The organism is Pseudacidovorax sp. 1753 (assembly GCF_040544975.1).
Taxonomy (GTDB): domain Bacteria; phylum Pseudomonadota; class Gammaproteobacteria; order Burkholderiales; family Burkholderiaceae_C; genus Xenophilus.
This window is the reverse complement of the sequence record NZ_JBEPKY010000001.1, coordinates 445,155-495,223: the sequence shown is the minus strand read 5'-3', so window position 1 is coordinate 495,223 and position 50,069 is coordinate 445,155. Positions and strand designations below refer to the sequence as shown.

Here is a 50,069-nt window from a genome sequence, read left to right as displayed (position 1 = left end):
GAAGACGTGGAAGAGCTTCTACCAGGCGCAGCGCAGCAAAGGGCTGAGCACGACTGCGGCTCTGGTGGTGCTGGCCCGAAAGCTCATGCGCGTGGCCTTCTCGCTGTTCAAGCAACACGCGATGTTCGATGCCCGCCTGGCGGCCACTGTCGCTTGACGAGAACCATAGAACCTCAGCGCGAACGGCCAGGGTGCATCAGGCCTTGCGTCGAAGCCGGGCGCGAACGCCGTGCTGCCCCAGGCAGGCCGTCAGCTCGCATGGCTATGCTCGCCCACATCCACCTTCTGCTGCCTCTTCCTATGGCCCTGCACGTCTGGCTCGTCTACACCCTCGCGGCCCTCGGCCTGTCGCTTTCGCCCGGTCCCAACAGCCTGCTGGCGCTGACACACGGCGCGCTGCATGGCCGGCGCCGCACGCTCTACACGCTGTTCGGCGGCAGCCTGGGCTTCCTGCTGGTCATCGCGCTGTCGATGTTCGGCATCGGCGCGCTGCTGAAGGCCTCGCTGGTGTGGCTCACGGTGCTCAGGTGGGTGGGCGGTGCCTACCTGGTGTGGCTGGGCGTACAGGTGTGGCGCGCGCCGCCCATCCAGGTGGCGCGGCCGGCAGGCGCGTCGCAGGCGCGGGGTGCCACGCTGTTCCGCCAGGGCTTCCTGGCGGCGGCGACCAATCCCAAGGGGATTCTGTTCTTCGCCGCCTTCCTGCCGCAGTTCGTGGACCCGGCCCGCAACGTGGCCGTGCAGTTCGCGGTGATGGCGTGCACCTTCCTGCTGATCGAGTTCCTGACCGAACTGGTGCTGGCCAGCCTGGCCCAGCGCATCACCGCCTGGCTGGCGCGTGTGGGCCGCGGCTTCAACCGGGCCTGCGGCGCGCTGTTTGCGGCCATCGGCATCCTGTTGCCGCTGCGCGGCTGATCGCGTTGTGCCGCGCCAGGGGCGGCGCTTCGACCCTTCGACGGGCTCAGGACGGGCCAGGCTCAGCGCGAACGGTCAGTGGCCCCGCCCGCCGATCCATCCCAACCGTTCGGGCTGAGCCTGTCGAAGCCCAGCCCCCAACCCGTGTCAGGCCAGCAGGTCGGCCAGCGTGCGCGCGATCACCTTGGTGGCGCGGCGCAGGTCTTCCAGCTCCAGGCGCTCGTCGGCGCGCTTGGCGTGCGACTCCAGCACCGTGCGCGGGCCGGCGCCGTAGATCACGCCGGGAATGCCCGCCTCGCCGTACAGCCGCACGTCGGTGTAGAGCGGCGTGCCCATGGCCGGAATCGGCTGGCCGAAGAGCTGCTGGCCATGCTTCTGGATGGCCTCGACCAGCGGCTGGTTGCCCGCCAGCGGCTTCATCGAATTGGCCAGCAGCAGGCGCTTGACTTCGACCTCGATGCCGCCGGCCGCCGTCTTGAACTCGGCCGCCGCCTTGGCGATCACGTCGCGGATGGCGGCCTCCACCTCGGCCGGGTTCTCCTCCGGAATCATCCGGCGGTCCAGCTTGAACACCACCTTGCCGGGCACGACGTTGGTGTTGGTGCCGCCTTCGATGCGGCCCACGTTGAGGTACGGATGGCTGATGCCTTCCACCTTCGACGTGACCTGCTGGTAGAGGGTGTTCTGCGCATACAGCGCATTGAGGATGTGCACCGCGCCCTGCAGCGCATCCACGCCGGTGGTGGGAATGGCGGCATGGGCCATCTTGCCGTGCACCGTCACTTCCATCTGCAGGCAGCCGTTGTGGGCCGTAACCACCTCGTAGCTGAAGCCGGCGGCGATCATCAGGTCGGGCTTCGTGAGGCCGTTCTTGAGCAGCCAGCCGGGGCCCAGGATGCCGCCGAACTCCTCGTCGTAGGTGAAGTGCAGCTCGACCCCGCCCTTCGCCGGCTTCGCGACCGCCTCCAGCGCACGCACGGCGAAGGTAAAGCTGGCGAAGTCGCTCTTGCTCACGGCCGCAGCGCGGGCGTAGAGCTTGCCGTCCACGATCTCGCCGCCGTACGGGTCGTGCGTCCAGCCTTCGCCGGGTGGCACCACATCGCCGTGCGCATTGAGCGCCACGGTGCGGCCGCCGTCGCCATAGCGGCGGCGCACGATCAGGTTGGTGATCGACTCCAGGCCGTAGTCCTTGACCTCCTGCGCGGGCACGGCGTGCTTCTCGGCGTCGAAGCCGAAGCCGGCGATCAGCTCGGCGGTGCGCTCGGCATGCGGTGCGTTGTTGCCCGGCGGGGTGTCGGTGGGCACGCGCACCATTTCTTGAAGGAACTTGACCTCCTCGTCGAAATGGGCGTCGATCCAGGCGTCGAGCTGGGCGTAGTCGGTCATCGTTGTTCTTTCGCGAGGTTGTCCAGCAGCTTCTGCGTGGCGAGCACGGCCAGTTGCATGTCGTCGCTGGTGGTGGATTCGAGCGGGTTGTGGCTGATGCCGCCGTTGAGGCCCCGCACGAAAAGCATGGCCTGCGGCATGACCTCGTGCAGCTTCATGGCGTCATGGCCGGCGCCGCTGGGCATGCGGAAGAGCGGCACGCCGAGCGATTCGACGGCGGTCTCCCAGCGGGCCTGCCAGTCCGGATGGCTGGGCGCGGCGGCGGCGCGCATGGCCTCTTCGAGCGTGTAGCGCAGGCCGCGGCGGGTGCAGATCTCCTCCAGCGCGGCCAGCACGTCGGCGATGACGGCATTGCGCTGGTCGTCGCGTGGCGCGCGGATGTCCAGGCTGAACTTGGCCAGGCCCGGCACCACGTTGATCGAGCCGCCAGGCACGTTCAGCATGCCCACGGTGGCGACCGAGTCGGCGTCCTGGCGGGCGCGCTTCTCGGCCGCGAGGATCAGCTCGGCCACGGCACAGGCCGCATCGCGGCGGCGGTCCATCGGCGTGGTGCCAGCATGGCTGGCCATGCCGTGGATCTCGCCCACGTAGCGCACGCCACCGTTGATGGAGGTGACGATGCCCAGCGGCAGGTTCAGCTCGTTGAGCACCGGGCCCTGCTCGATGTGCACCTCGATGAAGCCCAGGTACTTGGCCGGGTCGCGCTGGATCTTCGGGATGTCCTCGATCTTCAGGCCGGCCTGCTGCATGGCCTCGCGCATGGTGATGCCGTCGGCATCGGCCTGGTCCAGCCAGGCCGGGTTGAAGTGGCCGGTGAGCGCACCCGAGCCGATGAAGGTGGCCTTGTAGCGCTGGCCTTCCTCTTCGGCGAAGCCCACCACCTCGAAGGCGAAGGGCAGCCGGCGCCCCTGGCGGGCCAGTTCCTTGACGCAGGCCATGGGCACGAAGATGCCCAGCCGGCCGTCGTACTTGCCGCCGTTGCGCACCGTGTCGTAGTGCGAGCCGGTCAGCAGCGTGGGTGCACCAGGCACGGCACCGCCGCTGGTGACGAAGCCCTCGGCCTCGTAGCGGCCGATGACGTTGCCCACCGCATCGATCTCGACCGAGTCGAAGCCCACCTCGTGCATCCAGGTGCTGATCTGCAGCGCGCAGGCGCGGTGCGCCTGGGTGAGATAAGTGACGGTGAGCTGGCCCTGTTCGGCAAAGCCGGGGTCGCTGTGCACGGCCAGTTGTTCCTGCCAGTCCCAGACCTGGTTGCCCAGCTCGGGCGAGACGCCGAACTTGTCGTTGAGCCGGATCTCGGCGATGCGGTGGATGTTGCGCAGCGCCTCGGCCCGCTCGTAGTCCGGATGGTTGTTCAGCCGCCGCGCGAAGGTGGCCAGGATCTCGGCCTTGGGCAGGCCGGTGCCGCGCGGGCCGCGCACGGCCAGGATGAAGGGGAAGCCGAACTTCTGGCCGTAGGCCGCATTGAGCTCGCGGATGCGCGCCAGCTCCTCGGGCGTGCAGGCCGTCAGGCCCGCCTTGCTCTGCTCGTTGGTCGATTCGGCGGTGAGGGCGTTGCTCTCCATCGCCTTGCCGGCCAGCTCCGGGTGCATGCGGATGAGGGCGAGCTGCTGCTCGGCCGGCGCGCGCGTCACGACCTGGGCCATGGCGGCCTTGAGGTGCTGCAGCGAGCGGAAGGGCCGCTCGGCCAGCGCGCCTTCGGCCACCCAGGGCGAATGCTCGTAGGTGCCTTCCAGCAGTGCGACGGCGTCGGTGGCGGAGGCGGCGTTGAGTTGCTCGATGGTCAGGGCCATGGTCGTGTCTCCTCAGGTCGCGTCGGTGAAGGGATGCGTCTGGCGCCAGTGGCGCGCGATGTCCACGCGGCGGCATACCCACACCTTGTCGTGGCGGCCGATGTGGTCCAGGAAGCGCTGCAGCGCCGTGATGCGGCCCGGGCGGCCCAGCAGGCGGCAGTGCATGCCGATGCTCAGCATCTTGGGCCGGTCCAGGCCGGCCGGGTCGCCTTCGGCATAGAGCGCGTCGAAGCTGTCCTTCATGTACTGGAAGAAGGGGTCGGCATGCGAATAGCCCTGCGGCAGCGCGAAGCGCATGTCGTTGCAGTCCAGCGTGTAGGGCACGATGAGCTGCGGCACCACGCTGCCGTCGGTCTTCTGCACCTTCATCCAGAAGGGCAGGTCGTCGCCGTAGTAGTCGCTGTCGTACTCGAAGCCGCCGTCGTCGGCCACCAGGCGGTGGGTGCGCGGGCTGTCGCGGCCGGTGTACCAGCCGACCGGGCGCTCGCCGGTGAGCTTCTCGATCGCTTCCAGCCCCAAGCGCATGTGCTCGCGCTCCAGCGACTCGTCGGCGCTCTGGTAGTGGATCCAGCGCCAGCCGTGGCAGGCGATCTCGTGGCCCAGCTCCTTGAAGGCAACGGCCAGCTCGGGGTAGCGCTGCAGTGCCATGCCCACACCGAAGACGGTGAGCGGCAGGCCGCGCTGCTCGAACTCGCGCAGGATGCGCCATACGCCGGCACGCGAGCCGTATTCGTAGATGCCGTCCATGCTCATGTGCCGGTCGGGATAGCTCGCCGGGTTGAACATCTCGGACAGGAACTGCTCCGAGCCCGGGTCGCCGTGCAGCACGTTGTTCTCGCCGCCCTCCTCGTAGTTGAGGACGAACTGCACCGCGATGCGGGCACCGCCCGGCCAGCGGGCATGCGGCACGTCGCGGCCGTAGCCGACGAGGTCGCGCGGATAGGGAAGGGTGGCGTCGTAGACGGTGGGCATGGGGGTCTCAGGAAAGCGCCAGCGTGATGTCGCTGGTGGGAACCTTGCGGTCCAGGGTGAGGTTGTCCTCGACGTGCTGCAGGTGCTCGGTCATCAGCCGCGCAGCCTTGTCGCCATCGCGCGCCGCCAGGGCGCGGACGATGTCGGCATGCTCGTCGTTGGAATGCGCGGCCTCGGCGGCGCTCTGGTACATGAGCGTGATCAGGGCGCAGCGCGAGATCAGATCGCTCAGGATCTGCGCCAACACCTGATTGCCCATCAGCTCCGCCATGCGCACATGGAAGTCGCCGAGCAGCTCGGTTCGACCTTCCACGTCCTCCCCGGCCACGGCGGCCTTTTCTTGTGCAACGTGTTCCTTCAGGGCCTTGATCTGCGCCGTCGTGGCCTGGCGGGCGAACTCGCGCGCCATCTCGGCCTCCAGCATGCGGCGCACGCCGAACACCTGGCGGGCCTCGTCCGCCGAGGGCGCGGCCACGAAGGCACCGCGTGCCGGCTCCAGGCGGATCAGCCCGTTCTGCGAGAGCTGGAACAAAGCTTGCCTCACCAGCGTGCGCGAGACGCCGAAGTGGTCGGCCAGCTTCTGTTCGGCCAGCTTGCTGCCCGGCTGCAGCCGGTGTTCGACGATGGCCCGGGTCAGGGCATCGACGATCGCGCGTGTCGTGGTCGGCTCCATGATGGCGGGCATGATAGCTTCACGACACAAATGTGTATACACTTTTGTGGACGGATCGCCCGGTCCTGCCCCGGTCCCACCCCGGTGCGTTTTGCCGTCCATTTCAACGACTCGCAAGGAGATGCCCCATGGGCCTGAGCACCCACGTACTGGACACGATGCACGGCTGCCCCGCCGCCGGCATGGAAGTGGCGCTCTACACGACGGACGGTGAGGCGGCCACGCTGGTGCGGCGCTTCGCCCTCAACCACGACGGCCGCAGCGATGGGCCGCTGTATGACAACAGCAGCCTCAAGGCCGGCACCTATCGCCTGGTGTTCGATGTGGCGGGGTATTTCAAGGCGCGCGGTGTCGAGCTGCCGCAGCCCAACTTCCTCAACCGTGTGGCGCTGGATTTCGGCGTGGCCCACACCGACCAGCACTACCACGTGCCGCTGCTGGTGAGCCCGTGGAGCTACTCCACGTACCGGGGGTCCTGAATGCGTCGCCCGCCTCTGCATCGGTTCGGCAGCGGCGGGCCTGCCTTACTGCTGCAGTTGGCCTTCGCTCAGCGTGTCCAGCTGGAAGCGGCCGCTCCGGTCCCAGAGCCAGGTGTCGGTCCACACGACGGACCCGAGCCGCGTGGCGACCGGGTAGGGCGCCGCGGCCAGGACGGTGCGCTCGATGCCGGCGATGGCGTCGGGCGCGTGCTTCGGCGCCCGCAGCCAGTGCATGCCGGTCACCTGGCCGCGCGCGTCGAGCTTCACTTCCAGCACGCCGACGGCGTAGAGCATGGGCGGCAGCTTGCCGGCGTAGATGCGATCCGCGTTGCGCGCATAGACATGACGGGCGGCATCCTGCCGGTACTCGCGCGGTGTGCGGGCGCGGGAGCTGCCCGCGGGCTCGGCGGCGGCCACCGCTTCGCGCGGCGCCGTGGCGTCGGAGATCTGGCCCGGCACCGTGGAGCCGGTGCTGCCGCAGCCGGCCAGCCATGCAGCGGCCACGGTGCAGGCGGCCAGCAGGCCCAGGCGCGAGAAGGTGTTCTTGATCATGGCGCGGCTTTATACCTGCGCGGCGGCGCGGCCGTGTTTCCATTGATGACGGCGCCTGCGGGCCCCGCCCGGGGTGCTGCGCGGCACCGGTCCGCGCAGCTGCCTGGGGACGCGCGATGAGCACCGGCGCCCTCGACGACGGCCTTGCCCGTCTGGCCGCCGAAGACGGCGTGCTGGTGCGCGTCGAGGCCACCGAAGGCTCGGCCCCGCGCGAGGCCGGCACCTGGATGCTGGTCTGGGCGCAGGGCCTCACGGCGACCATCGGCGGCGGCCAGCTCGAATTCCAGGCCATCGACGAGGCCCGCGCCCTGCTCCAGTCGCCGGCCGCCGGGCCCCTGCGCACGCGCTACCCGCTCGGCCCCAGCCTGGGGCAGTGCTGCGGCGGCGTGGTGCACCTGTCGATGCGCCGCGTGGGGGCGGCCGATGCGGCCGAACTGCGCCGGCAGCTCACCGAGCACCTCGCGCCCGTCGCCATCTTCGGCGGCGGCCATGTAGGCCTGGCGCTGGCGCGGCTGCTGGCCACGCTGCCTTATTCGGTGCGCTGGATCGACAGCCGCGATGGCGTCTTCCCCGATGCATTGCCGGCTCAGGTGCACACCGAGCACAGCGAGCCGGTCCAGGACGCCGTGGCCACGCTGCCGCCGGGCACGCATGTGCTCATCATGAGCTTCAGCCATGCGGAAGACCTGGACATCGTCATTGCCTGCCTCAGGCGCCTGCGCGAGCGGGGCGACCTGCCCTACGTGGGCCTGATCGGCAGCAAGACCAAGTGGGCCACCTTCCGGCATCGGCTGGAAGCGCGCGGCTTCGGCGAGGCCGAGATGGCGCGCATCACCTGCCCCATCGGCGTGCCGGGTGTGACGGGCAAGGAGCCCGAGGTCATCGCCGTCGCGGTGGCGGCGCAACTGCTGCAGCGGCGCACGGCGGCCGGCTGAACGCGGCCGGGAGTCGCGCGCTGGGCACATCGCCCAACGCGAGCGCCATGAGCCATTCCTCTCAGGCCGCCCGCTCCGCGCTCTCCCGCGCCACTGCATAGCGCGCCAGCGTCTGCTGCCGCGCCTCGCCATGGTCCACCACCGGCGCCGGATAGTCCTGCCCGATGCGCAGCCCGGCGGCTTCGAGTTCGACCGGCTTGGCGAGCCACGGCGCATGGATCATCTTGTTGGACAGCCTGGCGAGCTCGGGCACGTAGCGGCGGATGAACTTGCCCTCCGGGTCGAAGCGCTCGCTCTGCGTCACCGGGTTGAAGATGCGGAAGTAGGGCTGCGCATCGCAGCCGCTCGAACTGGCCCACTGCCAGCCGCCGTTGTTGGAGGCGAACTCGAAGTCGTTCAGGTGTTCGGCGAAGAACGCCTCGCCCCGGCGCCAGTCCAGCCCCAGGTCCTTGCACAGGAAGCTTGCGGTCACCATGCGCAGCCGGTTGTGCATGTAGCCCGACTGCACCAGCTGCCGCATGCCGGCGTCCACCAGCGGATAGCCGGTGCGGCCCTCGCACCAGGCGGCGAAGAGCTGGTCGGCATGCTTGCCGTGGTGCCAGCGGATGCGGTCGTACTCGGGCTTGTAGCTCTTGCCCTCGGCCAGGTCGGGCCGGTGCGCCATCACCTGGGCATAGAAGTCGCGCCAGATCAGCTCGCCCAGCCAGGTGGCGGCGCCGCGGCTGCCGTTGCCGGCCAGGGCATGGGCGGTGGCCGCCGCCTCGCGGATGGAGAGCGTGCCGAAGCGCAGGTGCACGCCCAGGTAGCTGGGACCGCGCACGGCGGGAAAGTCGCGGGTGCTGTCGTAGCGGTCGATGCGTCCGACGAATTCGTCGAAGAGCTGCCGCGCGCCGGCCATGCCGCCGCCCAGGCCCAGCTCGTGCAGGTTGGTGGGCTCGAAGCCCAGGTCGGCCAAGGCCGGCACCTCGGTGCGGTGCTCGGCCGGCGTGGGGATGAGGGCGTCGGCGTAGCGCTCCACCGGGTAGGGGCTCAGGTAGAAGGCGTCTTCCGCCTTGGCCATCCACGCGCGCTTGTAGGGCGTGAACACCGAATAGACGCCGCCGGCCTGGGTCAGCACCTCGTCCCGCTCGAAGACCACATGGTCCTTGAAGGTCTGGAAGCTCACGCCCGCGTTGGCCAGGGCGCCGAGCACCTGGGCGTCGCGGTCCAGCGCGGCGGGCTCGTCGTCACGGTTGGCGAAGACGGCCTGCACCTCCAGCTGGCGGGCGAGGGGGGCGATCTCTTCCTCGGCCACGGCGTGGCGCACCACCAGGTCACCGCCCATGCTGCGCAGGGCGGCCTGCAACTGCAGCACCGACTCCTGGATGAACTCGACCCGCCGGTCGCGCCGGGGCAGAGCGTCGAGGATGGCCCGGTCGAACACGAAGGCGCAGACCACCTCACGGCAGCTGCGCAGTGCGTGGTAGAGCGCCGCGTTGTCCTGCACCCGCAGGTCACGCCGGAACCACATGAGCCCCCGGGCGAAGGGCTTGTCGACGGCCACTAAAATTGGAGGCATATGTCCGTCGATTCTGCCCTGACCAATCTCACGCATCACTTCCTCATCGCGATGCCGGGCATGCAGGACCAGGCCTTCAGCCGCAGCGTCGTCTACCTGTGCGAGCACGGCGAACGCGGCGCGCTGGGGCTGATCATCAACAAGCCGAGCGACATCGACCTCAAGGGCCTGTTCCAGAAGATCGAGCTGCGCCTGGCCCGCCCCGACCTCGACGATGCCCCCGTCTTCCAGGGGGGACCGGTGCAGACCGAACGCGGCTTCGTGCTGCATGAACCCGTCGTGGGCGAGGACACCACCGGCGCCCCGCCGGCCGACGACGGCAAGCCGCACTCGGTCTACGCCTCCACCATGACCATCCCGGGCGGCCTGGAGATGACCACCTCCAAGGACGTGCTGGAGGCCATGGCCACCGGCGCCGGCCCACGCAAGGTGCTGGTCACCCTGGGCTATTCGTCGTGGGAGCAGGGCCAGCTCGAATCCGAGATCGCCGAGAACGCCTGGCTCACCGTGGGCGCCGACCCGGCCGTCATCTTCGACACGCCGGTGGAGCAGCGCTATGACAAGGCGCTGTCGCTGCTCGGCCTGGCCGCCTGGACCCTGTCGCCGGAAGCCGGCCATGCCTGAGAACGCCGACGTCCCCGCGCACTTCCAGACCTTCCTCGCCTTCGATTTCGGCCTCAAGCGCACCGGCGTGGCCAGCGGCAACCGCCTGCTGCGCAACGCCACGCCGCAGGCCACGATCAAGGCCGAGGGCGACGCCCGCTTCGCCCAGATCCAGGCCCGCATCCGCGAATGGCAGCCCGATGCGCTGGTGGTGGGCGTGCCCTATCACCCCGACGGCGCCGCGCACGACAACACCCGCGCCGCCCTGCGCTTCGCCCGCCAGCTGCACGGCCGATTCGGCCTCACGGTCTACCAGGTGGACGAGCGCTACAGCACCACCGAAGCCATCGCCTCCGGCGCGCGCGACGCCGACGCCGCCAGCGCCTGCATCATCCTTGAACAATTCCTGAGGAACCTTCCGTGAACGCATTGCCCGATGCCGAGGGGCTCTACCAGACGCTGCTGGCCGGCGTGAAGCCGCTGATGCGCGACCACACCCGCCTGGTGGGCGTGACCTCCGGCGGCGCCTGGCTGGTCGAGCGGCTGCAGAAAGACCTGGGCCTGGCCGGCGCGCCCGGCGTCATCTCCTCGGCCATGCACCGCGACGACTTCGCGCGCCGCGGCATGGCCGCCAGTGCGCAGACGCAGCTGCCCTTCGACGTCGACGGCAGCGACGTGCTGCTGCTGGACGACGTGCTCTACACCGGCCGCACCATCCGTGCGGTGCTCAACGAGCTGTTCGATTTCGGCCGGCCCGCCTGCGTGCGCCTGGCAGTGATGGTGGACCGCGGGGGTCGCGAGCTGCCGGTGGCGGCGGACTTCGCGGCGGCGCATCTGACGCTGCCCGATACGCAGCTTCTGGCGCTCGCACGCGGCGACGACGGCAGCCTCCGCTTTCATGTCGAGGAAGTGCGTTGACCCCCCACGCTCATCACTTCGTGTATTCGCTGCCCCCCGAGGGGGCGCAGGCCTCCCTTGGGGCGGCCCGGCGGGAGGCCTGATCGGATGCTCTACAAACGCAACCCCCAGCTCAACAAGAACGGCGAGCTGATCCACCTGCTGTCCATCGAGGGCCTGCCCAAGGCCATCGTCACGCAGATCCTGGACACCGCCGCCAACTTCGTCAGCGTGAGCGACCGTGAGGTCAAGAAGGTGCCGCTCTTGCGCGGCAAGAGCGTGTTCAACCTCTTCTTCGAGAACAGCACGCGCACCCGCACCACCTTCGAGATCGCGGCCAAGCGGCTGTCGGCCGACGTCATCAACCTCGACATCGCCCGCAGCTCCACGGCCAAGGGCGAGACGCTGCTGGACACCATCGCCAACCTGAGCGCAATGGCGGCCGACCTGTTCGTGGTGCGGCACAGCGAGTCGGGCGCGCCGTATCTGATCGCGCAGCATGTGGCGCCGCATGTGCACGTCATCAATGCCGGCGATGGCCGGCATGCGCACCCCACGCAGGGGCTGCTCGACATGTACACCATCCGCCACTACAAGAAGGACTTCTCCAACCTCACGGTGGCCATCGTGGGCGACGTGCTGCATTCGCGCGTGGCCCGCTCCGACATCCATGCGCTGACCACGCTGGGCGCCGCCGAGGTGCGCGTGGTGGGCCCGCGCACGCTGGTGCCGGGCGACCTGGCGCCCATGGGCGTCAAGGTCTTCCACAAGCTCGAAGAGGGCATCAAGGACTGCGACGTGGTCATCATGCTGCGCCTGCAGAACGAGCGCATGAGCGGCGCGCTGCTGCCGTCGAGCCAGGAGTACTTCAAGACCTACGGCCTCACGCCCGAGAAGCTGCAGCTGGCCAAGCCCGACGCCATCGTGATGCATCCGGGGCCCATCAACCGCGGCGTGGAGATCGCCTCCGAGGTGGTGGACGGCAAGCAGAGCGTGATCCTGCCGCAGGTGACCTTCGGCATCGCGGTCCGCATGGCGGTCATGAGCATCGTGGCAGGTAACGAAGCATGAAATGGCGCCCGCTCGGCTACTGCGCGCGCCGATCTTGCGCCTGCGCTGCTCGCCGTACGTGAGTACGGCTGCGCTGCTCGGCACAACCTCGACGCGCTCGCTACGCCGCTCGGACGCCATTTGCTGATGGGAAGAATGATGAATACGTTGATCCAACACGGCCGGGTGATCGATCCGGCCTCGGGCCTTGATGGCGTGGCTGACGTGGCCATCGCCGATGGCCGCATCGCCGGCATCGGCGAGGTGCCTGCTGGCTTCAACGCCGAGCGCACCATCGATGCCAGCGGCTGCCTGGTGCTGCCCGGCCTGGTCGACCTGGCCGCGCGTCTGCGTGAGCCCGGCTACGAGCACGAAGGCATGCTCGAAAGCGAAATGGCCGCGGCCGTGGCCGGCGGCGTGACCAGCCTGGTCTGCCCGCCCGACACCGACCCGGTGCTCGACGAGCCCGGCCTGGTCGAGATGCTCAAGTTCCGCGCTGAGAAGCTGCAGAAGGCCCGCCTCTTTCCGCAGGGCGCGCTCACGCGCGGCCTCAAGAGCGAGGTGCTGACCGAGATGGCCGAGCTGACCGAGGCCGGGTGCATCGGCTTCGGCCAGGCCGAGGTGCCGCTGTCCGGCAACGTGGTGCTGCAGCGCTCGCTGCAGTACGCCAGCACCTTTGGCTACACCGTGTGGCTGCGTCCGCAGGACCGCGACCTGGGCAAGGGCGTGGCCGCCAGCGGGGCGCTGGCCACGCGCATGGGCCTGTCGGGTGTGCCCGTGGCCGCCGAGACCATCGCCCTGTTCACCATCTTCGAGATGATGAAGACCACCGGCGCCCGCGTGCACCTGTGTCGCCTGTCGAGCGCGGCCGGCGTGCAGCTGGTGCGCGAGGCCAAGGCGGCCGGCCTGCCGGTGAGCTGCGACGTCAGCATCAACTCGCTGCATCTGGCCGACACCGACATCGGCTTCTTCGACAGCCGCGCGCGCCTGACGCCGCCGCTGCGTCAGCAGCGCGACCGCGATGCGCTCTCGGCCGCGCTGGCCGACGGCACCATCGACGCGCTGGTCTCCGACCACACCCCGGTGGAGGCCGACGCCAAGACCCTGCCCTTCGCCGAGAGCGAGCCCGGTGCCACCGGCCTGGAGCTGCTGCTGCCCCTGGCCCTGCTGTGGGCGGAGCGCAGCGGTGCCGGACTGTCGCGCGCCGTGCAGGCCATCACCCAGGCGCCGGCGCGCCTGCTGGGCGAGACCGGCGCGCAACTCGGCCGCCTGGCCGTGGGCGGCCCTGCTGACGTGGTGGTGGCCGACCCGCGCCGCGAATGGCAGGTGCTGCCAGAGGCGCTGCGCAGCCAGGGCAAGCACACGCCCTTTGCCGGCCATGCGCTGGTGGGCGCCGTGCGCGCGACCTTCGTGGGCGGACAGCTGGTGCACGAAGCCGCCTGAGCGGCGCGGCTGCGCCCTGTCTCCCGCGTTGCCTCCTCCGACCCTCATGCTCCGATCCCTTGTCGCCCTGGTCCGGTTGATCCGGCTGCTGGGCCATTCCGCACTCGGCTGGTGGACCATCCGCCGCCGCTTCGCCGCTCTGGATGCGCCGACGCGCGCCATGCTGGTCGAGCGCTGGGCCCAGCGCGCACTGCAGTTGCTGGGCATCCGCCTGGTGGTGCGCGGGCCGGTGCCCGAGGTCGGCCCCGTGCTCGTGGTGGCCAACCATGTCTCGTGGCTGGACATCATGACGCTGCATGCCGCCCGCCATGTGCGCTTCGTCTCCAAGTCGGCTGTGCGGCACTGGCCGCTGATCGGCACGCTGGCCACCGGTGCCGGCACGCTCTACATCGAGCGCGAAAAGCGCCGCGATGCGCTGCGCGTGGCACACCACATGGCCGAGGCCCTGCGCGCGGGCGACCGCATCGCCGTCTTCCCCGAAGGCACCACCAGCGACGGCCGCGGCCTGCTGCCCTTCCATGCCAACCTGCTGCAGTCGGCCATCTCGGCCGATGCGCCGGTGCAGCCGGTGGCGCTGCGCTTCCTCGATGCCGCCACGGGCGACGTGAGCTTTGCGCCCGTCTACGTCGACGACGACACCCTCATCAGCTCGCTGTGGCGCACCCTGCGCGCGCCGCCGCTGGTGGCCGTCGTGCAGTTCGGCGAGCCCCAGCCGGCCGAGGGCCGCGACCGCCGTGGCTGGGCGCAGAGCCTGCATGCGGACGTGCTGGCCCTGCGCGGCGAGGCCGGCCGCTTGGGTTAAAGTCGCGGGCCTGCCGCCGGCCTCCCACGGCCCGCGGCCAGTGCCCCGGTCCCTATAGTTCAATGGATAGAACGGCCCCCTCCTAAGGGGCAGATGCAGGTTCGATTCCTGCTGGGGGCACCAGCTTCAAGCCCGCACATGCCCACGCCTGTGCGGGCTTTCTCTTTGGGGGGGCATTGCGCGATGCACCTTGTAAAGCCGTTGACATACACCCCCCAGCCGCGTTCCTAGACTGGCTGCGCCGCCCCCGGGCGTCTACAGCTTCGGCGCCAGTCGCCGCAACCCCTGCATGTCGCGGATCACGCAATGGGACTTCGCCATCTCGATCAGCCCCTGGCCTTGCAGCTGGCTCATCACGTTCGAGGTCATCACGCGGCTCAGGCCGGTGATGTTGGCCATCTCCTGGTGCGTGAAGGAGACGCCGATCGCCACGCCCGTTGCCTGCGTCTCGCCGTAGGTGTCGGCCAGCTGCAGCAGGTGGTGCACGACACGCTCGGCCGCGCTGGTCTGGCTCAGCAGCAGGTTCTGCTGCGCCAGCACGCGCAGCTTGGTGCCCATGAGCCACAGCACCTGCCGCAGACAGGTGGCGTCGGCCTGCATGCAGCGCAGCAGATGGGTGCGCTCGATCTGGCGCGCCATCCCGTCGCACGAGGCCACGGCCGTCATCGACTGCCGGCCATCCAGAAAGGCGCTGCACTCGCCCACCAGGCCATGGCGGCCGACGATGGCCAGGTGCTTCTCGTGACCGGATTCGGACCACAGCATCAGCCGGACCCGCCCCTGTTCGATGAGCTGCACATGCGTTGCGGCATCCCCCTGCGAGAACAGCGTCTGGCCCTTGCGGAAAGCCACCGCAGGCAGGGCGCCGGCTGCCGTCAGTGCCTGCCAGTCGAACTGCGGCACCTCGATCCAGGCCGAGGGCGAAGCCGCCGCGCCGGCGTGCGGATTCATCGCTTCAAGCACCCCAAGGCCTCCACAACAACAGCGTCATGACCCATCCATTTTCTTCATACCGAAAGCTTTTCCCCATCCTGGAGAACACCGTCCAGTTGTCGAGCTGCTCGCAGAGCGCGATGAGCCTGCCGGTCAAGCGGGCCATCGACGACTACCTGGCGGTGTGGACCACACGTGGCGCCGACTGGGGCTACTGGATGGAGCAGGTGGCGCTGGCGCGTGCCGAGTTCGCTCGCATGATCCATGCCGATGCCGACGATGTGGCGGTGCTCGGCAGCGTGTCCGATGCCGCGTCCAGCATCGCCTCGGCACTGCGCTTCGAGGACGGGCGCGACGGCATCGTCACCGGCAGCCTCGACTTTCCTTCGGTCTGCCACGTGTGGCTGGCGCAGCAGTCGCGGCGCGGCGCCCGGGTGCATTTCGTGCAGGCCCGACCCGGCGCGAGCGACACCACGGCCCGGCTCGTGCAGGCCATCGACGCGTCCACCGCGCTGGTCTCCGTGTCGCAGGCCTGCTTCTATGACGGGCAGCTCGTGGACATCGCCGCCACGGGTGCCGCCGCGCGCGCGCAGGGCGCGCTGCAGTTCGTCGATGCCTACCAGTCGGCCGGTTCGCTGGCCATCGACGTGCGCGCCCAGGGCGTCGACATGCTCGCCGCCGGCGCCCAGAAGTACCTGCTGGGCATTCCGGGCATCGCCTTCCTCTACGTGCGACCCGAGCTGGCTCGCCAGCTGGAGCCGGCCGTCACCGGCTGGTTCGGCCGGGTCAATCCCTTCGCCTTCGATCCTGCCCGGCTGGACTTTGCCGCGAGTGCGCAACGCTTCAACACGGGCACGCCCCCCATGATGTGCGCGAGCGTGGCGCGCGCCAGCATCGGCCTGCTCAACGAGGTCGGCGTGCCGGCCATCGAGGAGTGGCTGGGCCTGCTCTCGGCCGTGGCGCTGGAAGAGGCGCCACGTCTCGGACTCGAGGTGGTGAGCCCGACGGCCCCCGGCGCCAAGGGGGCCAACACCGCGATCCGCGTGCGCAACGCCGCCGACGTGGAGGCGCGGATGCTGGCTGCCGGCTTCGTGGTGTCGGCCCGCAACGACGTGATCCGCATCGCGCCGCACTTCTACAACACGGCGGAAGACGTGGTCGGCGCGCTGCGTGAGCTGGCGCGACTGACGCGCTGAACGGCACCGTCATGGATGCCATTCCCGCTTCCATCCATTGCGCGTCGGTGCTGTGCGCCGTGCCCGCCGACCGGGCGTTGGCCTTCCTGGTCGACGGCCTGGAACTCGGCCGCTGGGCGCTGGGCTGCTGGCAGACCCGTGACGTGGGTGATGGCGTGGTGCAGGGCCATTCGCTGTTCGACGGCTCCGAGGGCTTTGTGCGGCCGGTGCTCGATGCGGCGCGCGGCAGGGTCACCTATCACGTCGGCGGCGCGCCCGATGCGCTGGCGCCCCGCATCCACGCCACGGTCGAGGCCGCGTCCCTGCCCGGTGCAGCGACGCCCGGCTGCCGCATCAGCCTCCATGCCGCGCGCACGCCCGACATGGACGACGCACGCTGGCTGCGCCTGGTGCGCTGCCACGAGGTGGAAGTGCTGCTGATCCAGTCACTGCTCGCCCGATGAGCTTCTTATCCACGACGCCATGAACCGAGGACCCCTGCCATGAACCGACGCCAGTTCAGCCGCCTCTTTCCCGCCGCCTGCGCCCTGCCCGCGCTTTCGTCGCTGCCGCTTGCCGCGGGCGCCAAGCCCTACAGCGGCCCGGTGCGCGTGCTGGTGGGCTTTCCGCCAGGAGGCGCCACCGACGTGGTGGCCCGCGCCATCGTCGACCGCCTGGGCAAGGCCATGAACGGCCAGGTCTTCGTCATCGACAACAAGCCCGGCGCCGGTGGCCAGATCGCGGCGCAGGCGCTGAAGGCCGCCGCGCCCGACGGCTCGACCATCATGCTGTCCATCGATCACACGCAGGTCATCGTGCCGCTCACGATTGCGGCGGCAGGCTATGACGCGGTGCGCGACTTCACGCCGCTGGCCGGCGTGGCCAGCTACTACAACGTGCTGGCGGTGAGTGCGGCCACGGGGGTCACCTCGATGGCCGAACTCGGCAGCTGGGTCAAGGCCCGGCCCACCGAGGCCAACTACGGCATCCCGGCCGCAGGCAGCGTGCCGCAGTTCATCGGCCATGTGATCGGCCAGTCCTTCGGCGTGCCGCTGAACTCCGTGCCCTACAAGGGCGGCGCGCCGATGGTGCAGGACCTGCTCGCCGGCCAGATACCGATCGGCATCGCCTCGATGACCGAGCTGATCGAGCACCACCGGGCCGGCAAGGTGCGCATCCTCGCCAGCTCGGGCGAGACGCGCAGCCGCACCGCGCCGGACATTCCCACCTTCCGCGAGCTGGGCTTTGCGGGCATCGACAAGAACCCCTGGCTCGCCTTCTTCGGCCCCAGGGGCGTGCCGCCCGAGGTGGTCGAGCCCTTCGAGCGTGCCGTGCGCACCGTGCTGGCGCAACCGGACCTGCAGGAGCGGCTGGCCAAGATGGGGAACGAGGTCACGCCCGCGTCCTCCGCCGAGGTGGGGCGCTGGGTGGTCGACGCCAACGCCACCTGGGGCAAGGTGATCCGCGATTCCGGCTTCAAGGCGACATGAACGGCCGCCGCTTCATCCTGAGCGGCTCGCGCTGGGAAGAGCTGGCCGGCTATGCACGGGCGGTGGTCGATGGCCGCTGGGTCTTCGTCTCCGGCACCGTGGGACAGGACTTCCGCACTGGCCGCCTTCCCGAGGGCGCCGCAGCCCAGGCCGAACTGGCGCTCGACACCATCGGCGATGCGCTCGCCGAGGCGGGCGCCGGCTTCGACGACGTGGTGCGCGTGCGCGTCTACGTGCCCGACCGCGGCGATGTGGTGGCCGTCAGCCATGCGTTGCGACGGCGACTGGGCGACAACCGCCCGGCCAACACCACCGTGTGCAGCCCGCTCGCCGTGGAGGGCGCACGGGTCGAGATCGAAGTGACCGCCCGGCGCAACGCCTGACCTTCTCCCTCCCAACCAGGACCACCGATGACCCTACTGACCCAGCTTGCCGCGGCGATGCGCGCGCAGACCATCCGCACCATCGACCTCACCCACACGCTGAGCGAAGACTTTCCGCCGCTGCAGCTGCCGCCCCAGTTCGGCCAGGTGGCGGCCTTCAAGAAGGAACGCATCTCGCGCTACGACGAAGCCGGCCCGGGCTGGTACTGGAACAACTTCTCCTGCGGCGAACACACGGGCACGCATTTCGACGCGCCCGCCCACTGGGTGAGCGGCCGCGACCATGCGGGCAACACCGTCGACACCATCGCACCCGAGCAGTTCATCGCGCCGGCCGTGGTGGTCGACGCCAGTGCGCAGGTGGTCGAGGACGACGACTGGCTGCTGACGGTGGAGTTCCTGCAGGCATGGGAGTCGGCGCACGGCTGCATCCCGAAAGGTGCCTGGGTGCTGCTGCGCACCGACTGGTCGAAGCGCCTGGCGGACCCGGCCGCCTTCGTCAACATGCGTGAGGATGGCGCGCACACCCCCGGCCCCACGCAGGCGGCGGTCGAATGGCTGATCCGCGAGCGCGAGGTGCATGGCTTCGGCGTGGAGACCATCAACACCGATGCCGGCCAGTCCTACGCCTGGCCGCTGGCCTACCCGTGCCACACGCTGATGCACGGTGCCAACCGCTACGGCCTGCAGTGCCTGCGCAACCTCGATCAGCTGCCGCCCACCGGCGCGCTGATCATCTCGGCACCACTCAAGATCGAGGAAGGCTCGGGCAGTCCGCTGCGGGTGCTGGCGCTGGTCGAGGCGCCCGACGCAGCGGCTGCGTAGCGCCGCCCAGCGCCCGCGCCCGCAACTGCCCACAGCCGCCATCTACATCCTGCCCCGCTGAGTGCCGCAGCTTGGTGAGGATGCCGCGCTCGTGCAGCGTGCGCGCCATGCGCTCGCAATGGTCCAGCGCAGGGCGGGCGAAGCCGCTGCCTTCCACACTGTTGAAGGGGATGAGGTTGAGTACGCCCCATCGGCCGCGCAGCAGGCGCACCAGGCCCTCGATGTCCTCGGGCCGGTCGTTGATGCCTTCCAGCAGCGTCCACTGGTACTGCACGGGGTAGCCGCTGGCGCGGGCATACGCATCGGCCGCCTCCACCAGTTGCTCGGGCGTGAGGTCGGGCGCGCGCGGCAGCAGGCGGCGGCGCAGCGCGGCATCGGTGGTGTGCAGCGACAGGGCCAGCGCGGGCCGCACCGTCTGCCGGTGCAGCCGCTCGAAGGCACGCGGGTCGCCCACGGTCGAGAAGACCAGGTTCTTGTGGCCGACGTTGCCCACGGTGCCCAGGAAGTCGATGGCCTCCAGCACGCCGTCGAGGTTGTGCGAGGGCTCGCCCATGCCCATGAACACCACGCGGCTCACCGGTCGCCGGGCCCGTGCCAGGGCCACCTGGGCCACGATCTCGGCGCTGCGCACCTGGCGCAGCAGGCCGGCCTGGCCCGTCATGCAGAACTGGCAGCCCACCGCGCAGCCGACCTGCGACGAGACGCACACGCCGCCGCGCGGCAGCAGCACGCTTTCCACCGTCTGGCCATCGGCCAGGCCCACCAGCAGGCGCTCGGCGCCGTCCTCACCGGGGTGCACCGCCTGCACGCGCGCCAGCGCCGCCAGCTCGGCATCGATGGCGGGCAGTTCGGCCAGCAGGCCGGCGGGAAAGTAGTTGGCGGTCGGTCGCTTGCCGCCATCGCGCGGCAGCGCCTGCGACCAAGTGCGCAGGATGCGGTGCTCGTGGCTGGGGCCCGCGCCAGCGGCGCGCAGGCGAAGGCGCAGGTCGTGGAGATGCATGGGGGCGAGGAGTAAGGCGGCGATGCTAGCGCGCCCGTCTTCGACCCTGCCCCACGCGGCCTATCCGCCGGTCACCGACATGTGCCGCACCAGCCGCACGGGCTGTTCGCGCCCGGTGATGCGGAAGTCGTGGCCCTGCGGCTTGCGGGCGATGGCGCCGTCGATGGCGGCATGCAGCGCATCGTCATTGGCCGAGGCGCGCAGCGCGCGTCGCAGGTCGGTGCCGTCCTCGTGGCCCAGGCAGGTGTGGAGCATGCCCATGGCCGTGACGCGCACACGGTTGCAGTCGCCGCAGAAATGCTGCGTGAGCGGCGTGATGAAGCCGAGCAGGCCGCCGGTCTGCGCCACGCGCGCATAGCGGGCCGGACCGCCGCTGCCTTCGGCCACATCGGCAAGCGTCCAGCGCTGCGCGATCTGCCGGCGCAGCGCTGCCAGGCTCAGGAAGCCGTCTGCCCGGTCCATGCCGGTGTCGCCGAGCGGCATGGTCTCGATCAGCGTCAACGCCATGCCGCGGCCATGCGCGAAAGCGATCAGGTCGTGGATCTCGTGCTCGGTGCTGCCGCGCAGCGCGACGGCGTTGAGCTTGACGGCCAGGCCCGCGTCCAGCGCGGCGTCGATGCCGTCCAGCACCGCCTGCAGCGAGCCGCCGCGCGTGAGCTGCGCAAAGCGATCGGCGTCGAGCGTGTCGAGCGAGATGTTGATGCGCCGCACGCCGGCCGCGGCCAGCCCTTCGGCCAGCTGCGGCAGGCGGGTGCCGTTGGTGGTGAGCGTCAGCTCGTCCAGCGAGCCGTCCCGCAGGCCATCGGACAGGCCCTCGAACAGCGAGAGGATGCCGCGGCGCACCAGCGGCTCGCCGCCGGTGATGCGCAGCTTGCGCACGCCCTGACGCATGAAGGCACGCGCCACGCGCTCCAGCTCCTCCAGCGACAGCAGCTCCGGGCTGGGCGCGAAGCGCATGTCCTGCGGCATGCAGTAGGCGCAGCGCAGGTTGCAGCGGTCGGTGACCGACAGGCGCAGGTAGCGCACCGCGCGGCCGAAGGGGTCGACCAGCGGGGGAAGTGCGCCCCGGCTGCGGGTGTCCATCAGCATGCGGTGGCCTCCAGGCGGGCAGCGGCCCGCATCGCGTCCACGTCGACGAATTTCTCGCGCGGCTTGCCCAGGGCGGTGCCGCGGGCGAGTTCGGCGCGGTCGATGCGCTGCCAGGCGCTATGGTCCACGGCGCGTTCGCAGGCGGCCTGCATTGCGAGGGTCGGCGACACGTGCCGCTCGCGCAGCAAGGGCAGGTCGGCCAGCACGGCTTCGGCCGTCTGCACGCCGCAGGCGCGGTTGCTGCCGATGGTGCCTTGCGGCCCGCGCTTGGCCCAGCCGCAGACATACAGCCCGGCCACGGGCCGGCCGGCTTCGGTGATGCGCCCGTGCGCGTTGGCATGCACGCCTCGCCCGGCGTCGTAGGGCACGCCGGGCAGCGGCAGCGCGCGACGGCCCACGCTGGCGAAGACCAGGCCGCAGTCCAGCGTCAGCTCGCCGCCGGCCGGGGCCTCCGGCGGGCGGACGAAGTGCATGGCCTGCACCCGCCCGTGGCCGCTGATGGCGGCCGGCGCCAGGTGGAAGCGAAACACGCAGCGCCGCGGCTGCGCGGGCGCATGCGTCGAAAATCCTTGCAGCAGTTGGATCGCCGCGCGGGCTTCGGCGTCCGCCTCGGGCAGTGGCTCGAAGCTGCGTGCCGTCCAGTCGCTGCCGTCCAGCAGCGCATCGCAGCCGGCCAGGGTGCCGAACTCGTGCAGCTCCTTGGGCGAGAAGCGCGTCTGCGCCGGCCCGCGGCGGCCCACCACGACCACCTCGCGCACGCGGCTGTCGGCCAGCGCATCGAGGGCATGGGCGGCGATGTCGGTGCGGCGCAGTTCGTCCACCGGCCGCAGCAGGATGCGCGCGACGTCCAGCGCCACGTTGCCGTGGCCCACCACCACGGCCCGTTCGGCCGAGAGGTCGAAGTGGCAGTCGCGCTGGTCGGGGTGGCCGTTGTACCAGCCGACGAAGTCGCCGGCCGCATGGCAGCCGGGCAGGTCCTCGCCGGGTATGCCGAGGCGCCGGCTCTGCGCGGCGCCGGTGGCCAGCACCACCGCGTGGTAGCTGCGGCGCAGATCGTCCAGCGTCACGTCCTGGCCCAGCGCCACGCCGCCCACGAAGCGCATGCCCGGCATGGCGGCAATGCGCTCGAACACGGCGCTCACCTGCTTGAGCTTGGGATGGTCCGGCGCCACGCCGTAGCGCACCAGGCCATGCGGCACCGGCAGGCGCTCGATCAGGTCCACCTGCAGGCCGGGAATGCCGGCGCGCAGCAGCGCCTCGGCGGTGTAGAAGCCGCTGGGGCCGGCGCCGACGACGGCGATGCGGGGGCCGACGGGTGGGGCACTCATGCGCCTGCGCCCTGCGGCAGCGCCGGCGCGCCCGGCAGCGGCGGCAGGCGCTGCGTGAGCACCGGCGTCAGCGCGGCGCGCTCGCGGTTGATGCCGATCCATTCCTTCTTGTCCGCCGCCAGCAGGAAGTCCGCCTGGATGGCGCCGACCGGGCAGATGGGCGCGCAGCCGCCGCAGTCAATGCAGTTGTCTGGGTCGATGTAGGTCATGCGTTCGTCGACGTGGAAGCACTCCACGGGACAGACGGTGACGCATTCGGTGTAGCGGCAGCCGCTGCACAGGTCGGTGACGACGTAGGCCATGGGGTGTCCGTCTTCCGCTCAGAGGGCTGCGACCTGCACCAGCGTGTCCGAGAAGGTCGGCGCGCGCCCCAGGTCCGCGAACACGGTCGGCGTGATCGCATGCACGTTGCCGGTGCCACGGCTGCTGCGGTGCCAGTAGCCCGAGGGCGCCACCACCAGGCCGGGCATCACGTCGGCCGACAGCGTGGCCTTGGCCTCGAAGGCACCGCGGTCGTTGAACACGCGGATGGGCGTGCCGGCCTCGATGCCGCGCCGGCCGGCGTCTTCCGGATGCAGCAGCACCAGCTGTTCCTCGCCGGCCTGCATCTGCTGCGCCGGCAGGTTGCCGAAGTTGGAGTTGAGGAAGGCATGGCTCTTGGGCGAGATCAGGCTCAGCGGATAGCGCTCGGCCAGCGCCGGCGCGGTGGCTGGCGTCTCGTTGGGACGGATGTAGTGCGGCAGCGGGTCCACCGGCTCGCCGGACTGGTCCGCGCCATAGCCCTGGCGGAACAGTGGCGCGACGAAGTTGCCGCCAGCGGCCAATGAGGACTTGAATTCGCACTTGCCCGAGGGCGTCGGAAAGTTGCCCTCGCGGTGCGGCGCCCACTCGGCCGCGGCGGGCATGGCCAGGCGCATGTAGCCGCGCGCCTTGAGCTCATCCAGCGTGATGCCCTGCATCACTGGGCTGCTCCAGTCCATCGACTCCGCGATCATCTGCGCGTCGCTGCGCTGGAAGAAGGGGTCGTCCATGCCCAGCGCCTTCGCCAGCCGGCGGAAGAGTTCGGTGTTGGGAATGGCCTCGCCCAGCGGCGCGATGGCGGCGTTGTTATAGGTCAGGTAGAGATGGCCCCAGGAGAACATGATGTCCTCCTGCTCCAGCTGCGTCGTGGCAGGCAGCACGATGTCGGCATAGCGCGCCGTGTCGGTCATGAAGTGCTCGCTGACCACGGTGAACAGGTCCTCGCGCGCCAGGCCCTGGGCGATCCTGTCCTGCTCGCACACCATGGCCATGGGGTTGGCGTTGTAGACGAAGAGGGCGCGGATGGGCGGCCCCGAAGGCAGCTCACCATTGAGCGCCGGGCCCAGTCGCCAGCTGTTGATCACGCGCATCGAGGCCGGCTGCAGGTCCGGCCGCATCAGGCCCGGCCAGTTGACCGGGAAGGCCCAGATGGGCAACTGCAGCAGGCCGCCGCCCACATGCTTCCAGGCGCCGATCAGCGCCGGCAGGCAGGAGATGGCGCGCACCGTTTGCCCGCCGCCCGCATGGCGCTCCACCGCCACGCCGATGCGGATCACGGCCGGCGGCGTGCTGGCGTACTCGCGCGTGAGCTTGAGGATGTCCTCGACCGGAATGCCCGTCTCCCCGGCCGCGAACTCGGGCGTGTACTGCGCCACGCGCTCGGCCAGCTCGTCGAAGCCGACGGTGTGCTGCGCGATGTAGTCGCGGTCCAGCTGGCCTTCCCTGATCAGGATGTGCGCCATGGCCAGCGCCAGTGCGCCGTCGGTGCCGGGGCGGATGGGGATGTGCCAGTCGGCCAGCCGCGCGGTGCGCGTGCGCACCGGGTCGATCACCACCAGCTTGGCGCCGTTCTTCTTGGCCTGTTCGATGAAGGGCCAGTGGTGCGAGTTGGTGCTGAGCGTGTTGCAGGCCCACAGGATGATGTAGCGCGCATGCACGAAGCTCTCGGGGTCCACGCCCGGCGTGTGGCCGATGGTCATCATGTAGGCGGTGCACGAGCCCGAGTCGCAGAAGGTGCGTTCGCACACGGTGGCGCCCAGCTTGTTGAACAGCGGATCGCCCACGTTCAGGCCGTTGAGGATGCCCTGCGTGCCCAGGTAGCTGTAGGGCAGGATGGCCTGCGGCCCGTCCTGCGCGATCACGTCCTGGAAGCGCGCGGCGATCTCGGCAATGGCCTCGTCCCAGCCGATGCGCTCGAACTGGCCGCTGCCCTTGGGACCGGTGCGCCGCATGGGGTAGAGCAGGCGCTGGTCGCTGTAGACGCGGTCCTGGTAGTTGTTGACCTTGACGCACAGGCGCCCGCGGGTGAAGGGATGGTCGGGATTGCCGCGCACGGCGATGGCCTTGCCATCTTCGACCGTGGTGATGAGGGAGCAGGTGTCGGGGCAGTCATGCGGGCAGGCGCCCATCACGGTGGTGCGGGTCATGGCGTTCTTTCCTTTCGCTCGTCGGCGCATCGGTGGGATGCATCGAGTCTGGCGAGGCAAGGCCCCGAAGCCCTTGTCCGGGTTTGCTCTGTTCTTGTCCCGCTCGGCCATGTCGACCATTGGCACGGAAACTGCGTGCAGCGCCCCACACCCACCGCCGCGGCGCATCGACAACCCCGCCAGCACCATGTTGGGACATTCGGTCGACAAGTACGTCAACAGCACGATGCACCAGACCTCCAATGCGCAGGGCTGGCGTCATGTCCTGGCCGAGCGCTGGAGCCATGCGGCGGGCGAGCTGCCGCGGCTGGTGCCGCGCGACACCGAGGTCGCCATCCAGCTCGGCGGCCACACCCGCGTGGACCGCCGGGGCGGCGGCCGGCGCGAGAACACCGTGGGGCGGCCGGGCACCATCTGGCTGTGCCCCGCCGGCATCGAAGAGGAATACATCAACGTCGTCCAGCCCATGGCCGACTGCCTGCACCTGTTCCTGCCGGCCCGGCCGTTTGCCGACACGGTGCAGCGCGAGTTCGACATCGATCCTGCGCGCGCCGTGCTGCGCTACCAGACCATCGAGCACGATCCCTTCGTGGCGGCCGTCGCACAGCAGATCGTGGCCGAGCTGAACCAGGAGTCGGGCGCCGGCCGGCTGCTGGTGGAAAGCCTGTCGGTGGCGCTCAGCGCCCACCTGCTGCGTCACTATGCCGAAGAAGGGCCCGCACGGCCGCTGGTCGAGAAGGCGGCGCGCCCCATGGACAGCCGACGTCTGGCCCGGGTGCTCGACGCCATCGATGCGAGGCTAGACCTGGAGCTGAGCGTGGCCGAACTGGCCGAGGTCGCCTGCATGAGCGTGGGCCACTTCACCCGCAGCTTCCGCGCTGCGACCGGCCAGCCGCCGCATGCCTTCGTCGCCGAGCGGCGCATCGCGCGGGCCAAGGCCTGGCTGCGCGAACGTGAATGCCCCATCGAGGAGATCGCCTATGCAGCGGGCTTCTCCACGGCCGCGAGCTTCTCCAAGGCCTTCCGCCGCGCCACGGGCTGCACGCCGCGGGAGTACCGGCTGCTCGGCCGGCGCTGAGCCTCGCCGGTCTTCCGGACCGCCCTGCTGCAGGGCCTCGTCACCCGTCTTCGACCTGCTTCGGCAGGGCCTGCCTGCGCCCGCTTCTCCCTTCGCCATGCTGCACCGCAATTCAGGGTAAGTCCGTGAACGCGGACTGGTCCAGCGCTCCCAATAATCGCCGCCAGTCAAGAAGGCTACTCCAGAGTACCCTTTTCGGCCATTGAGGCGCTGGCCCCGCACTGCGGCGGTCAGCCCGAATTCAGGCTTCAGGAGTCGCATGCCTACTGAGTCCCTCGTCTCGCCCTGGCCCGGTGCCAGCGAACGCCAGCAACGCCACGGCGCCAAGCGCGACGCGGTGCTGCAGGCGGCGGCGGCGCTGTTCACCAGCCGCGGCGTGCAGGGGACTTCCATCGACGACATCGCCCGCCGGCTGGGCGTGACCAAGCCCACGGTCTACCACTACGTCCAGGCCAAGGAGCAGATCCTCTTCGAATGCATGCAGCGCGGCCTGGCCGCCCTGCGCGACGCGGTACCTGCGCCGCTGGGCGCCGTGCCGCCCACCCAGGCCCGCAGCCATCTGCGCGAGGCGCTGCAGGCCTATGCCGCGGCGGTGACCAGTCCCTTCGGCCTGTGCGTGGTGCGCCTGGGCGAGGAACTGCTGGCCGCGCCGCGGCGCGAGGAACTGGCCGCGCTGCGCGCCGAGATCGATGCCCGCTTCCATGCGCTCATCGACCCCGGCATGCAGGCCGGCTGGATCGTGCGCAGCGATGCGGCCATGGCGGTCTACACCGTGGTCGGCGCGCTGGGCGGCATCGGCCGCTGGTACCGCCCTGACGAGCATGCCGACCAGAGCCTGCAGGACGCCGTGCGCCACGGCATCGAGATGCTGATGCGCGGCGTACTGGCCGAGCCCGCCCCGGCGCCGGCCCCGCAGGCCGCACCCTCCAACCTGCCCTGGGGAGCCCCGATGCCCGAGATCCGACGTGAAGTGCATTTCGACGGCCGCATGGTCCGCTGCTTCGTGCAGCGGCCCGGCAGCATCGCGCAGATGCTGGTGGACGCCGTGGCGGGCGATGCCGAGGCGGACGCGCTGGTTTGCGGCGCGCTGCGGCTGAGCTGGCGCGAGCTGCAGCACGCCGTCGCCCGCTGTGCCGGCGGCCTGGCCGCGCGCGGCGTGACGGCGGGCGAGCGCGTCGCCCTGTACCTGGGCAACGGGCCCGAGTTCGTGATCGCCACGCTGGCCTGCGCCTGGCTCGGTGCGGTGGCCATGCCCATCAGCATGCGGGCACGCACCGCCGAGCTGGCCTACAACCTGGCCGATGCCGAGGCCGCCGTGCTGATCTGCGCCGAGGAGTTGCAGGCCCTGGTGCCCGATGCCCAGAGCCTGCCGGCCCTGCGGCTGCGCGTGGCCACCGGCCAGGTGGCGCCCGGCTTCGAGGCCTTCGACGCACTGATGCAGTCGGCCCCGCGCCTGCAGCCGCAGCCGGTGCAGGAGGAAGACCTGGCCGTGCTGCTCTACACCTCGGGCACCACCGGCCGGCCCAAGGGCGCCATGATCAGCCACTTCAACGTGGCCCATTCGGTGCAGCACTTCGCCCATGCCATGCAGCTGGGCCCGCGAGACCGCAGCCTGGTGGCCGTGCCGCTCAGTCACGTCACGGGCCTTGTCGCGCAGCTCTACACCCTGGTGCACTGCCGAGGCTGCATGGTGCTGATGCCGCAGTTCAAGGCCGCCGACTGCGTGCGGCTGATCGAGCAGGAGCGCATCACGCACAGCATCATGGTGCCGGCCATGTACAACCTGTGCCTGCTGTTGCCCGAGATGGCCGAACACGACCTGGGCAGCTGGCGCATCGGCGCCTATGGCGGCGCCTCCATGCCCACCGCCACCATCGAGGCGCTGGCCGAGCGCCTGCCCGGCCTGACGCTGATGAACGCCTACGGCGCCACCGAGACCTGCTCGCCCGCCACCATCATGCCGGCCGGCATGACGGCCACGCACCGCGACAGCGTGGGCCTGCCCGTGGCCTGCGGCGACATCTGCGTGGTGGACGAGGCCGGCAACGAACTGCCGCGCGGCGAGGCCGGCGAGATCTGGATCGCCGGGCCCATGGTCGTGCGGGGCTACTGGCGCAACGAGGCCGCCACGGCCAGCGAGTTCCGCGGCGGCTTCTGGCGCTCGGGCGACATCGGCAGCATGGATGCCGACGGCTTCCTGCGCATCCTCGACCGCAAGAAGGACGTCATCAACCGCGGCGGCTACAAGATCTTCTGCGCCCAGGTCGAGAACGTGCTGGCCGAACACCCACGCGTGGTCGAGGCCGCCCTCGTCGGCGTGCCCTGCGCCGTGCTGGGCGAGCGGGTGCATGCCTTCGCCTGCGTGGACCGCATGGACGAAGACCTGCAGGCCGCGCTGGCCGCCTTCTGCGCCGAGCGCCTGTCCGACTACGCCGTGCCCGAGACCTGGACGCTGGGCACCGAGCCGCTGCCGCGCAACCTCAACGGCAAGATCCTCAAGCGCGAGCTGCGCCAGACGCTGCGCGCCGCCCTGGGCTGAACAAGAACGACGCAGGAGACCCGAGCATGAAGCGCATGCGCATTTCCCAGCAGACCATCGTCTTCGCCCTGTTCCTGCTGCTGTTCGGTGGCTTCGCGCTGCTGCTGCCCGGCTTCGCCCAGGTCGACAACCTGCTGACGCTGGTGCAGAACGTGGCCATCCTCGGCATCCTGGGCCTGGGCATGGCCACGGTGGTCATCGGGCGGGGCATCGACATCTCGATGATCGCGGCGCTGGCGGTGCCGTCGGGGCTGCTGCTGCAGCTGGTGCAGAACGGCCACAGCCTGCCGTCGGCGTGCCTGATCGCGCTGGCGCTCTCGCTGGTCTTCGGCGCGGTCAATGGCTGGCTGATCGCCTATGCCGAGGTGCCCTCGCTCTTCACGACGCTGGCTTCGGGGCTCTTCCTGGCCGGGCTGGGGCAGGCCTTCTTCTTCCAGCTCGAAGTGGTGCAGTGGCCCGCGGCCCTCGACAGCCTGGCCTGGCTCGGCCGCGGCACGCTCGCGGGCGTGCCGATGCCGGTGGTCATGTTCGGGCTGTCTGCCGCGGCCATGGCCTTCTTCCTGCGGCGCATGCGGGCCGGCGCCTTCATCTATGCGCTGGGCGACAACCCCAACGCCGCGCGGGCCACCGGCCTGCCCACCCGACCCATGGTCGTGCTGGAGTACGTGCTGGCCGCACTCATCGGCGTGTTCGCCGGCATGGTCATGGCGGCCTCGGTCAGCAGCATGCCCACGCGCATCTTCAACTCGACCATGATCTACGACGTGGTGCTCGTGGTGGTGCTGGGCGGTATCGGCCTGGCCGGCGGGCGCGGCGGCGTGCTCAACGTGGTCATCGGCACGCTGCTCATCGGGACGCTGCTCAACGGCATGACGATCCTGGACCTGTCCTATTCGCTGCAGAACATCATCAAGGGCGTGGTGCTGCTGGCCGCCATCCTGATCGACTCCTTCCTCAATCCGCGCAACGAGGAGACCGCCCAGCAGGGCGACATCTGATCCACCGGTTCCCGGCCCCGGCGCCAGGCGAATTTGGCGCCCTGTGACGACAACGAGGAGACAGAAGACATGAAGACCGCATCCGACATGCTGCGCCGCCTGGCGCTGGCCACCACGCTGGTGCTCGGCGCGGCCGGCGCCACCCAGGCGCTGGCGCAGGGCAAGGGGCTGGACGAGCCCTTCCGCGACGGCTACCGCAAGGCCCTGGCGGGCAAGACCGTGGGCTACATCCCCGTGGCCATGGGCTTCGACCTGGCCCAGGGCTGGTACCAGGGCCTCAAGAAGGACCTCGAACCCTGGGGCATGAAGGTGGTGGTCCGCGACCCCAACTGGAACACCAATGCCGGCGCCCAGGCCCTGACGGCGCTGATCGCCGAGAAGCCGGCCGTCATCGTGGTGCACAACCCCGACATCCAGACCTATGCCAAGCTCATCCGCAAGGCCGAGGAGGAGGGCATCTACATCGTGCAGATCAACATGCGCTCGACGCAGCCCTCGACCGCCTACGTGGGCGCGGACTGGGTGGACATCGGTGAGCGCGAGGCCAATGCGGTGGTCGAGGCCTGCAAGGGCAAGTCCAACAAGATCGCCATCATGCAGGGCGCGCCCACGGCCGCCACCAGCGCCTACACGCTCAAGGGCGTGGAGAACGTGCTGGCCAAGAACCCGCAGATCAAGGTGGTCTCCAATCAGGCAGCCGACTGGGACGCGGCCAAGGCCAAGGCGCTGACGCAGACGGTGCTCAAGCAGAACCCCGACCTGTGCGGGATCATCGGCTTCTGGGACGGCATGGACATCGGCACCGCCGCCGCCATCAAGGAGGCGGGCCTGACGGGCAAGGTCTTCCTCGCCACCTCGGGCGGCGGCGAGCAGAAGGGCGCCTGCGACCAGGTCAAGTCCGGCGCCTTCGACTACGACGTCAGCTACGACGTGCCCACCCAGGCCAGCAACATGGCGGCCATGATCAAGTGGCTGGTGCAGGGCGGCGTCAAGCCGGGTGCGGCCAAGCAGAACATCTACACCACGCTGATCCCCATCACCAAGGCCAATGCGGGCGCCGACGGCACCTGCTGGAAGCTCTCGGCCAACTGACGCGCAGCGGCCATGGCGCATCTCGCAGCTGACGCCGGCCTGCCGGCCGGGGCTTCCCTGTCCGCCCCCGCGGCGGCACGGCCCCGGCCGGCCGCCGCTCCCCCCGACTGGCGCGAGCGCCTGGCGCGCCTGCGCTATCGCTGGTGGCCCGACCACTGGATCGGCGAGATCCTGTCCAAGCGCTGGACGGAGACGGCCGTCCCCGTGCTGCTGCTGGTGCTGGTGGTGCTGGCCTCGGGCGCGCTGGTGCCCAACTTCTACTCGGCCACCATGATGGCCGACTCCCTGCGCCAGGCGGGCGAGGTCGGCTTCGTGGTGCTGGGCCTGGCGCTGGTGATGATCGTCGGCGGCATCGACCTGTCGGTGGGCTCGATGTTCGCGCTGGCCAACTTCTGCGCCCTGCTGTGCATGCATGTGCTCAAGTGGCCGGTGGGCGTGTCGGTGCTGGTCACGCTGGTGGCGGGGGCCGCCATGGGCGCGGTCAACGGCCTGCTGATCGGCTACCTGCGGCTGCGGGCTTTCCTGACCACGCTGATCACGCTGATCATCTTCCGCTCGCTCTACGAGATCCTGAGCCTGGAGTACTCCACCGCCATCGCCGGCGGCCTGCCCGACTCGGCGGTGTGGGACTTCCTGGGCAGCGGCACCTTCCTGGGCCTGCCCACGGTGGCCTGGTTCTATGCCGTGGTGGCGCTGGGCGGCCACATCCTGCTCACGCGGCTGCGGGCCGGCTGGCACATCCTGGCCATCGGCGGCTCGCGCCGCTCGGCCTACAACAGCGGCATCCCGGTGCGGCGCACGGTGGCGCTGTGCTATGTGGCCAGCGGCGTGCTCACGGCCGCGGGCAGCTGCTTCTTCGCCTCGCGCCTGGCCACGGCCGGGGCCGACATCGGCGTGGGCCTGGAGGTGTTGGTGCTCACCGCCGCGGTGCTGGGCGGCATCAGCCTGGGCGGCGGGCGCGGCTCGGTCACCAAGGCACTGGTGGGCACGCTCATCGTGCTGCTGGTCACCAATGGCCTGACCTCCATGTCGGCACCCGGCGGCGTGATCCGCATGGTGCTGGCCGCCGTGCTGGTGACGGCGGCGGTGGTGGACGTGCGCTGGCTCAAGAACCGCCAGCGCATCGTGAGCAAGGTCTACGTGAGCCCCACCTACCTGTCGCTGCCGCCTGCGCCGGACTGCGGCACCGATGCGCGCAGCCCCTACGCGCTCAACAACAAGCTGCGCGACGTGACGCTGATCGGCACCGGCCGCATCGAGGCGCCCGAGGACGTGATCCTCGACCGCGACGACAACCTCTATGCCGGCTCGCGCCATGGCGACGTGATCCGTTTCTTCGCACCGGACTACCAGCGCATGGAGGTCTATGCCCACATCGGTGGCCAGCCGCTGGGCATGGCCTTCGACCGCGAGGACAACCTGCATGTCTGCGTCGGCGGCATGGGCCTGTACCGCATCACGCCGCAGCGCGAGGTGCAGCGGGTCAGCGACGAGACCAACCGCAGCTGGAGCTCCATCAACGACGACAGCCGCCTGCGCCTGGCCGACGACCTGGACATCGCCGACGACGGCCGCATCTTCTTCAGCGAGGCCACCGTGCGCTACGAGATGCACGAATGGCCGGTGGACGGGCTGGAGGCGCGGGGCAACGGCCGCATCATCTGCCACGACCCGCGCGACGGCACCACGCGCACGGTGCTGCGCGGGCTGCGCTTTCCCAACGGCATCGCCATCGCGAGCGATGGGCAATCCATCCTCTTCGCCGAGACCTGGGGCTGCTGCGTGCAGCGCTACTGGTTCGACGGGCCGCGCAAGGGCCAGGTGCAGATGGTCATCGACAACCTGCCCGGCTACCCGGACAACATCAACCTGGCCTCGGACGGCCACTACTGGCTGGCCCTGGTGGGCATGCGCAGCCCGGCCTACGACCTGGCGCTGCGCATGCCGGGCTTCCGCCGCCGCATGGCCACGCGCGTGCCGGTGGACGAATGGCTGTTCCCCAACATCAACACGGGCTGCGTGCTCAAGTTCAGCGAATCGGGCGAGATCCTGGAGACGCTGTGGGACCTGGGCGGCGTCAACCATCCCATGATCACCTCCATGCGCGAGCACCGGGGCCACCTGTACCTGGGCGGCATCTCCAACAACCGCATCGGCCGCTACAGGCTCGAAGGGGCCGATCCCGACTTCGTGCAGTACGACCGCCGCTGGGGCAGGGGGAGCCGCTGATGCTGCAGACATTGCGCCATGCCGCCGACCGGCTGCTGGGCCGGGGCAGCGCCTCCATCGCCGTGCCGGTGATGGACGGCGCGCTGCGGCCCAACCGGCAGCTCGACGAGGCCGAGGTGGTGGCCGAGCTGCCTGGCCTGGACGACCTGGCCGTGAGCCAGGGCCGGCTGCTCGCCACTGCGGGCGACACGCTGCATGCCTGGCAGGACGGGCGGCTGCAGCCGCAGCAGCGCTTCGGCGTGCCCATCACGGCGCTGGCCGCCGCGGTGGACGGCCGCGTGGCCGTGGCGCTGGACGGTGCCGAGGTGCGCCTGCTGGGCGGCGCCGAAGGGGCCGTGCTCCGGCAGCTGGGGCAGCAGCCGCTGCGCAGCGTCGTGGCCCTGGCCTTCACGGCCGATGGCAGCCTGCTGGTGGGCGACGGCTCCACCGTGCATGGCCCGGCGGACTGGTGCCGCGACCTGATGAGCCACGGCGCCACCGGCCGCGTGGGTCTGTGGCAGCCCGCCAGCGGGCAGGTCACGCTGCTGGCGGAGCGCCAGCACTACGTGGCCGGCGTGGCCAGCGACGGTGCCGGCGGCCAGCTCTGGAGCGAAAGCTGGCGCCACCGCGTGCAACGCCGGGCCGGCAATGGCAGCGCGGCCCCTTCGCCGATGCTGGCCGAGCTGCCCGGCTATCCCTCGCGGCTGGTGCCGGCAGCGCAGGGTGGCTTCTGGGTCTGCTGCTTCGTCTGCCGCACCCAGCTGGTCGAATTCGTGCTGCGCGAGGACGCCTACCGCCGCCGCATGCTGGCCGACATCGACCCGCGCTACTGGATCGCGCCGGCGCTTTCGTCGGGCCAGAGCTTCCTGGAGCCGCTGCAGGGCGCGGGCGTCAAGCAGATGGGCGTGCTCAAGCCCTGGGCGCCGCCGCGCTCCTACGGCCTGGTGCTGCACATGGATGCGCAGGGCCGCGTCACCCGCTCGCTGCACAGCCAGGTGGATGGCCGGCACCATGGCATCACCGCCGTGGCCGAGCACGACGGCGCGCTGTACATCGCCTCGCGCGGCAGCGGCCGGCTGCTGCGTCTTCCGCTGGACCGAGGAGCCTGCGCATGACGACGACCGCCCCCGTGCTCGAACTGCGCCAGGCCACCAAGACCTATGGCGGCGTGCCGGCCATCGACGGCGTGGACTTCGCGCTGCAGGCCGGCGAGATCCATGCCCTGCTGGGCGAGAACGGCGCCGGCAAGTCCACCCTCACCAAGGTGATGGCCGGCGTGGTGGCGCTCAGCAGCGGCGAGCTGCATGTGGAAGGCCGGCCGGTGCAGCTGCGCACCCCGCTGGAGGCGCGCCAGCGCGGCATCGCCATGGTGTTCCAGGAGACCAGCCTCGTGCCCAGCATGACGGTGGCGCAGAACCTGTTCCTGGGGCAGGAGGCCTTCTTCAACCGGCTGCGCGGCATCTACATCGCCGCCCAGCAGTTCCTGCAGTCGCTCAACTTCGACGTCGATCCCACGGCCACCGTGGCCTCGCTGGGGGCGGCCAAGAAGCAGATGGTGGAGATTGCCCGCGCCGTGCTGCACAAGGCCCGCATCATCATCTTCGACGAGCCCACGGCCAGCCTCACGCCCGAGGAGAAGAAGTACTTCTTCGACCTGGTGTTCGACCTCAAGGCGCGGGGCGTGTCCATCGTCTTCATCTCGCATGCGCTGGAAGAGGCGCTGCTGCTGGCCGACCGCATCACCGTGCTGCGCGACGGCCGCCATGTGGTGACCGACCTGCGCCAGAACTTCGACACCGCCCGCATCGTGCAGGCCATGGTGGGCCGCGACCTGTCGCAGACCCTCTACGGCCAGAAGAAGGCGAGCGTGCGCCCGCCCGGCGAATGCGTGCTGTCGGTGCGCAACCTGCGCATGGCCGCCATGGTCAAGAACAACTCGCTGTCGGTCTTCCGCGGGCAGGTGACGGGCGTGTTCGGCCTGGTGGGGGCGGGCCGCACCGAGACCTTCAAGGTGGTGGCCGGGCTGATCAAGCGCGACTTCTTCCATGGCGGCGAGGTGCTGCTGCACGGCCGTCCGGTGCGCTACCGCGTGGGCCGGCAGGCGGTGCGCGACGGCATCGCCTACATCACCGAAGACCGCAAGGTGGAGGGCTTCTTCGAGACCATGTCCATCGCCCACAACATCTACATGGGCCTGCTGGGCAAGCTGCGCGGCATCGGCGGCCTGGTGTCGGGCGAGCGGGCCCGCCAGGTGGGCGAGCACTGGACGCGGCTGCTCAACGTGCGGGCCATCGGCAAGGAGGTCAAGGTGATCGAGCTGTCGGGCGGCAACCAGCAGAAGGTGGTGATCGCCAAGTCGCTGGTGCAGGAGCCCGAGCTGATCGTCTTCGACGAGCCGACCCGCGGCGTGGACGTGGGCGCCATCGCCGAGATCCATGCCGAGATCAACCGCCTGGCCGATGCGGGCAAGGCGGTGGTGGTCATCTCCTCGTACCTGCCGGAGGTGATGGCGCTGTCGGACCGCATCCTGGTGGCCAAGCAGGGCAAGGTTGTGACCGAGTTCGCGGGCGACCGGGTGACGCAGGAAGACATCATGTACGCGGCGATCCACTGAGCGTCTGTGGCGGAGTAGCTCGCCCGGTCGGTGCTCAGGCGGGGGCGAGCTGGACCGAGGCCGCCGCCGGTACCCGGGCCGGGTCTTCGCCCCATCCCTTCCACCCCCGCAGCCACTGCACGAAGCGCGGCAACCCTTCCGCCAGCGGCGTCGCTGCCCAGGGGCCGATGGCCGCCTCCAGCCGCGACGGGTCGGCGCAGGTGAGCGGCACGTCGCCCACCGGCCTGGGTGCGAAGGCCACCACGGCCCGGCGGCCCAGCGCTGCTTCGAGCTGCGCCACGAAGTCGACCACCCGCACCGGCTGCCGGTGGCCGAGGTTGAGCACCTCGCACGGCACGCCTTCCGCATCGGGCGCGGGCGGTCCGCGCCGCACCAGGCGCAGCAGCGCATCCACCACGTCGTCGATGCAGGTGAAGTCGCGCTGCAGCAGGCCGTGGCCATAGAGCGTGATCGGCCGGCCGGCCTGGATGGCCTCGGCGAAGCCCCAGTAGGCCATGTCGGGCCGGCCCCAGGGCCCGTACACGGTGAAGAAGCGCAGGCTGGTGGCCGGCAGGCCGTGCACGGCCGCCGTGGCATGCGCCATCAGCTCGTTGGCCTTCTTGGTGGCGGCATAGAAGGAGGCCGGCGCATCGGTGCTGTCCTGCTCGCGGAAGGGCGCGTCGGCCCGCTGGCCATACACGCTCGATGAGCTGGCGTGGAGCAGGTGGCGGACGCCGTTCAACCGGCAGGCCTCCAGCACCGAGGCGAAGCCCACCAGGTTGGCCGTGGCGTACTCCAGCGGCCGCTGCACCGAATGGCGCACGCCGGCCTGCGCGGCCAGGTGCAGCACCACCTCGCAGCGGTGGCGGGCCCAGAAGGCCTGGGTGGCGGCCACGTCCGACAGGTCGAGCGCGGCCACCTCCACGCCCAGCGGCGTCAGCAGGGCCTGCACGCGGGCGTGTTTGAGCCGCGGGTCGTAATAGCTGTTGAAGCTGTCGCAGCCCACCACGCGGTGGCCGGCCGACGCCAGGGCCGCCGCGGCATGGGCGCCGATGAAGCCGGCAGCGCCGGTGACGAGCACGGAGGTCATGCGCCGCAATGTGACGCCGCCACAAGTCAGCCATGTGGCATTCAGCTTTCGGTCGCACCGCTGACATGGAGCCTGCCTACCGTCAGGCGGTCCGCGTTGTCCATTGCCCCGCTGCGCCATGTCCTCGACCCCGACCTCTTCTTCCATCGCGTCCCCGGCGCTGCCGATGCGCCGGCTGCCCCTGGCCGTGGCGGCCCTGCTGCTCGGCGCGCTGCTGCTGCGCCTGACCGAGGCCGACCTGCCGCTCTTCCGCAGCCTCAACACGTGGGCGGCCGGGCTGCCCGAGACGCTCTGGTCGGGCCTGAGCGTGCTGGGGCTGGGCCTGTCCATCGGGCTGGTCGGCCTGGCGCTGTCGCCGGGCCGTGAGCGTGGGGCGATGCGGCTCATCAACGCGCTGATGTGGGCCTTTGCGCTGGGTGGGCTGCTCTCGCATGTGCCCAAGCGCCTGTTCGTGCAGCTGCGCCCGCCGGGCGTGCTGCCGCCGGAACAGCTGCATGTGATCGGCGATCCGCTGGTGCACCTGGCCATGCCCTCGGGGCATGCGCTGGCGGCGGTGGCCTTCGTCTGGGTGGTGCTGCACACGCGCCGCTGCTCGGCGGCGCAGCGCGCGCTGCTGTGGGGCATGGCGGCGGCGGTGGCGCTGTCGCGCATCGCGGTGGGCGCGCACTGGCCCAGCGACGTGCTGGCCGGCGCGGCGCTGGGACTGGTGGCGGCGGCGCTCAGCCTGCGGGCGGCGCAGCGCTGGGACCTCAGCGGCCTGCTCACGCGGCGCCGGGCCCAGGCGGTGATGGCCGCCGTGCAGCTGGGCGCCGGCCTGGCCATGCTGTGGACGGCGACCGGCTATCCGCTGGGCGCGCCGGTGCAGTGGGCCCTGGGCCTGGCCGGCGTGGCCGGTGGCCTGCTGCGCCTGCGCCGGGTGGTGGTGCCCGCGGTGTCGGGGCGCCGCTCTGGCTGGATGGCGGAGCGGGCGGGGTGAGCCCCATGCCGCTGCGTGCCGGTTCCGCGATCCGCCGAGCGATGCAGGCCCTGTCGGCGCTGGTTGCGCTGCTGTTGCTGGCCTGGCTGCTCAGTGGCGTGGATGCCCGCGCCTTGGCCGGCACCGCTCGGCGCATGCCGGCCGCGACCTGGGCCCTGGCGCTGGCGGGCGTGCTGGCCACCTACGGGCTGCGTGCAGCACGGCTGCATGCCGAATGGCGCGCCCGCACCGGCGCGCGCTTCGTCGACTGCCTGGCGCTGTTCGCCTGGCACAACGCGGCCGTGTCGCTGCTTCCGCTGCGCACCGGGGAGGCGGGCTATGCCTGGTGGCTGCATCGCCACTGGCAGGTGCCGCTGGCCCAGTCGCTCCCCAGCCTGCTGTGGCTGCGGCTGCAGGACGCGGTGGTGCTGGGCACGATGGTGCTGGCGCTGCTGGTGTCGCCGGCCCTGGCGCTGGCCGCCGTTGCCGCGTTGGTCCTGTTGACCGCCGTGGTGCTGCGCAGGGGCTGGGTCGGGCGTGTGGGCGACGTGATCGAAGCCGACGGCGCGCCCCGGCTGCAGCGCCTGCTGCAGGGGCTGTATGGCGGCCGGGGCGGCTGGCGCTCGTGGGTCTTCTGCGTGGCCAACTGGGCCATCAAGCTGGGCGTCTCGACCCTGCTGCTGCATGCGGCGGGGCTGCATCCGGTGGCCCTCGGCTGGTGCGGCGCGGCCGGGGCCGAGGCGGGTGCGGCGCTGCCCTTGCAGGCGCCCGCCGGGCTGGGCGTGTTCGAGGCCGGCGCGCTGGCGGGTGTGCATGCGTGCGCCGCGGGCGCCGCGCCGGTGGACGCCACCACCGTCATCGGCGCCGCCCTGCTGGTGCATGCCCTCTGGCTGCTGGCGAGCGTGGGCGCGGCGCTGGCCGTGCTGGCGGCGCGCCGCGGCCTTGCAGCGCCCGCGCGGGCGCTGCCGTGAATCCCCCCTCTTGCTCTTCCATGGACCGCATCGACCCCACCCATCTGCTTGTGCGCGACGCCGCGCCGCTGCCGGCGCACCGCCTCTCCGTCGTCGTGCCCATGTACAACGAGGTGGAGAACGCCGCCGCCCTGATCGACGCCGTGCAGGCCGCGCTGTCGGACTACCCCGCGCCCTGGGAACTGATCGTGGTCGACGACGGCAGCCAGGACGGCACCGGCCCCGCGCTGGAGCGCCGCTCCGCCGAGCTGGGCCCGCATGTGCGCGTGCTGCGCCTGGCGCGCAACTTCCGCCAGACGGCCGCCATGCAGGCCGGCATCGACGCGGCACGCGGCGACGTCATCGTCACGCTCGACGGCGACCTGCAGAACGACCCGCGCGACATCCCGCGCCTGGTGCGTCGCCTGCTGGCCGAGGACCTGGACATCGTGGCGGGCTGGCGCCGCGACCGGCAGGACGGGCTCTGGCTGCGCAAGCTGCCTTCGCGCCTGGCCAACCGGCTGATCCGCCGCGTGACGGGCCTGGACTTCGAGGACCTGGGTTGCAGCCTCAAGGCCTTCCGCGCCGAGACGCTGCGCGAGGTGCGGCTGTATGGCGAGATGCACCGCTTCATCCCCGCCTGGCTGGCGACCGTGACCTCGCCGGCGCGCATGGCGCAGGAGCCGGTGGCCCACCATCCGCGCCGCGCGGGCCGGTCCAAGTACGGCCTCTCGCGCACGCTGCGGGTGGTGGTGGACCTGCTGGCCATCACCTTCTTCATGCGCTTCGCGGCGCGGCCGGGGCATTTCTTCGGCGTGCTGGGGCTGTCGGTGGGCGGGGCCGGCGCGCTCATCCTGACCTACCTGGCGGCGCTCAAGCTGGCGGGCCACGACATCGGCGGCCGGCCGCTGCTGTCGCTGGGCTTCTTCTGCCTGCTGGGCGGGCTGCAGCTGCTGATGACCGGCGTGCTGGCCGAGTTGGTCACCCGCATCTACTACGGCGGCCGGCATGGCTCGCCCTATGTGCTGCGGCGTGGCCAGGCCGCGGCGCCGTCGGCCGCCGACGGCTGGAGCGGCGGAGGCGCCGATGCGCATGGCTGAGTTCATCGCGTCGCGGCCCGCGGCCGAGCGCCGGTCGATGGCGGTGTGGGCGCTGGCCATGGGCCTGGTCGCACTGCTGGGCCTGGGGCTGGCGCCGCTCTTCGACGTGGACGAAGGCGCCTTCTCCGAGGCCACGCGCGAGATGCTGGCCAGCGGCGACTGGGGCCACACCACGCTGAACGGCGAGCCGCGCTTCGACAAGCCCATCCTCATCTACTGGCTGCAGGCCGCGAGCGTGCAGCTCTGCGGCCTGAACGAGGCGGCGCTGCGCCTGCCTTCGGGCATCGCCACCTGGGCCTGGGTGCTGGCCGTGGCGGCCTTCGCCTGGCCGCGCTGGGGCCACCGCGCCGCCATGCTGGCTGGCACGGTGCTGGGCACCAGCGCGGGCGTGCTGCTGATCGGCCGCGCGGCCACGGCCGATGCGCTGCTCAACCTGTGGCTGGCCCTCACGGCGCTGGAGCTGTGGCGACATGCCGAAGGCGGCGCCGATGCGCGTGCTGCCTTGCGAAGGGCCGCCCTGTGGTGCGGGCTGGGCGTGCTCACCAAGGGGCCGGTGGCGCTGCTGGTGCCCGTGGCCGCCCTGCTGCTGTGGATCGTCACGTCGGGCCGCGCGCGCTGGGCACCGCGCGTACGGGCGCTGTTGGGTGACGGCGGGGCGTGGCTCATCTTCGCGGCCGTCGCGCTGCCCTGGTATGCCTACGCGCTCCACCGGCATGGCATGGCCTTCGTCGACGGCTTCCTGTTGCGCCACAACCTGCAGCGCTACGGCGGACCGCTGGAAGGCCATGGCGGCAGCCTGCTGTACTACGTGGTGCTGCTGCCGCTGCTGATGCTGCCGTGGACGCCGCTGCTGGTGCCGCTGCTGGCCCGCCTGCGCGCTCACTGGCGCGAGCCGCTGGGCCGCTACCTGCTGCTGTGGGCGGGCTTCGTGCTGGCCTTCTTCAGCTTCTCGGGCACCAAGCTGCCGCACTATGTGCTCTACGGCTTCACGCCGGTGGCGCTGCTGGCCGGGCGCGAGGCGGCGCGCTGGCTGGAAGGCGCGCCCGATGCACGCTGGGCCCTTTACGTGCAGGCGGGCCTGCTGGCGGTGTGGCCGGCGGCGGCCGTGGCGGTGACGGCCTGGATCGCCCTGCATGCGGCGCGCGTGGCCAATCCGCTCTATCGCGCGCTGATTGGCCAGCCCGCCGCGCTGGCGCCACTGGCCGTCGCGGCCCTGGCCGCCGCGCTGGGCGTGCTGCTGTTGCTGCGCCTGCGCCGCTGGTCCCCGTCCGTGCGCTGGAGCGCGGCCGGCGCCGGTGTGGCCCTTGTGCTGACACTGGCCGTCGTGCCATGGTGGGGCCGGCAGCTGCAGGCGCCGGTGCGCGCGGCGGGCCAGCGGGCCGCCGAAGTGCTGGCGCGGACCGACAACGCGGCCAATGCGACGCTGGTGCAGTGGGGTCTGCACCTGCCCAGCGTGGCCGTCTACGCCCGACGCGAAGCCCCGCGACGGCCGCCCCTGCCGGGCGATCTGGCCCTGGCGCGCGAGGACCAGGTCGACATCCTCGCGGCGCAACTGGCGGCCCTGCCGGCGGGGCGCCGGCCGTCCGGCGCGGATGCCACGCTGCCGACCTGGCAGCCATTGCTGCGCATGGGCGGCCTGGTGCTGCTGCGATGGAACGGTGCACCATGAGCCTGCAGTCGCTGGCCCTGGGTGAGGAGATGTGCGCCGTGCCGATGGCGTCCATGGCACCTGCTGCATCAGCCCCTGCATCTGCAGCGCCCCAGGTCCGGCCGGTGCCCGGTCGCGCGCGTCGTCGACCGTGCCCGCGCCAGGTGGCCTGGCTCGGCTGGCTGGCGGCCATGCTGGCCTGCGGCCTGGTCTTCCGCACCTGGCCGGCGCTGGACCTGGCGGCCTCCGCGCCCTTCTACCTGCCGCAGATTCCCACCGGCTTCATCGGCAACCTGTACCACGGAGTGCTGGACCTGTGGCGGCTGGTGCCGCAACTCGGCCGCGTGCTGGGTATGGCGGGGCTGCTGGTGCTGCTGGTGCCGGCGCGGCGCATTCCCTTCGGCGTGGTGCGGCGCTGGCGCGGCCGGCTGCTGGCCGCCGTGGCGCTGCTGCTGCTGGGCGTGTGCCTGGTGGTCAACCAGGGCCTCAAGGAGCACGTCGGCCGTCCCCGGCCGCAGCAGGTCCGACCCTTCGGCGGGCCGAGCGACTATGTGCCGGTGGGCAGCCTCTCGCGGGCCTGCGAGCGCAACTGTTCCTTCGTCAGCGGCCATGCGGCCACCGGCTTCGTGATCGCGGGCTTCGGCCTGTGGGGCGTGCGGCGGGTGCGCCGGCGCTGGTGGGCGGCCGGCGCCCTGCTGTGCCTGCTGCTCGGCGCGGCGCGGGTGGCCCAGGGCGGGCACTTTGCCAGCGACGTGGTCTTCAGCCTGCTGGTGATGACCGGCGTGGCCATGGCCCTGCGTGCGGCCGTGGTGCGGTGGCGCAGTCTGCGGCGGCGCATCGGCCGGCAACGGTCGGCGCGCGCGGGCCAGCGGGTGCCTTCCGCGTCAGGCTGCGGGCTGCCAGTCCGGCCGATCATTCCCTTGTCATGAGTACCGTCCTTCGCTTCCTGCCCGAGCTGGGCCACTGGATCACCCACAACCTCGATGCCGGCGCGCCACCCGGTGGGCTGGTCGACGCGATGGTCGGTCAGGGCATGGCCGGCCCTGCGGCGCAGGCCATCGTCGCGGCCTTCGTGGACGCCCGCCAACGTGGCGTCGCTCCGCCGGTGGACAGTGTGGCGGTGCCGGATGAGCCGGCGGCACGTCCTTTCATCGCCCGGCCACGCCTGGTGGCGGGCCACCGCATCGCTGCGGCGGACCGCGAGGTCACCGTGCATGCGCGCGGCCACGATCCTGTGTGGGCCGCGCTGGGCCCGGTGCTGGACGCGGCCGAATGCCGGGCGTTGATCGACATGGCGCGCCCGCGGTTGCGGCCGTCCACGCTGGTCGATCCGATGAGCGGCCGGGACGTGGTCAGCCAGCACCGCAGCAGCTGGGGCATGTTCTTCCGCCTGGGCGAGAACCCGCTGGTGGCCCGCCTCGACCGGCGCCTGTCGGCGCTGATGAACCTGCCGCTGGAGAACGGCGAGGGGCTGCAGCTGCTGCACTACCCGGTCGGCGCGGGCAGCGAGCCGCACCACGACTACCTGGCGCCCACCAATGCCGCCAACCGCGACTCGGTGGCCCGCAGCGGCCAGCGCGTGAGCACGCTGGTGACCTACCTCAACGACGTGCCGGCAGGGGGCCAGACCGTGTTTCCCCACCTGGGACTGGCCTTCTCGCCCGTGCAGGGCCATGCCTGCTACTTCGAGTATGGCGACGGCCAGGGCGGCGTGGACCCGCGCTGCCTGCATGCCAGCAGCCCGGTGGAGCAGGGCGAGAAGTGGGTCGTGACCAAGTGGATGCGCGAGCGCCGCTTCGTGAGCGCGGGCGAAGCGCTGGGAGCTTGAACACAATCGACACACCGATGGCCGCGGAGCAGGCCATGCCAGGGCACCCGAGGAACTGGCTTTGCCAGGCCTCTGGGTGCGCCCCCCTCCAAGCCGAAGGCGCCAGGGAGGGGGGAGCCGCGAAGCGGCTTGGGGGGAGCGTTCTCAGTCCCCTCCGAAGAGGTCGCGGGTATAGAGCCGGTCCCGCACGTCGTCCAGCTCCGGCGTGGCGCGGTTGGCGACGATCAGTGCGGCCTCGCGCTTGAACTGCGCCAGGTCGCGCACCACCGGCGAGCCGAAGAACTGGTCATCGGCCAGCGTGGGCTCGTACACGATCACAGGCACGCCCTTGGCCTTGATGCGCTTCATGATGCCCTGCACGCTGCTGGTGCGGAAGTTGTCCGAGCCGGCCTTCATGGTCAGCCGGTAGATGCCCACCGTGCCCGCCGCGCCATGCATGCGCGCCAGGATGTCGCGTGCCAGGAAGTCCTTGCGCGTGGTGTTGGCGGTGACGATGGCCTGGATCAGGTTCTGCGGCACGTCGGCGTAGTTGGCCAGAAGCTGCTGCGTGTCCTTGGGCAGGCAGTAGCCGCCGTAGCCGAAGCTGGGGTTGTTGTAGTGCAGGCCGATGCGCGGGTCGAGCCCCACGCCGGTGATGATCTGCCGCGGGTCCAGGCCGTGGCTGAGGGCGTAGGTGTCCAGCTCGTTGAAGAAGGCCACGCGCATCGCCAGGCAGGTGTTGGCGAAGAGCTTGATGGCCTCGGCCTCGCTGCTGCCGGTGAGCAGCAGCGGCACCTCGATCGCCAGGGCGCCCTCGCGCAGCAGGGCGGCCACGCGCTGGCCGCGCGGGCCGGTGTCGCCCACCACGATGCGGCTGGGATGCAGGCTGTCGTGCAGCGCGCGGCCTTCGCGCAGGAACTCGGGCGCGAAAACGATCGCGTCGTGGCCCAGGCGCGCGCGCAGCGCCCGCGTGTGGCCCACGGGCACGGTGGAGCGGACCACCACCAGTGCCTGCGGCGCCCAGGCCAGCGCATCGGCCGTCACGGCGTCCACGCTGCGGGTGTCGAAGTGGTTGGCCACCGGGTCGTAGTCCGTGGGCGTGGCGACGATCACCAGCTCGGCGCCGTCGTAGGCCAGGTTGCGGTCCAGCGTGGCGCTGAGGTCCAGTCCGCCGCCGGCCAGCTGCGCCTGCAGCTCGGCGTCGACGATGGGGCTCAGGCCGGCGCGCAGGGCCTCGATCTTGCGTGCGTCGGTGTCGAGCACCACCACATGGTGATGGCGCGCCAGCATCACGGCATTGGCCAAGCCGACGTAGCCGGCCCCGACGACGGCGATCTTCATGGCGGCGGTTCCGCGGTGGCCTCAGGCGGCGGCGGTCGTTGCGGCCAGCGGGGTGCTCGCGCTGTGATCCGCCGTCTCACGGGCGCCACTGCCATTGCCATCGGCATCGGCATCGGCATTGACGGACGCCGTCTCCTCGGCAGCGATGCGTTCGGCGGCGGCCAGTGCGGCGGACTTGTCGCCGCGCCGCGGCGCCAGGGCCTCCAGCATCTGCCGCGTGGCCGCCGGCCAGCTGTAGCGTTCGGCAAAGCGGCGCACGCCGTCGCGGGGCTTGTGCAGGGCGGCCAAGCAGGCGGCACGCAGGTCGTCGTCCAGCACGCCGCCGGGCGAATCCATGCCCACCACGTCGATGGGGCCCGGCACCGGGTAGGCGGCCACCGGCGTGCCGCAGGCCATGGACTCGGCCATCACCAGCCCGAAGGTGTCGGTGACGCTGGGGAAGACGGTCACGTCGGCCGTGCGGTAGAGGCTGGCCAGCGCCTCCACGTCCAGCAGGCCCAGCCAGCGGGCCTCGGGGAAGCGGGCCTTGAGTCGGGCGAGTTCGGGGCCTTCGCCGGCCACCCATTTCTGGCCTGGCAGCTCGAGTTCCAGGAACCGGTGCACCTGCTTCTCGACCGCGATGCGGCCCACGTACAGGAAGACCGGTTCGGCCGGCCGCTCCATGCGCGGGCCCGCCGGGTTCATCGCCGCCAGGTTGACGCCGCGCGACCACAGCCGTGCCTGCGTGAAGCCGCGCTCCTTCAGGTCGTCCACGATGGCCGGCGTGGGCGCCAGCGTGGCCCGCGCGGCGTTGTGGAAGCGGCGCAGTACCGCATAGCTCCAGCCCAGCGGCAGCCGCACGCGGGCATGCACGTATTCCGGAAAGCGGCTGTGGTAGGCCGTGGTGAAGGGCCAGCCGCGCGAGAGGGCGATGCTGCGCGCGGCCCAGCCCAGCGGGCCTTCGGTGGCGATGTGCAGGCAGTCGGGGTCGATGGCGTCGATGCGGCGGGCCACGCCGGCGCGCGAGGTCAGCGCCAGCGAGATCTCCGGGTACGTGGGGCAGGGCACCGAGCGGAAGTCCAGCGGCGAGAGCACATGCACCTCCACGCCCAGGCGCTGCAGTTCGCGGCGCGTCATCTTGAGCGTGCGCACGACGCCGTTGACCTGGGGTTCCCAGGCATCCGAGACGATCAGCAGTTTCATGGCAGGTCCCTGGTGGAAGAGGTGGCGGACAGAGAGGGGGCGTGGGGCGCGCTGGCGCAATGAGGTCGTGCCGCGCTGCGCCGCGCATACAGGCCTGCGGCCAGCAGCGTGCCCAGCGCCACGCAGGCGCCCAGGGCGCCCGTGAGCAGGGCGATGGACTGGTCCAGGCCCAGCAGGGCGGCATACACGCCCAGCATCAGCAGCACGCCCAGGTTCTCGTTGAAGTTCTGCACGGCGATGGATTCGCCCGGTCGCAGCAGCACATGGCCGCGGTGCTGCAGCAGCGCGTTCATCGGCACCACCAGCAGGCCGGCCAGGGCGCCGATCAGCGTGAGCAGGACGACGGCCACGGGCAGCGTGTCCACGCTCACCATCAACGGCACGCCGGCGCCCATCAGCACGCCCAGCGGAAGCACGCGGGGGGCTTGGTGCAGACGAACGAGGCGCCCGGCCAGCGCCGCGCCCGCCACGATGCCCAGCGCCACCACGGCCTGCAGGTAGGCCGCCTGGTCCAGGCCCAGGTCCAGCGCGTCCTGCGCCCAGGCCAGCACCACCAGCTGCAGCGTGGCGCCCGCGCCCCAGAACAGCGTGGTGATGGCCAGCGACAGCCCGCCCTGCGCATCGCGCCACAGCGTGGCATTGGCGACGGCAAATCGGCCCACCAGCGCGGCCGGCGCCCAGCCCACGCCGCTGCCGTGCGACACGCCGCGCGGGATCAGCAGGTTGAGCAGGCCTGCCAGCGCGTAGGTGGCCAGCACCACGGCCAGGGCCATGTCCACGCCCGGCATGCGCGCGCTGACGAGCAGGCCGCCGAAGCCCGTGCCCAGCACGATGGCGCAGACCGTGCTGACCTCGATCCAGCCATTGGCGCGCACCAGCATCGCGGGCGGCACCTGCTCGGTGATCAGCCCGTACTTGGCCGGCGAATAGATCGCGGCCCCGAGCCCCGCCAGCGCGAAGGCGAGCAGCGGGTGCAGCCCCAGCACCATGCCGCAGGCCGCGCCCGCCTTGAGCAGGTTGGCGGCCAGCATGACCAGGGCCTTGGGCCAGCGGTCGGCCAGCGCGCCCACCCAGGGCGCGAGCAGCACATAGGCCAGCGTGAAGCAGAACTTGAGCATCGGTGCCATCCACACCGGCGCACCCATCGCCATCAGCTGCGCGATGGCGATGACCAGCAGCGCGTTGTCGGCCAGGCCCGAGAAGAACTGCGCGGCCAGCAGCCAGTGCATGCCGCGGCTCACGCGTGGTTCCGGCTTGGGCTGTGCATGGCCGGCATTGGAGGGCGCGAACGTGTCGCTGCGGTGACGGTGGCGCGCTGTCTATGCTCGGGGCATGTCCGACGCTTCTGCCTCGCCTGCCTCGCCTGCCTCGCCTGCCTCGCCTGCCTCGCCTGCTTCGCTACGCGCTGCCCACTGGCGCCCGATGCAGCGGCAAGATCTGCCCGCTGTGCTGCAGATCGCGGCCGAGGTCCATCCCGGCTATCCGGAGGGCGAGGCCGTCTTCGCCGAGCGCCTGGCCCTCTTCGGCGGCGGCTGCCTGTGCCTGGCCACGCCAGGCGGTGTGCTCGCCGGCTATGTGCTGAGCCATCCCTGGCAGGCCGATGCGCCGCCGGCGCTGGACACGCTGCTGCAGCGCCTGCCGGTGCCCGCACCGGCCTACTACCTGCACGACATGGCACTGCTGCCCGCCGCCCGCGGCCTGGGGGCGGCCGGGCGCGCCATGCCGTTGCTGGCCGCGCAGGCCGTGGCCGCCGGCTGCCGCGAGATGGCGCTGGTGGCGGTCAACGGCTCGGCCGGCTTCTGGGCGCGGCAGGGCTTCGAGGTGCGCGAGGTGCCCGCACTGGCAGCCAAGCTGGCCAGCTATGACGCGGCCGCGCGCTTCATGGTCCGGCCGCTGTAGCCTGACGGCGCCGCGTGGATCGACCGCGTTCACGGGTGGCCGCGCGCTGCCGTCGGCGGCACCCTGCCTTCAGCCGCCCTCGCGCAGCGGCACGGCCGCAGCGGGGCCGGCCGCGCCGTCATGTCGCCGTCCCAGCCAGCACAGCAGCGGCAGCAGGAGCGCCCATTCGACCGCCAGCCAGCCCAGGGCCAGCGGCGCGTCGACGAACTGCGCGCCGCCCAGCCGCACGCCCGACGAGAAGGCGAGCGGCCCCGCCACCGCACCCAGCAGTGCCGCCAGCGCGGGCCGGCCGTGCAGCCAGCGCAGCGTGAGGTTGATCGATGTGGCAAAGGCGGCCCACAGTCCGCTCAGCCAGAAGGGCGGCAGCGCCGCCGTCCACTGGCCGCTGGGGTAGGCCACGGCGCCCAGCAGCACCGGTCCGGCATCGGCCAGCGTGCCCAGCAGCACGGCATAGAGCAGCAGCCGCGCCTCCGGCTGCGCGCGCCGGACAGTGCACAGGTGCCAGGCCAGTCCGGCCACCAGCGGCAGGCAGCCCAGCACCGGCCAGCCGTGCGCCGCGCCCAGCACGGCGGCGAACCAGGCGATCTGGGTCCAGGCGAAGTTGGCCCACAGCAGCCGGCGCGGCGGCAAGGGCGCCACGGCTTTCGCTGCCGCGCTCTCGCTGGGGGAAGGAGGGGACGCTTGGGTGGCCATGTCGCTTCTACGGCGCGTGCAGCCGGTTGGATGAGAGACGATCGTGCCTGCAGGTGCGGCTTGCTCAGCGCGTCGATCTGCGCAACCGTTGGATGAGGAACGCTTCAAGAAGCTCCACCGCCCTGCGTCCTGGCAAGGGCGCGGCCGCCAGCCAGACTTCGCATTCCGGCATGGCGGGCATGCCCTCACGTCCGCCCAGCACCTTGAGCCGCTTCGAGATCGTGGCCTCGCGGAACACGCCGATGGCGATGCCCGCGCGCACCGCCGCTTCGAGCCCCGTGACCGTGGTGCTCGTGTAGGCGATCCGCCACGCGATGCCCGCCCGGTCGAGCGCATGCGTCGCCCAGTCACGCAGCATCGCGCCCTCGGGATTGAGCGCGAGCGGCAACGGACGTTGCAGATGGGTGGTCGAGCCTGGCGTCGATGCCCACACCACGCGCGACTTCGACAGGCGTCGACCCTCCCCCGAGCCGACCGGTCCGATGCCCACCACAAGGTCATAGCGTGCACCCAGTTCCGCGTGCATGAGCGACGACACCCCGTGCTCCAGCTCGACATGGATCCTCGGATACAGGCGGCAGAACTCCGCGATCAGCGCCGGCAGCACGCGCGTGGCGTAGTGCTCGATGGCACCGATGCGGATGCTTCCCGACACCTCTGCGATGTCGATGTCGTGGAACAGTTGGTCGTTCAGGCCGAGCATCTGCCGCGCCAGCGGCAGCAGTTGAAGGCCCTCGGGCGTGGCGTTCAGCCGCCGCTTGCTGCGGTCAACCAATTGGACGCCGAGCTGATCTTCCAGCCGTTTCAGCTGCATGCTGACCGCCGATTGCGTGCGCGACAGCGCCTTGGCGGCCGTGGTGAAGCTGCCGACGCGCAGCAGGGTGTCGAACACCCGCAGCAGGTCGATGTCGACAGTGTGGCTGCGGGGTATGCGCGATGGGTTGGATGGGGTCATGGTCGATGTCCTCTCCAGATCATCACGAAGCGTGATGCGAAGAATGACGAAGTATCACGCTCGCCGCGGTGCGCCGGTTCAAGAATGGGGGGAACGACAAACGCGGACAGACCGGAGACACGCATGCAAGCCCCTATCGACTTCTCATCCCGACGGCGCCATCTGCTGCGCGGTGCGCTCGCAGCGTCGCTGGCGCCGGCCCTGGTGCACGCCAGTCCTGCATGGCCCCAGAAGCCGCTGCGCCTGATCGTCGGCTTTCCGCCAGGCTCGTCGCCCGACGCGCTGGCGCGCCTGATCGCCGATCCCCTCGGTCAGGCCCTGGGTCAACCGGTAGTGGTCGACAACAAGGTCGGGGCCACCGGCAGCATCGGCGTCGCCGCGGTGGCGCGCGCGACGGACGGGCACACCATCGGCCTCACCGGCAACGGTCCGCTCACCACCGCCAAGGCACTGACCCCCTCCACCCCCTACGACGTGGCGCGCGACCTGCGGCCCATCTCGCTGGTCGCGAGCAGCCCCTTCGTGCTCGTGGGCAGCAATGCGACGCCGGCGACCGACCTGCGCGGCTTTCTCGACTTTGCGAAGGTCCGGGGCGACACGCTGAGCTACGGCTCGATCGGTCCGGGCTCGGGTTCTCACCTGACGATGGAGCTGCTCAAGGCCCACACCGGCATCCGCGCGGTGCATGTGCCCTTCCCGGGCTTTCCGCAGGTCGCGACGGCGCTCATGGGCCAGCAGATCGACCTGGCGTTCATGATTCCGTCCATCGCCGTGCCGCAGGCGAAGAACGGGCGCCTGCGGCTCTACGGAATCAGCTCGGCCCAGCCTTCTCCGGGCGCGGGCGATGTGCCGCCGATCCAGTCGGCGCTCGACGCCTCGGGCGGCGCGTTCGACGTGACTTCGTGGAACGCCATCTTCGGCCCGGCCAGCCTGCCCTCGTCCGCGGCCGACCGCCTGTCGGAGGAGATCGCCCGGATCCTGCGCACCCCCGCCGTGAAGCAGGGCTTGCAGGACCAGGGCTGGCTGGCCATCGGCAGTGCGCCCGATGTGCTCGCCCGCCAGATCGTGGGAGACACCGCGATGTGGGGCCGCGTGATCAAGCTGACCGGCGCGCGCAACGAATAAGGAGCGGACATGCAACGCAGAGATCTGTTCGCTGCCGGCCTGGCCGCAGCCAGCCTCGCCGGCCCGCTGCGCGCTTCGGCGCGCTCGG

48 protein-coding genes and 1 tRNA gene (1 of these 49 only partly in view) are annotated in these 50,069 nt (G+C 71.0%); 31 read left to right on the top strand and 18 right to left on the bottom strand.

The window, feature by feature from the left end:
* Nucleotides 1–300: 300 nt before the first annotated feature.
* Complete coding sequence (locus ABIC63_RS02300) at nucleotides 301–912, top strand: LysE family translocator (RefSeq protein ID WP_354318523.1); 612 nt, start codon at nucleotides 301–303, stop codon at nucleotides 910–912.
* Between the two features lie 147 nt (nucleotides 913–1,059).
* Here ABIC63_RS02300 and ABIC63_RS02295 read toward each other — a convergent pair whose 3' ends face one another.
* The 4 genes from ABIC63_RS02295 to ABIC63_RS02280 are packed head-to-tail and all read right to left on the bottom strand — an operon-like array spanning nucleotide 1,060 to nucleotide 5,739.
* Nucleotides 1,060–2,298, bottom strand: a complete 1,239-nt coding sequence (locus tag ABIC63_RS02295) for a M20 family metallopeptidase (RefSeq protein ID WP_354318522.1) — start codon at nucleotides 2,296–2,298, stop codon at nucleotides 1,060–1,062.
* A complete protein-coding gene (gene uraD / locus ABIC63_RS02290) occupies nucleotides 2,295–4,094 on the bottom strand; it encodes a 2-oxo-4-hydroxy-4-carboxy-5-ureidoimidazoline decarboxylase (RefSeq protein ID WP_354318521.1) in 1,800 nt (599 codons plus the stop codon). The genes ABIC63_RS02295 and uraD overlap by 4 nt, the downstream gene beginning before the upstream one ends.
* A 12-nt stretch (nucleotides 4,095–4,106) precedes the next feature.
* Complete coding sequence (puuE, locus tag ABIC63_RS02285) at nucleotides 4,107–5,066, bottom strand: allantoinase PuuE (protein WP_354318520.1); 960 nt, start codon at nucleotides 5,064–5,066, stop codon at nucleotides 4,107–4,109.
* Between the two features lie 7 nt (nucleotides 5,067–5,073).
* Nucleotides 5,074–5,739: a GntR family transcriptional regulator gene (locus ABIC63_RS02280; protein ID WP_234196637.1), complete on the bottom strand. Its 666-nt coding sequence runs from the start codon at nucleotides 5,737–5,739 to the stop codon at nucleotides 5,074–5,076.
* A gap of 128 nt (nucleotides 5,740–5,867) precedes the next feature.
* On the opposite strand from ABIC63_RS02280, the gene uraH reads away from it, so the two are divergent.
* Nucleotides 5,868–6,218, top strand: coding sequence for a hydroxyisourate hydrolase (uraH, locus tag ABIC63_RS02275; RefSeq protein ID WP_294378014.1), 351 nt, complete (start codon nucleotides 5,868–5,870; stop codon nucleotides 6,216–6,218).
* A 45-nt stretch (nucleotides 6,219–6,263) separates the two neighbouring features.
* On the opposite strand, the gene ABIC63_RS02270 is transcribed toward uraH, so the two are convergent.
* Complete coding sequence (locus tag ABIC63_RS02270; protein ID WP_294378016.1) at nucleotides 6,264–6,770, bottom strand: hypothetical protein; 507 nt, start codon at nucleotides 6,768–6,770, stop codon at nucleotides 6,264–6,266.
* Between the two features lie 116 nt (nucleotides 6,771–6,886).
* On the opposite strand from ABIC63_RS02270, the gene xdhC reads away from it, so the two are divergent.
* The gene (gene xdhC, locus ABIC63_RS02265) at nucleotides 6,887–7,705 is read left to right on the top strand and encodes a xanthine dehydrogenase accessory protein XdhC (RefSeq protein ID WP_354318519.1); all 819 of its coding nucleotides are present in this window, start codon (nucleotides 6,887–6,889) and stop codon (nucleotides 7,703–7,705) included.
* Nucleotides 7,706–7,766: 61 nt separating this feature from the next.
* Here the strand turns inward: xdhC and ABIC63_RS02260 are convergent, their stop codons facing one another.
* Nucleotides 7,767–9,263, bottom strand: a complete 1,497-nt coding sequence (locus ABIC63_RS02260; protein ID WP_354318518.1) for a cryptochrome/photolyase family protein — start codon at nucleotides 9,261–9,263, stop codon at nucleotides 7,767–7,769.
* Between ABIC63_RS02260 and ABIC63_RS02255 the strand changes: the two genes are divergently transcribed.
* The 7 genes from ABIC63_RS02255 to ABIC63_RS02225 all read left to right on the top strand — a co-directional run bounded on the left by ABIC63_RS02255 (nucleotide 9,264) and on the right by ABIC63_RS02225 (nucleotide 14,181).
* Complete coding sequence (locus ABIC63_RS02255) at nucleotides 9,264–9,887, top strand: YqgE/AlgH family protein (protein WP_017757870.1); 624 nt, start codon at nucleotides 9,264–9,266, stop codon at nucleotides 9,885–9,887.
* Entirely contained in the window at nucleotides 9,880–10,290 is a 411-nt protein-coding gene (gene ruvX / locus ABIC63_RS02250; RefSeq protein WP_354318517.1) for a Holliday junction resolvase RuvX, read from the top strand. Before ABIC63_RS02255 ends, ruvX begins: the two co-directional genes overlap by 8 nt.
* Nucleotides 10,287–10,784: a bifunctional pyr operon transcriptional regulator/uracil phosphoribosyltransferase PyrR gene (gene pyrR, locus ABIC63_RS02245; protein WP_354318516.1), complete on the top strand. Its 498-nt coding sequence runs from the start codon at nucleotides 10,287–10,289 to the stop codon at nucleotides 10,782–10,784. Before ruvX ends, pyrR begins: the two co-directional genes overlap by 4 nt.
* Before the next feature lie 87 nt (nucleotides 10,785–10,871).
* Complete coding sequence (locus ABIC63_RS02240; protein WP_294378034.1) at nucleotides 10,872–11,834, top strand: aspartate carbamoyltransferase catalytic subunit; 963 nt, start codon at nucleotides 10,872–10,874, stop codon at nucleotides 11,832–11,834.
* Between the two features lie 138 nt (nucleotides 11,835–11,972).
* On the top strand, nucleotides 11,973–13,256 hold the full coding sequence (locus ABIC63_RS02235; protein WP_354318515.1) for a dihydroorotase: 1,284 nt from the start codon (nucleotides 11,973–11,975) through the stop codon (nucleotides 13,254–13,256).
* 46 nt (nucleotides 13,257–13,302) lie between these two features.
* Entirely contained in the window at nucleotides 13,303–14,058 is a 756-nt protein-coding gene (locus ABIC63_RS02230) for a lysophospholipid acyltransferase family protein (protein WP_354318514.1), read from the top strand.
* Nucleotides 14,059–14,106: 48 nt separating this feature from the next.
* Nucleotides 14,107–14,181 (top strand) — tRNA-Arg (locus tag ABIC63_RS02225).
* A 132-nt stretch (nucleotides 14,182–14,313) separates the two neighbouring features.
* On the opposite strand, the gene ABIC63_RS02220 is transcribed toward ABIC63_RS02225, so the two are convergent.
* Nucleotides 14,314–15,009 (bottom strand): Crp/Fnr family transcriptional regulator, encoded by a 696-nt coding sequence (locus tag ABIC63_RS02220; RefSeq protein ID WP_354318513.1) that lies wholly within the window; start codon nucleotides 15,007–15,009, stop codon nucleotides 14,314–14,316.
* 38 nt (nucleotides 15,010–15,047) lie between these two features.
* On the opposite strand from ABIC63_RS02220, the gene ABIC63_RS02215 reads away from it, so the two are divergent.
* Genes ABIC63_RS02215 through ABIC63_RS02195 form a run of 5 tightly spaced genes read left to right on the top strand, consistent with a single transcriptional unit; the run spans nucleotide 15,048 to nucleotide 18,864 of the window.
* Nucleotides 15,048–16,187, top strand: a complete 1,140-nt coding sequence (locus tag ABIC63_RS02215; protein ID WP_354318512.1) for an aminotransferase class V-fold PLP-dependent enzyme — start codon at nucleotides 15,048–15,050, stop codon at nucleotides 16,185–16,187.
* Nucleotides 16,188–16,198: 11 nt separating this feature from the next.
* Complete coding sequence (locus tag ABIC63_RS02210) at nucleotides 16,199–16,630, top strand: hypothetical protein (RefSeq protein ID WP_354318511.1); 432 nt, start codon at nucleotides 16,199–16,201, stop codon at nucleotides 16,628–16,630.
* Between the two features lie 39 nt (nucleotides 16,631–16,669).
* Nucleotides 16,670–17,656, top strand: a complete 987-nt coding sequence (locus ABIC63_RS02205; RefSeq protein ID WP_354318510.1) for a Bug family tripartite tricarboxylate transporter substrate binding protein — start codon at nucleotides 16,670–16,672, stop codon at nucleotides 17,654–17,656.
* On the top strand, nucleotides 17,653–18,039 hold the full coding sequence (locus ABIC63_RS02200; RefSeq protein ID WP_294378053.1) for a Rid family hydrolase: 387 nt from the start codon (nucleotides 17,653–17,655) through the stop codon (nucleotides 18,037–18,039). The genes ABIC63_RS02205 and ABIC63_RS02200 overlap by 4 nt, the downstream gene beginning before the upstream one ends.
* A 27-nt stretch (nucleotides 18,040–18,066) precedes the next feature.
* A complete protein-coding gene (locus tag ABIC63_RS02195; protein WP_354318509.1) occupies nucleotides 18,067–18,864 on the top strand; it encodes a cyclase family protein in 798 nt (265 codons plus the stop codon).
* Here ABIC63_RS02195 and ABIC63_RS02190 read toward each other — a convergent pair.
* From ABIC63_RS02190 to ABIC63_RS02170, 5 genes are read right to left on the bottom strand one after another with little or no spacing between them, the layout of a single operon-like run.
* Nucleotides 18,788–19,864 (bottom strand): RNA methyltransferase, encoded by a 1,077-nt coding sequence (locus ABIC63_RS02190; RefSeq protein WP_354318508.1) that lies wholly within the window; start codon nucleotides 19,862–19,864, stop codon nucleotides 18,788–18,790. The two genes, ABIC63_RS02195 and ABIC63_RS02190, sit on opposite strands and share 77 nt — an antisense overlap.
* Before the next feature lie 60 nt (nucleotides 19,865–19,924).
* Nucleotides 19,925–20,953, bottom strand: coding sequence for a GTP 3',8-cyclase MoaA (gene moaA, locus ABIC63_RS02185; protein WP_294378063.1), 1,029 nt, complete (start codon nucleotides 20,951–20,953; stop codon nucleotides 19,925–19,927).
* Complete coding sequence (locus ABIC63_RS02180; RefSeq protein ID WP_354318507.1) at nucleotides 20,947–22,281, bottom strand: FAD-dependent oxidoreductase; 1,335 nt, start codon at nucleotides 22,279–22,281, stop codon at nucleotides 20,947–20,949. The genes moaA and ABIC63_RS02180 overlap by 7 nt, the downstream gene beginning before the upstream one ends.
* Nucleotides 22,278–22,583, bottom strand: a complete 306-nt coding sequence (locus ABIC63_RS02175; protein WP_066118326.1) for a ferredoxin family protein — start codon at nucleotides 22,581–22,583, stop codon at nucleotides 22,278–22,280. Before ABIC63_RS02175 ends, ABIC63_RS02180 begins: the two co-directional genes overlap by 4 nt.
* Before the next feature lie 18 nt (nucleotides 22,584–22,601).
* Nucleotides 22,602–24,728, bottom strand: a complete 2,127-nt coding sequence (locus ABIC63_RS02170) for a molybdopterin-containing oxidoreductase family protein (protein ID WP_354318506.1) — start codon at nucleotides 24,726–24,728, stop codon at nucleotides 22,602–22,604.
* Nucleotides 24,729–24,915: 187 nt separating this feature from the next.
* Here ABIC63_RS02170 and ABIC63_RS02165 point away from each other — a divergent pair, with 187 nt between their 5' ends.
* The 7 genes from ABIC63_RS02165 (at nucleotide 24,916) to ABIC63_RS02135 (ending at nucleotide 35,257) form a co-directional block, all read left to right on the top strand.
* Nucleotides 24,916–25,806, top strand: a complete 891-nt coding sequence (locus ABIC63_RS02165; RefSeq protein WP_294378078.1) for a helix-turn-helix domain-containing protein — start codon at nucleotides 24,916–24,918, stop codon at nucleotides 25,804–25,806.
* Nucleotides 25,807–26,065: 259 nt separating this feature from the next.
* Nucleotides 26,066–28,345, top strand: a complete 2,280-nt coding sequence (locus tag ABIC63_RS02160; protein WP_354318505.1) for an AMP-binding protein — start codon at nucleotides 26,066–26,068, stop codon at nucleotides 28,343–28,345.
* A 26-nt stretch (nucleotides 28,346–28,371) separates the two neighbouring features.
* Nucleotides 28,372–29,343 (top strand): ABC transporter permease, encoded by a 972-nt coding sequence (locus tag ABIC63_RS02155; protein ID WP_295372326.1) that lies wholly within the window; start codon nucleotides 28,372–28,374, stop codon nucleotides 29,341–29,343.
* Between the two features lie 69 nt (nucleotides 29,344–29,412).
* Nucleotides 29,413–30,435 carry a sugar ABC transporter substrate-binding protein gene (locus tag ABIC63_RS02150; RefSeq protein WP_354318504.1) on the top strand — a complete coding sequence of 341 codons (1,023 nt, stop codon included), beginning with the start codon at nucleotides 29,413–29,415 and terminating at the stop codon, nucleotides 30,433–30,435.
* A 12-nt stretch (nucleotides 30,436–30,447) separates the two neighbouring features.
* On the top strand, nucleotides 30,448–32,664 hold the full coding sequence (locus ABIC63_RS02145; protein ID WP_354318503.1) for an ABC transporter permease: 2,217 nt from the start codon (nucleotides 30,448–30,450) through the stop codon (nucleotides 32,662–32,664).
* Nucleotides 32,664–33,758, top strand: a complete 1,095-nt coding sequence (locus ABIC63_RS02140) for a WD40 repeat domain-containing protein (protein ID WP_354318502.1) — start codon at nucleotides 32,664–32,666, stop codon at nucleotides 33,756–33,758. Before ABIC63_RS02145 ends, ABIC63_RS02140 begins: the two co-directional genes overlap by 1 nt.
* Nucleotides 33,755–35,257 carry a sugar ABC transporter ATP-binding protein gene (locus ABIC63_RS02135; protein ID WP_354318501.1) on the top strand — a complete coding sequence of 501 codons (1,503 nt, stop codon included), beginning with the start codon at nucleotides 33,755–33,757 and terminating at the stop codon, nucleotides 35,255–35,257. The genes ABIC63_RS02140 and ABIC63_RS02135 overlap by 4 nt, the downstream gene beginning before the upstream one ends.
* 34 nt (nucleotides 35,258–35,291) lie before the next feature.
* On the opposite strand, the gene ABIC63_RS02130 is transcribed toward ABIC63_RS02135, so the two are convergent.
* Nucleotides 35,292–36,326: an NAD-dependent epimerase/dehydratase family protein gene (locus ABIC63_RS02130; protein WP_294378099.1), complete on the bottom strand. Its 1,035-nt coding sequence runs from the start codon at nucleotides 36,324–36,326 to the stop codon at nucleotides 35,292–35,294.
* A gap of 118 nt (nucleotides 36,327–36,444) precedes the next feature.
* Here ABIC63_RS02130 and ABIC63_RS02125 point away from each other — a divergent pair, with 118 nt between their 5' ends.
* The 6 genes from ABIC63_RS02125 to ABIC63_RS02100 are packed head-to-tail and all read left to right on the top strand — an operon-like array spanning nucleotide 36,445 to nucleotide 42,807.
* Nucleotides 36,445–37,302, top strand: coding sequence for a phosphatase PAP2 family protein (locus ABIC63_RS02125; RefSeq protein ID WP_354318500.1), 858 nt, complete (start codon nucleotides 36,445–36,447; stop codon nucleotides 37,300–37,302).
* 5 nt (nucleotides 37,303–37,307) lie between these two features.
* Nucleotides 37,308–38,252, top strand: coding sequence for a lysylphosphatidylglycerol synthase domain-containing protein (locus tag ABIC63_RS02120; RefSeq protein ID WP_354318532.1), 945 nt, complete (start codon nucleotides 37,308–37,310; stop codon nucleotides 38,250–38,252).
* 20 nt (nucleotides 38,253–38,272) lie between these two features.
* Nucleotides 38,273–39,331 (top strand): glycosyltransferase family 2 protein, encoded by a 1,059-nt coding sequence (locus ABIC63_RS02115; protein ID WP_354318499.1) that lies wholly within the window; start codon nucleotides 38,273–38,275, stop codon nucleotides 39,329–39,331.
* Nucleotides 39,324–41,000 (top strand): ArnT family glycosyltransferase, encoded by a 1,677-nt coding sequence (locus tag ABIC63_RS02110; protein WP_354318498.1) that lies wholly within the window; start codon nucleotides 39,324–39,326, stop codon nucleotides 40,998–41,000. The genes ABIC63_RS02115 and ABIC63_RS02110 overlap by 8 nt, the downstream gene beginning before the upstream one ends.
* The gene (locus ABIC63_RS02105; RefSeq protein WP_354318497.1) at nucleotides 40,997–41,908 is read left to right on the top strand and encodes a phosphatase PAP2 family protein; all 912 of its coding nucleotides are present in this window, start codon (nucleotides 40,997–40,999) and stop codon (nucleotides 41,906–41,908) included. The genes ABIC63_RS02110 and ABIC63_RS02105 overlap by 4 nt, the downstream gene beginning before the upstream one ends.
* Nucleotides 41,905–42,807 carry a 2OG-Fe(II) oxygenase gene (locus ABIC63_RS02100; RefSeq protein ID WP_354318496.1) on the top strand — a complete coding sequence of 301 codons (903 nt, stop codon included), beginning with the start codon at nucleotides 41,905–41,907 and terminating at the stop codon, nucleotides 42,805–42,807. The genes ABIC63_RS02105 and ABIC63_RS02100 overlap by 4 nt, the downstream gene beginning before the upstream one ends.
* Before the next feature lie 144 nt (nucleotides 42,808–42,951).
* On the opposite strand, the gene ABIC63_RS02095 is transcribed toward ABIC63_RS02100, so the two are convergent.
* From ABIC63_RS02095 to lplT, 3 genes are read right to left on the bottom strand one after another with little or no spacing between them, the layout of a single operon-like run.
* A complete protein-coding gene (locus ABIC63_RS02095; protein WP_354318495.1) occupies nucleotides 42,952–44,127 on the bottom strand; it encodes a nucleotide sugar dehydrogenase in 1,176 nt (391 codons plus the stop codon).
* Between the two features lie 21 nt (nucleotides 44,128–44,148).
* On the bottom strand, nucleotides 44,149–45,309 hold the full coding sequence (locus tag ABIC63_RS02090; RefSeq protein WP_354318494.1) for a glycosyltransferase family 4 protein: 1,161 nt from the start codon (nucleotides 45,307–45,309) through the stop codon (nucleotides 44,149–44,151).
* The gene (gene lplT / locus ABIC63_RS02085) at nucleotides 45,306–46,550 is read right to left on the bottom strand and encodes a lysophospholipid transporter LplT (RefSeq protein WP_354318493.1); all 1,245 of its coding nucleotides are present in this window, start codon (nucleotides 46,548–46,550) and stop codon (nucleotides 45,306–45,308) included. The genes ABIC63_RS02090 and lplT overlap by 4 nt, the downstream gene beginning before the upstream one ends.
* A 181-nt stretch (nucleotides 46,551–46,731) precedes the next feature.
* On the opposite strand from lplT, the gene ABIC63_RS02080 reads away from it, so the two are divergent.
* Nucleotides 46,732–47,208, top strand: coding sequence for a GNAT family N-acetyltransferase (locus ABIC63_RS02080; RefSeq protein ID WP_354318492.1), 477 nt, complete (start codon nucleotides 46,732–46,734; stop codon nucleotides 47,206–47,208).
* Nucleotides 47,209–47,277: 69 nt separating this feature from the next.
* Here the strand turns inward: ABIC63_RS02080 and ABIC63_RS02075 are convergent, their stop codons facing one another.
* Both ABIC63_RS02075 and ABIC63_RS02070 read right to left on the bottom strand, forming a co-directional pair.
* Nucleotides 47,278–47,901, bottom strand: a complete 624-nt coding sequence (locus ABIC63_RS02075) for a DUF2878 domain-containing protein (RefSeq protein ID WP_354318491.1) — start codon at nucleotides 47,899–47,901, stop codon at nucleotides 47,278–47,280.
* Nucleotides 47,902–47,965: 64 nt separating this feature from the next.
* On the bottom strand, nucleotides 47,966–48,856 hold the full coding sequence (locus ABIC63_RS02070) for a LysR substrate-binding domain-containing protein (protein ID WP_354318490.1): 891 nt from the start codon (nucleotides 48,854–48,856) through the stop codon (nucleotides 47,966–47,968).
* A gap of 123 nt (nucleotides 48,857–48,979) precedes the next feature.
* Between ABIC63_RS02070 and ABIC63_RS02065 the strand changes: the two genes are divergently transcribed.
* A complete protein-coding gene (locus ABIC63_RS02065; protein ID WP_354318489.1) occupies nucleotides 48,980–49,981 on the top strand; it encodes a Bug family tripartite tricarboxylate transporter substrate binding protein in 1,002 nt (333 codons plus the stop codon).
* A 9-nt stretch (nucleotides 49,982–49,990) separates the two neighbouring features.
* Nucleotides 49,991–50,069 carry the beginning of an alpha/beta fold hydrolase gene (locus ABIC63_RS02060; RefSeq protein WP_354318488.1) on the top strand. It continues 719 nt past the right edge of the window, so only the first 79 of its 798 coding nucleotides appear in the window; it begins with the start codon at nucleotides 49,991–49,993; its stop codon lies off the right edge, out of view.

Coding starts and splice junctions, on each gene's coding strand:
- ABIC63_RS02300 (WP_354318523.1), top strand. CDS start 301: ATGGCCCTGCACGTCTGGCTCGTCTACACCCTCGCGGCCCTCGGCCTG.
- ABIC63_RS02190 (WP_354318508.1), bottom strand. CDS start 19,864: ATGCATCTCCACGACCTGCGCCTTCGCCTGCGCGCCGCTGGCGCGGGC.
- ABIC63_RS02100 (WP_354318496.1), top strand. CDS start 41,905: ATGAGTACCGTCCTTCGCTTCCTGCCCGAGCTGGGCCACTGGATCACC.
- ABIC63_RS02175 (WP_066118326.1), bottom strand. CDS start 22,583: ATGGCCTACGTCGTCACCGACCTGTGCAGCGGCTGCCGCTACACCGAA.
- puuE (WP_354318520.1), bottom strand. CDS start 5,066: ATGCCCACCGTCTACGACGCCACCCTTCCCTATCCGCGCGACCTCGTC.
- ABIC63_RS02110 (WP_354318498.1), top strand. CDS start 39,324: ATGGCTGAGTTCATCGCGTCGCGGCCCGCGGCCGAGCGCCGGTCGATG.
- ABIC63_RS02065 (WP_354318489.1), top strand. CDS start 48,980: ATGCAAGCCCCTATCGACTTCTCATCCCGACGGCGCCATCTGCTGCGC.
- ABIC63_RS02255 (WP_017757870.1), top strand. CDS start 9,264: ATGTCCGTCGATTCTGCCCTGACCAATCTCACGCATCACTTCCTCATC.
- ABIC63_RS02270 (WP_294378016.1), bottom strand. CDS start 6,770: ATGATCAAGAACACCTTCTCGCGCCTGGGCCTGCTGGCCGCCTGCACC.
- ABIC63_RS02135 (WP_354318501.1), top strand. CDS start 33,755: ATGACGACGACCGCCCCCGTGCTCGAACTGCGCCAGGCCACCAAGACC.
- ABIC63_RS02195 (WP_354318509.1), top strand. CDS start 18,067: ATGACCCTACTGACCCAGCTTGCCGCGGCGATGCGCGCGCAGACCATC.
- ABIC63_RS02070 (WP_354318490.1), bottom strand. CDS start 48,856: ATGACCCCATCCAACCCATCGCGCATACCCCGCAGCCACACTGTCGAC.
- ABIC63_RS02260 (WP_354318518.1), bottom strand. CDS start 9,263: ATGCCTCCAATTTTAGTGGCCGTCGACAAGCCCTTCGCCCGGGGGCTC.
- ABIC63_RS02080 (WP_354318492.1), top strand. CDS start 46,732: ATGCAGCGGCAAGATCTGCCCGCTGTGCTGCAGATCGCGGCCGAGGTC.
- ABIC63_RS02205 (WP_354318510.1), top strand. CDS start 16,670: ATGAACCGACGCCAGTTCAGCCGCCTCTTTCCCGCCGCCTGCGCCCTG.
- ABIC63_RS02200 (WP_294378053.1), top strand. CDS start 17,653: ATGAACGGCCGCCGCTTCATCCTGAGCGGCTCGCGCTGGGAAGAGCTG.
- ABIC63_RS02220 (WP_354318513.1), bottom strand. CDS start 15,009: ATGAATCCGCACGCCGGCGCGGCGGCTTCGCCCTCGGCCTGGATCGAG.
- ABIC63_RS02235 (WP_354318515.1), top strand. CDS start 11,973: ATGAATACGTTGATCCAACACGGCCGGGTGATCGATCCGGCCTCGGGC.
- ABIC63_RS02215 (WP_354318512.1), top strand. CDS start 15,048: ATGACCCATCCATTTTCTTCATACCGAAAGCTTTTCCCCATCCTGGAG.
- ABIC63_RS02130 (WP_294378099.1), bottom strand. CDS start 36,326: ATGACCTCCGTGCTCGTCACCGGCGCTGCCGGCTTCATCGGCGCCCAT.
- moaA (WP_294378063.1), bottom strand. CDS start 20,953: ATGCTGATGGACACCCGCAGCCGGGGCGCACTTCCCCCGCTGGTCGAC.
- uraD (WP_354318521.1), bottom strand. CDS start 4,094: ATGGCCCTGACCATCGAGCAACTCAACGCCGCCTCCGCCACCGACGCC.
- ABIC63_RS02105 (WP_354318497.1), top strand. CDS start 40,997: ATGAGCCTGCAGTCGCTGGCCCTGGGTGAGGAGATGTGCGCCGTGCCG.
- ABIC63_RS02140 (WP_354318502.1), top strand. CDS start 32,664: ATGCTGCAGACATTGCGCCATGCCGCCGACCGGCTGCTGGGCCGGGGC.
- ABIC63_RS02160 (WP_354318505.1), top strand. CDS start 26,066: ATGCCTACTGAGTCCCTCGTCTCGCCCTGGCCCGGTGCCAGCGAACGC.
- ABIC63_RS02170 (WP_354318506.1), bottom strand. CDS start 24,728: ATGACCCGCACCACCGTGATGGGCGCCTGCCCGCATGACTGCCCCGAC.
- ABIC63_RS02210 (WP_354318511.1), top strand. CDS start 16,199: ATGGATGCCATTCCCGCTTCCATCCATTGCGCGTCGGTGCTGTGCGCC.
- xdhC (WP_354318519.1), top strand. CDS start 6,887: ATGAGCACCGGCGCCCTCGACGACGGCCTTGCCCGTCTGGCCGCCGAA.
- ABIC63_RS02115 (WP_354318499.1), top strand. CDS start 38,273: ATGGACCGCATCGACCCCACCCATCTGCTTGTGCGCGACGCCGCGCCG.
- ABIC63_RS02090 (WP_354318494.1), bottom strand. CDS start 45,309: ATGAAACTGCTGATCGTCTCGGATGCCTGGGAACCCCAGGTCAACGGC.
- ABIC63_RS02120 (WP_354318532.1), top strand. CDS start 37,308: ATGCCGCTGCGTGCCGGTTCCGCGATCCGCCGAGCGATGCAGGCCCTG.
- ruvX (WP_354318517.1), top strand. CDS start 9,880: ATGCCTGAGAACGCCGACGTCCCCGCGCACTTCCAGACCTTCCTCGCC.
- ABIC63_RS02155 (WP_295372326.1), top strand. CDS start 28,372: ATGAAGCGCATGCGCATTTCCCAGCAGACCATCGTCTTCGCCCTGTTC.
- ABIC63_RS02150 (WP_354318504.1), top strand. CDS start 29,413: ATGAAGACCGCATCCGACATGCTGCGCCGCCTGGCGCTGGCCACCACG.
- ABIC63_RS02145 (WP_354318503.1), top strand. CDS start 30,448: ATGGCGCATCTCGCAGCTGACGCCGGCCTGCCGGCCGGGGCTTCCCTG.
- uraH (WP_294378014.1), top strand. CDS start 5,868: ATGGGCCTGAGCACCCACGTACTGGACACGATGCACGGCTGCCCCGCC.
- ABIC63_RS02180 (WP_354318507.1), bottom strand. CDS start 22,281: ATGAGTGCCCCACCCGTCGGCCCCCGCATCGCCGTCGTCGGCGCCGGC.
- ABIC63_RS02280 (WP_234196637.1), bottom strand. CDS start 5,739: ATGGAGCCGACCACGACACGCGCGATCGTCGATGCCCTGACCCGGGCC.
- ABIC63_RS02125 (WP_354318500.1), top strand. CDS start 36,445: ATGTCCTCGACCCCGACCTCTTCTTCCATCGCGTCCCCGGCGCTGCCG.
- ABIC63_RS02240 (WP_294378034.1), top strand. CDS start 10,872: ATGCTCTACAAACGCAACCCCCAGCTCAACAAGAACGGCGAGCTGATC.
- ABIC63_RS02295 (WP_354318522.1), bottom strand. CDS start 2,298: ATGACCGACTACGCCCAGCTCGACGCCTGGATCGACGCCCATTTCGAC.
- ABIC63_RS02165 (WP_294378078.1), top strand. CDS start 24,916: ATGTTGGGACATTCGGTCGACAAGTACGTCAACAGCACGATGCACCAG.
- ABIC63_RS02230 (WP_354318514.1), top strand. CDS start 13,303: ATGCTCCGATCCCTTGTCGCCCTGGTCCGGTTGATCCGGCTGCTGGGC.
- ABIC63_RS02075 (WP_354318491.1), bottom strand. CDS start 47,901: ATGGCCACCCAAGCGTCCCCTCCTTCCCCCAGCGAGAGCGCGGCAGCG.
- ABIC63_RS02095 (WP_354318495.1), bottom strand. CDS start 44,127: ATGAAGATCGCCGTCGTCGGGGCCGGCTACGTCGGCTTGGCCAATGCC.